At 65.8% G+C, this 42,527-nt stretch carries 37 protein-coding genes; 13 read left to right on the plus strand and 24 right to left on the minus strand.

Features of this window, described 5'->3' with window-relative positions:
• The 5 genes from VFW45_08345 to VFW45_08365 form a co-directional block, all read right to left on the minus strand.
• Positions 1-308 (minus strand): hypothetical protein (locus tag VFW45_08345; GenBank protein HEU5180788.1); only part of this gene is annotated, 308 nt, incomplete at its 3' end.
• Positions 309-347: 39 nt separating this feature from the next.
• The gene (locus tag VFW45_08350; GenBank protein HEU5180789.1) at positions 348-2,291 is read right to left on the minus strand and encodes an Nramp family divalent metal transporter; all 1,944 of its coding nucleotides are present in this window, start codon (positions 2,289-2,291) and stop codon (positions 348-350) included.
• Positions 2,288-2,953: a metal-dependent transcriptional regulator gene (locus VFW45_08355; GenBank protein ID HEU5180790.1), complete on the minus strand. Its 666-nt coding sequence runs from the start codon at positions 2,951-2,953 to the stop codon at positions 2,288-2,290. Before VFW45_08355 ends, VFW45_08350 begins: the two co-directional genes overlap by 4 nt.
• A 90-nt stretch (positions 2,954-3,043) precedes the next feature.
• The gene (locus tag VFW45_08360) at positions 3,044-4,945 is read right to left on the minus strand and encodes an acyl-CoA dehydrogenase family protein (protein HEU5180791.1); all 1,902 of its coding nucleotides are present in this window, start codon (positions 4,943-4,945) and stop codon (positions 3,044-3,046) included.
• The gene (locus VFW45_08365; GenBank protein ID HEU5180792.1) at positions 4,942-6,246 is read right to left on the minus strand and encodes a hypothetical protein; all 1,305 of its coding nucleotides are present in this window, start codon (positions 6,244-6,246) and stop codon (positions 4,942-4,944) included. The genes VFW45_08360 and VFW45_08365 overlap by 4 nt, the downstream gene beginning before the upstream one ends.
• Positions 6,247-6,438: 192 nt before the next feature.
• Here VFW45_08365 and VFW45_08370 point away from each other — a divergent pair, with 192 nt between their 5' ends.
• Positions 6,439-8,478 (plus strand): aconitase family protein, encoded by a 2,040-nt coding sequence (locus VFW45_08370; GenBank protein HEU5180793.1) that lies wholly within the window; start codon positions 6,439-6,441, stop codon positions 8,476-8,478.
• Between the two features lie 62 nt (positions 8,479-8,540).
• Here VFW45_08370 and VFW45_08375 read toward each other — a convergent pair whose 3' ends face one another.
• The gene (locus VFW45_08375; protein HEU5180794.1) at positions 8,541-12,599 is read right to left on the minus strand and encodes a hypothetical protein; all 4,059 of its coding nucleotides are present in this window, start codon (positions 12,597-12,599) and stop codon (positions 8,541-8,543) included.
• A 251-nt stretch (positions 12,600-12,850) separates the two neighbouring features.
• Between VFW45_08375 and VFW45_08380 the strand changes: the two genes are divergently transcribed.
• From VFW45_08380 to VFW45_08390, 3 genes are read left to right on the plus strand one after another with little or no spacing between them, the layout of a single operon-like run.
• On the plus strand, positions 12,851-13,396 hold the full coding sequence (locus VFW45_08380; protein ID HEU5180795.1) for a DUF5946 family protein: 546 nt from the start codon (positions 12,851-12,853) through the stop codon (positions 13,394-13,396).
• A gap of 7 nt (positions 13,397-13,403) precedes the next feature.
• Complete coding sequence (locus tag VFW45_08385) at positions 13,404-13,886, plus strand: hypothetical protein (GenBank protein HEU5180796.1); 483 nt, start codon at positions 13,404-13,406, stop codon at positions 13,884-13,886.
• Between the two features lie 4 nt (positions 13,887-13,890).
• On the plus strand, positions 13,891-14,649 hold the full coding sequence (locus VFW45_08390) for a class I SAM-dependent methyltransferase (GenBank protein ID HEU5180797.1): 759 nt from the start codon (positions 13,891-13,893) through the stop codon (positions 14,647-14,649).
• Between the two features lie 110 nt (positions 14,650-14,759).
• On the opposite strand, the gene VFW45_08395 is transcribed toward VFW45_08390, so the two are convergent.
• The 3 genes from VFW45_08395 to VFW45_08405 are packed head-to-tail and all read right to left on the minus strand — an operon-like array spanning position 14,760 to position 18,075.
• Positions 14,760-15,116 (minus strand): hypothetical protein, encoded by a 357-nt coding sequence (locus tag VFW45_08395; protein ID HEU5180798.1) that lies wholly within the window; start codon positions 15,114-15,116, stop codon positions 14,760-14,762.
• Positions 15,117-15,133: 17 nt separating this feature from the next.
• Positions 15,134-17,350: an ATP-dependent RecD-like DNA helicase gene (locus VFW45_08400; GenBank protein HEU5180799.1), complete on the minus strand. Its 2,217-nt coding sequence runs from the start codon at positions 17,348-17,350 to the stop codon at positions 15,134-15,136.
• Positions 17,347-18,075: a class I SAM-dependent methyltransferase gene (locus VFW45_08405; GenBank protein HEU5180800.1), complete on the minus strand. Its 729-nt coding sequence runs from the start codon at positions 18,073-18,075 to the stop codon at positions 17,347-17,349. The genes VFW45_08400 and VFW45_08405 overlap by 4 nt, the downstream gene beginning before the upstream one ends.
• A 155-nt stretch (positions 18,076-18,230) precedes the next feature.
• On the opposite strand from VFW45_08405, the gene VFW45_08410 reads away from it, so the two are divergent.
• On the plus strand, positions 18,231-20,909 hold the full coding sequence (locus VFW45_08410) for a protein kinase (GenBank protein HEU5180801.1): 2,679 nt from the start codon (positions 18,231-18,233) through the stop codon (positions 20,907-20,909).
• 131 nt (positions 20,910-21,040) lie between these two features.
• Here VFW45_08410 and VFW45_08415 read toward each other — a convergent pair whose 3' ends face one another.
• From VFW45_08415 to VFW45_08480, 14 genes are all read right to left on the minus strand, one after another.
• The gene (locus VFW45_08415; GenBank protein HEU5180802.1) at positions 21,041-21,469 is read right to left on the minus strand and encodes an SUF system Fe-S cluster assembly protein; all 429 of its coding nucleotides are present in this window, start codon (positions 21,467-21,469) and stop codon (positions 21,041-21,043) included.
• Between the two features lie 15 nt (positions 21,470-21,484).
• Entirely contained in the window at positions 21,485-21,934 is a 450-nt protein-coding gene (locus VFW45_08420; protein HEU5180803.1) for an SUF system NifU family Fe-S cluster assembly protein, read from the minus strand.
• Positions 21,934-23,208, minus strand: coding sequence for a cysteine desulfurase (locus VFW45_08425; protein ID HEU5180804.1), 1,275 nt, complete (start codon positions 23,206-23,208; stop codon positions 21,934-21,936). The genes VFW45_08420 and VFW45_08425 overlap by 1 nt, the downstream gene beginning before the upstream one ends.
• On the minus strand, positions 23,205-24,554 hold the full coding sequence (sufD, locus tag VFW45_08430) for a Fe-S cluster assembly protein SufD (protein HEU5180805.1): 1,350 nt from the start codon (positions 24,552-24,554) through the stop codon (positions 23,205-23,207). The genes VFW45_08425 and sufD overlap by 4 nt, the downstream gene beginning before the upstream one ends.
• Positions 24,555-24,575: 21 nt before the next feature.
• Positions 24,576-25,331: a Fe-S cluster assembly ATPase SufC gene (gene sufC / locus VFW45_08435; protein HEU5180806.1), complete on the minus strand. Its 756-nt coding sequence runs from the start codon at positions 25,329-25,331 to the stop codon at positions 24,576-24,578.
• A 28-nt stretch (positions 25,332-25,359) separates the two neighbouring features.
• Positions 25,360-26,805: a Fe-S cluster assembly protein SufB gene (gene sufB, locus VFW45_08440; protein HEU5180807.1), complete on the minus strand. Its 1,446-nt coding sequence runs from the start codon at positions 26,803-26,805 to the stop codon at positions 25,360-25,362.
• Entirely contained in the window at positions 26,802-27,260 is a 459-nt protein-coding gene (locus VFW45_08445) for an SUF system Fe-S cluster assembly regulator (protein ID HEU5180808.1), read from the minus strand. The genes sufB and VFW45_08445 overlap by 4 nt, the downstream gene beginning before the upstream one ends.
• 206 nt (positions 27,261-27,466) lie before the next feature.
• A complete protein-coding gene (locus VFW45_08450; protein HEU5180809.1) occupies positions 27,467-28,585 on the minus strand; it encodes a P-loop NTPase in 1,119 nt (372 codons plus the stop codon).
• 236 nt (positions 28,586-28,821) lie between these two features.
• Complete coding sequence (locus tag VFW45_08455) at positions 28,822-29,451, minus strand: hypothetical protein (GenBank protein HEU5180810.1); 630 nt, start codon at positions 29,449-29,451, stop codon at positions 28,822-28,824.
• A gap of 25 nt (positions 29,452-29,476) precedes the next feature.
• On the minus strand, positions 29,477-30,091 hold the full coding sequence (locus VFW45_08460) for a BON domain-containing protein (GenBank protein ID HEU5180811.1): 615 nt from the start codon (positions 30,089-30,091) through the stop codon (positions 29,477-29,479).
• Positions 30,092-30,334: 243 nt separating this feature from the next.
• On the minus strand, positions 30,335-30,664 hold the full coding sequence (locus VFW45_08465; GenBank protein HEU5180812.1) for a DMT family protein: 330 nt from the start codon (positions 30,662-30,664) through the stop codon (positions 30,335-30,337).
• Between the two features lie 29 nt (positions 30,665-30,693).
• Positions 30,694-31,458: a class I SAM-dependent methyltransferase gene (locus tag VFW45_08470; protein ID HEU5180813.1), complete on the minus strand. Its 765-nt coding sequence runs from the start codon at positions 31,456-31,458 to the stop codon at positions 30,694-30,696.
• A 7-nt stretch (positions 31,459-31,465) separates the two neighbouring features.
• Positions 31,466-31,921, minus strand: coding sequence for a YbhB/YbcL family Raf kinase inhibitor-like protein (locus VFW45_08475; GenBank protein ID HEU5180814.1), 456 nt, complete (start codon positions 31,919-31,921; stop codon positions 31,466-31,468).
• Position 31,922: 1 nt separating this feature from the next.
• Positions 31,923-33,290: a serine/threonine-protein kinase gene (locus VFW45_08480; GenBank protein ID HEU5180815.1), complete on the minus strand. Its 1,368-nt coding sequence runs from the start codon at positions 33,288-33,290 to the stop codon at positions 31,923-31,925.
• Between the two features lie 290 nt (positions 33,291-33,580).
• Here VFW45_08480 and mscL point away from each other — a divergent pair, with 290 nt between their 5' ends.
• The 8 genes from mscL to VFW45_08520 all read left to right on the plus strand — a co-directional run bounded on the left by mscL (position 33,581) and on the right by VFW45_08520 (position 42,313).
• Positions 33,581-33,994: a large conductance mechanosensitive channel protein MscL gene (gene mscL, locus VFW45_08485; protein HEU5180816.1), complete on the plus strand. Its 414-nt coding sequence runs from the start codon at positions 33,581-33,583 to the stop codon at positions 33,992-33,994.
• Positions 33,995-34,046: 52 nt separating this feature from the next.
• Positions 34,047-34,922 (plus strand): DUF481 domain-containing protein, encoded by an 876-nt coding sequence (locus VFW45_08490; GenBank protein HEU5180817.1) that lies wholly within the window; start codon positions 34,047-34,049, stop codon positions 34,920-34,922.
• A gap of 41 nt (positions 34,923-34,963) precedes the next feature.
• Positions 34,964-36,304: an OmpA family protein gene (locus tag VFW45_08495; GenBank protein HEU5180818.1), complete on the plus strand. Its 1,341-nt coding sequence runs from the start codon at positions 34,964-34,966 to the stop codon at positions 36,302-36,304.
• 92 nt (positions 36,305-36,396) lie between these two features.
• Positions 36,397-38,835, plus strand: coding sequence for a DUF87 domain-containing protein (locus VFW45_08500; GenBank protein ID HEU5180819.1), 2,439 nt, complete (start codon positions 36,397-36,399; stop codon positions 38,833-38,835).
• A gap of 37 nt (positions 38,836-38,872) precedes the next feature.
• The gene (locus VFW45_08505) at positions 38,873-39,532 is read left to right on the plus strand and encodes a 2-phosphosulfolactate phosphatase (protein HEU5180820.1); all 660 of its coding nucleotides are present in this window, start codon (positions 38,873-38,875) and stop codon (positions 39,530-39,532) included.
• Between the two features lie 28 nt (positions 39,533-39,560).
• A complete protein-coding gene (locus tag VFW45_08510; GenBank protein ID HEU5180821.1) occupies positions 39,561-40,499 on the plus strand; it encodes a type II CAAX endopeptidase family protein in 939 nt (312 codons plus the stop codon).
• Positions 40,500-40,587: 88 nt separating this feature from the next.
• A complete protein-coding gene (locus VFW45_08515) occupies positions 40,588-41,310 on the plus strand; it encodes a CPBP family intramembrane glutamic endopeptidase (GenBank protein ID HEU5180822.1) in 723 nt (240 codons plus the stop codon).
• A gap of 64 nt (positions 41,311-41,374) precedes the next feature.
• Positions 41,375-42,313, plus strand: a complete 939-nt coding sequence (locus VFW45_08520) for a 2-dehydropantoate 2-reductase (GenBank protein ID HEU5180823.1) — start codon at positions 41,375-41,377, stop codon at positions 42,311-42,313.
• An 8-nt stretch (positions 42,314-42,321) separates the two neighbouring features.
• On the opposite strand, the gene VFW45_08525 is transcribed toward VFW45_08520, so the two are convergent.
• On the minus strand, positions 42,322-42,527 hold a 206-nt coding region (locus tag VFW45_08525; GenBank protein HEU5180824.1), incomplete at its 5' end, for an anti-sigma factor.

Raw genomic sequence — 42,527 nt, forward strand, 5'->3', positions numbered from 1 at the left:
GAAGGATCAAAGGGATCGACGCGCTGCAGCATGGCTTCCTGCCTTGACGCCACCCTCCTCGGGAGCGACTCCTCCACGTACCAGATGGCGCCGTCCCAGAGGACCGCGTTCCAGACCTGGGGCGAGATGTTCCGGGACCCAAGCATCGTCCACTGGATTGCCATCATCAGGAGGAAGGGGATGACCGCCTGGACCAGGAAGAAGACGAAACCGATGATCCCTGCGAGCAGGGTGAAGCGCCCTTTGGCTTCGTCGGAGACATAGCCTTTGGGCGTGCCGGTCGTCGGCTCGGGAGGAATGGGTTCCACGGAGCCTCCACCTCGGGTACAGCCGGGATCATAAAGGATCTAGGGGACGGAGGGTTCGCTGCCCTGAGGCTGGCGGATCGTGACCACCGGAATGGTGACGGCGTGCCGGACGGAGGAGATCGTCTGGCCTTTCATCATGTCGCCCAGCAGGCGATGGCCGTGACCGCCCAGGATCAGAAGATCGAGCTTGTTCTGCTTGGCGATCTCCACAAGAGCGTTGGAGGGAACTCCGTAGCCCAGGATGGAGCGGGCCCGGATGCCGCGCAGCTGCAGATCGGCCACGAGCGAGTCGAGATAGCGCCGCGCCTCCGCGGCATCCTTCCCTTCGGCGTCACTGCCGTAGACTTGCGCGCCGACCCCTTCCAGGACGTGGATGAGCACCAGCTCCGTGCTGGGATCCCGCACCAGGCCGAAGGCGTAGGCGAGGACTCCCTTGTCGTTGACCGAGCGATCCAGCGCCAGTCCGGCGGCCTTTACCTGCGGGACGACGAGGCCGCTGAGCACTTCCGAGGCCTCCAGGGGAACAGGCACGCCCGTCGCGCGGCGGCCGGGCAGGAAGGGACGCACCGTGATGTAGAGGAGCAGCCCCAGGCAGGCAACGACGATCGGCAGGGCGACGAATTTCGTCCAGGTGGAGGCCGGCGGCGGCAGTGCCATCCATTCCACCAGCAGGTCGTAGACCAGCTTGGTGTTGAGCGCGATGATGATGGCGGCTGAGATCCACGCCAGGACGCGCACCCAGCGCGCGCTGACGAACTCTCCCATGCGCTTGCGGTCGCTGGTGACCTGGATCAGAGGAATGATGGCGAAGGGGAGCTGCAGGCTCAGGATCACCTGGCTGACGATGAGCAGCTTGTAGGTACCGCTCTCGCCGGTGATGGCGATGACGATGACCGCCGGGATCAGCGCGATGGAGCGGGTAATCAGCCGCCGAACCCAGGGCTTGAGGCGGATCTGCAGGAACCCTTCCATGACGATCTGTCCCGCCAGCGTGCCGGTCAGCGTCGAGCTCTGCCCCGAGCAGAGCAGGGCGATGGCGAAGGCCGTGGAAGCCACGGCGGTCCCCAGCAGCGGCGCCAGCAGCGTGTGGGCCTGCTGGATCTCGGTCACCTCGATGCCGCGCGTGTAGAAGGTCGCCGCCGACATCACCAGAATCGCGGCGTTGACGAAGAACGCCGCGTTGAGCGCCACCGTCGTGTCGATCAGGTTGTACTTGCAGGCCCGCCGGATCGCCTCCGGGTTGCGGCCGATCTTGCGCGACTGCACCAGCGCCGAGTGCAGGTAGAGGTTGTGCGGCATGACGGTCGCCCCGAGGATGCCGATGGCCACGAACAGCGCCTCGGGGTGCGAGAAGACGTAAGGGTTGGAGCCCGACAGCTTGGGGACGAAGCCCTGCAGCACCGAGCCCCACTGCGGATGCGACAGCAGGATCTCCAGCAGGAAGCAGCCGCCGATCGTCAGGACCAGTGTCAAAATGAAGGCTTCCATCTTGCGGATGCCCAGCCTCTGGATGGCCAGGAGCAGGAAGGTATCGAGCAGGGTGATGAAGCAGCCCCACATCAGGGGAATGCCGAACAACAAGTTCAGGCCGATGATCGTCCCGAGCACTTCCGCCAGATCGCAGGCGGCGATCGCCACCTCGCACAGAATCCAGAGCGCGAACCCCACCGGCCGCTCGAAGGAGGCCCGGCTCGCCTGCGCCAGGTCCATGCCCGAAGCCAGCCCCATGCGCGCCGACAGCGTCTGCAGCAGGACGGCCATGGCGTTCGACATCAGCAGGATCCAGATCAGCTCGTAGCCGAACCGGGCCCCTCCCTCGATGTCGGTGGCCCAGTTGCCGGGATCCATGTAGCCGACGCTGACCAGATACGCCGGTCCCGCGAAGGCGAACAGGCGGCGCCAGAAGCTGGTGTGGTCGACGAAGACGGAGGAGTGGACTTCCTCGAGGGAACGGGTCGGCAGGGCGCGGGCTTCAGTGCTCATCCCGTCTTCCTCATCTCCCTTACCTCGAGGGCGGAGGCCACCACCGGGCCGATCTGCACCCGCCGTCGTCCCAGGACCAGGCTGATGGGCCCGCCGAAAGGCGCCACGCCGGAGATGCGGAAGCGGCGGCCCGGCTCGATCCCCATGCCGCGCAGATGCTCCAGCAGCTCTGCGTCCTGATCGAGGCAGCGCAGGATCTCGCCGCGCGCTCCTTCTTTCATCGTCGCGAGGCGGACCGGAGGCGTGTCATCGGCGGAGGGGCCGTGCAGCGCCGGAATCGGATCGCCGTGCGGATCGCGCGACGGACGGCCCAGCATCTCGAACAGCCGGCGCTCGAGCTCATCGTCGGTGGCATGCTCCAGCCGCTCGGCGTGCCGGTGCACCTCCTCCCAGCCGAATTTCAGGTGCTCGACCAGGAACAGCTCCCAGAGGCGGTGCTTGCGTACCATGCGGCGCGCCGCCGCCTCCCCTTCGGGGGTCAGGCGCACACCGCGATAGGGGGTGTGGCGCAGCAGCTTGCGGTCGGCCAGCTTGCGGATCATGCCGGTCACGGAGGCTTCGGCGACTCCCAGCCGCCGCGCGATGGCCGAGGTGCCGACCGGACGCTTCTCGCGCCCCAGCTGGTAGATCGCCTTGAGGTAGTCGTCGACTACGTCGCTCATGCCGGCCCCATTCCTGTCCGACCGAATCGAGATGTTAGGAATATACAAACTTCGGTTTAGGAATGCAAAACTTTTGTGCGAAAATTTTTTTCAGCGGCGGGCGGCTTCCTCGGGGACCCGCTCCACCCGCCGGGTCGTCCCGGTCTCGGGGGGGTGGATGATTCCCTGCTCCATCCACCGGTGCCGTCCTTCCAGGACGCGGCGCGAGACGCCGTATTTGACGGCATCCTCGTTGTGCCAGATGGCCCGGAAGCCGCCGGCGATACGGCGCCGCAGGTTGCGGCAGCAGAGATCGGCCAGCTCCACCGCTTCGGCCCCACCCGGCACCCCGGCGCGGCGCATCGCCTGGGCGCGCGACACGGCGGCGATCATGGCGAACAGGTCGGCGCCGATCTCGACGCCGCGGAACAGCAGCGCCTGCTTCTTCTCCAGCTTGCCGCCGTAGACCATCATGGCGTGGAACAGGTTGCGCGCCAGGCGCCGGCTGGTGCGCTCCACGAAGCGCACGTGCCCGGCGAGAGGGCCGAACTCGCTGAAGCGAGGCCACCGACCCCATCCCAGCCAGCGCGTCGGATACCAGACGGCATAGAAGGCGATCACCCCCGGCAGCGCGGCCAGCTTCTTTCCCGCCGGGACCTTGGGATCCACCAGCGCGCCGGCGACCGCCAGGTGCCGGTCGACCGCCTCGCGCGCGATGAACAGGCGCATGATCTCGCTCGATCCCTCGAATATCAGATTGATGCGGCAATCGCGCAGGATGCGCTCCACCGGCACGGGAGATTCGCCGCGGTCGCGCAGGGAATCGGCTTTCTCGTAGCCGCGCCCGCCGCGCACCTGCACCGTCTGGTCGGCGATCTTCCAGGCGGTCTCGGTATTCCACATCTTGGCCACGGCCGCTTCCAGCCGGATGTCCTGCTCCCCCTTGTCGGCCATCTGGGATGCCAGCTCGGAGACCGATTCCATCGCGAAAGTGCCGGCGGCCATGTCGGCCAGAATCTGCCCGATCGCCTCGTGCTTGCCGACCGGCTGGCCCCACTGCACCCGCTTGCCGGCCCAGTCGCGGCAGATCTCCAGGCAGACTTTGCCGATTCCCGCGACCGAGGCGGGAAGCGTCAAGCGACCGGTGTTCAACGTCACCAGCGCCAGCTTCAGACCGCGTCCTTCCGCCCACAGGAGGTTCTCTTTCGGAACGCGCACGTTACGCAGGCGGATGACGGCGTTCTCAATGGCGTTGAGGCCCATGAAATGGCAGCGGTGGGTGACCTCGACTCCCGGCCAGGCGGTCTCGACGATGAAAGCGGAAATCTTGCGCGTGTCGGGGTGGCGCGCCATCACCACCAGCAGCTCGGCGACCGTGCCGTTGGTGCACCAGAGCTTCTCGCCGTCCAGGATGTAGCCCGAGCCATCGGGGCTGCGCGTGGCGGTGGTAGCGACGTTCGCCGGATCCGATCCGACGTCTGGCTCGGTCAGGGCGAAGGCGGAGATCGCGCCGGCGGCGCAGCGCGGCAGGTATTTCTTCTTTTGCTCCGGGGTCCCGAAGATCTTGAGCGGCTGCGGGACGCCGATCGACTGGTGCGCAGACAGCAGCGCCGTGACGCTGCCGTCGTGGCTCGTCACCAGCTGCATGACGCGGCAGTACTCCACCTGCGAGAAGCCAAGACCGCCGTATTCCTTCGGGATCTTCATGCCGAAGGCCCCCATCGCCTTCAGCCCATGGACCACCTCGGGAGGGATCTGCCCTTCGCGATCGATCCGATCGGGATCCACGCTTTCCTGCAGGAAGCGCTCCATGCGCTGGAAGAATTCCTGGAACTCGGGGCGGGGCGCCTCGCCGACCCCGGGGAAGGGATGCACCAGATCAAGGCGGAAACTGCCCAGGAACAGCTCCTTCAGGAAGCTGGGCTGGCGCCATTCCGCTTCGCGCGCCTCCTCGGCGACGCGGCGCGCTTCCCTCTCGCTCGCGGTGATGACCTTCTCGGGATTCTGGCTCACGGTCGATCCTTTCCGGCGGGCGGGGGGAACGCGGGCTGCGACGAGCCGGCCGTCATTGTACCACCCGCCGCGGGCCCCCGCAGGGCCGCGGCCAGCGCCGCGGCCGCGACTTCGTGGCCGCGGGCGGTCAGGTGCAACACTCCGGGAAAGAACAGAAGCTCCTCGTTTCCAGAATCGCGCGCGGCGCGCTGAAATTCCGGAGTGAGATCGACGAAGGCGAAGCCCATCTCCTCCGCTTTCGTCGCAAGGTACTCGCGCTGGCGCCGGCTGAACCAGGGCATCAGCTCCGCCAGCTCCGGATCCTGGAAGTCGATCTGTCCCTCGTAGGCGGTATAGGCCGAAGGAGTGTAGGCGACAATCGGCACGAAGCGGTGCTCCCGGGACAGCCTCATGAACTCCTCGAGCGCCGCGGTCAGGATTACGGGATCGAGATCTCCCGATCGCAAAGCACGCGCCGCCCTGACCTCGTCCTGGTCCACGTTGCCTGTATTAAAAGGTATGTCTCCGCCGGGCAAGCGCAAGCGATAGTGAAAATCGGGCGGCGGCTCCTCCCCGGTCGGGATCCCCGCCACGCGGTACAGTATCCTCCTGATTCCATGATGGATCGCCCGCGATCCGACCACCACCAGGTTGTAGGCATAGCTGGTCCTCCCCAGGGGGCGCCCTTTCAGGGCACGCCGCGCCGGGGCGCCGGCGCCGGCTCCCACCGCCTGGCGATATTGCTGGAAGCTCTGGGCGTCCCGCAGATCGTTGCCTTCGTAATAGTTGAGGATCACGACGCGTGGCTGTCGAGCCAATCCGAAGCGCCTGAGGATCTCGAGGTGCTCGTAGAGGCCGATCCCGGGGCTTCCCAGGTTGATTGCCGAAGCGTCGAGCCGCGAGGCGACCAGGGCCGGCCAGCTCCGGTCGGGCTCCACTCCCGTGCACCAGGTGAACGAATCTCCCAGGGCCACCAGCTCGCGCTGCCGCGGCTGCGCCGCGCTGCTCCACCTGCCGTTGCAGAAACCCTCCTCGTCCATGACGACCGTGTGGACGAAATGATCGTCCGGCACGTCGAGCGTCACTTTTGCGCGCGGACGGAAGAGACGCATCTTCCGGGGAGGTCCGCCATCCGTGCGCTCCAGGAAGCGCACCGTCGCCTCCGTGGGAAATCCGAGGCGCGCCGCAATCTGCTCGCGGGCGGCGGGATTGAAGTCGACGAGCAGAAAAGGCGGGATGAGCGACGGGAAGAGGCGCAGGCACAATTCGAGAAGCAGCAGCGTGATAGGGAATACGACCAGGATCCAGGCGATTCGCGACAATGCTCTTCGTGCGGGCAAGTAAACCCTCTCGGGGAATGACCGACCGCAACGCTAAGCCGCCCGCCGGGGGCTGTCAACCCTTGCGGGAGGAGGCTGTCGGAGGGGCCGGACGCGGCCGGAAAGGCTTCACAGCCGGGCGTCTCTGATAAGATTGGAGGCCTATTGCGCGCGACGCGACGGGAGAATGAAGGAATGGGCCCGATCGAACCCCCCAAGCTCAAGCCTGGAATGACCCTCGAAAAAGCAGAAGCAGCGGCGGCACCGGAAAAGACCCGCGCCGACGCCGGCCATGTCATCACCGGCAAGGCCCTTGTCTTCTTCGATCCCAGGAATCCGGGCAAGAAGCTCGACGCGATCGACACCGATCAGATCACGCCCGCGGCCGACTGCGTCTCCGAGAGCCTCGACACGCTCGACGAGCGCTGGAAGGCGGGTTCGTTCCGCTACCTGATGCCCGATTTCGGAGAGCGGGTGCGGCGCGGAGAGAACTTCTTGATCGCCGGGGATCGCTTTGCCATCGGCTCGTCGCGTGAGATGTCGCCGGCGGGGCTCAAGGGGGTGGCGGAAGCGGCCGGGCTGGAGATGGTGATCGTCTGCGGCAACAACATGGGGGACATCTTCCGGCGCAACGCCTTGAACCTGGGGCTGGAGGTCGTCCAATCGCCCGAGGCGGTCGCCGACGCGCGCGATGGCGACGAGTTCCGATTCGACACTCACAGCCGCGAGCTGGCGAATGTGACCCAGGGGAGGCAGTACACGGTCAAGCCGCTCACGGCGCGGGAGGAGGAGATCCGGCGCGGCGGCGGCATCTTCGCCGTCGGCCGGCGCGATTTCCTTGAATCGCTGCGCAATCCGCCCGCGATCGGGTTCCCGCCGGAGCGCGAGGCGCGGCGCATGACCTCGACCGAGCAGATCGTCTGGGCCCACCGCGTCGACAAGACGGCGCGTGTCGCCCCGGGCGAGACGCTGCGGGTCTACGCCGACCTGCTCCCCGCCTCGGACGGCACCGGTCCCTTTTCGATCTACACCTTCAACCGGATTACCGGGGGGAACACGATCTTCCCGCGGCGTGCCGCTTTCGCCAGCGACCACTTCGTCTTCACCGGCAAGGAAGCGGACGAGAGGCAGACCTCGATCTCGCGCCAGTTCGCCAAGGTGCACGGCATCGAGTCTCCTTATTTCGCCACGCCGGGCGACGGGATATTCCATTTCTATTTCCCCGAGCAGGGGCTCATCGTCCCGGGGGGCTTCTATCCCGGCGCCGATTCCCACAGCCGAGCCTATGGCGCCTATGGCGCGGTGGGACTCGGAGTCGGCAGCACGACGCTGGGCTACGGCTGGGCCACGGGGGCGATTTACTTCACGCTCGCGGCGCAGCGGCGCGTGGTCTTCGCGGGAAAGCTGCAGCCCTGGGTGAACGGCAAGGACGTGGTGCTGGAGCTGCTGCGGCGCTGGGGCGCGGCGCAATCGCGCGGCATGTGCGTGGAGTTCGTCGACGCCGATCGTCAGCTGCCGATCCCGTTCCGCAACACCATCGCCAACATGATGGCCGAGGGAGAAGCGCAGAACGGCATCTTCGCCCAGGACGAGATCACCACCCGGTGGTTCGCGGAGCGCGGCATCTCGTTGCCCTATCCGCAGGTCCAGCCGGGCGCGGAGGCGCGGTACGAAGTTGATGAGACGTTGAAGCTTCAGGACGTGGTGCCGATGGTGGCCAAGCCCTACTCTCCGGGCAACGCCTTCCCGGCGGAAGAGATCGCGAAAGAGCGGATCACCTTCGACAAGGCGCTCATCGGGTCGTGCACCAACGGCGGCTATGAAGATCTGCTCGGCGCGGCGCTCGTCCTGCGTGCGGCGCGCGATGCCGGCGCGAGCCGCATCGCGGGAAAGACGGAATTCGTCATCTTCCCGGGCAGCGGACTGGTCAAGAAGCGGATCGAGATGCCGGAGGCGCGGCTGGCAGGAGAGTCGATCGGTGAAGTCTTCCGCAGCGTCGGCGGAGTCATCCGGGAATCTTGGTGCGGTCCCTGCTTCGGACAGGGCCCCGACGCCCTGACCAAAGGGCAGCGCGCCGTCACCAGCTTCAATCGCAACTGGCAGAACCGGATGGGAGTCGGAGGAGAAGGGTACCTGGCGAGCCCGCAGGTGGTGGCGGCCTCGGCGCTCCTCGGCTACATCGCCTCTCCATCGGATCTCGGCCTCGCCTGGAACCCCGAGCGCTTCGCAGTCTAGCCACGGGAGCCGAGACCCCGTTACCCCGACCGGCTCTTCGCGGGACCCTGCGCCGCCCGCCCTTAAGACTGGGCCCGTCTTCCCCGGATCAGCTCAAACATTTTCAGTGCGGCAGGTATGCTGGCGCTCACCGCGCCGATGAACGCGGTCGATAGGTTGAGAAACTGAGGCTGCGTGAGGAAGAACACGAAGGCCACGACGATGGCCGCAGCCACGCTGGTTCCGCGGATCGTGTGCCAGGGCTGCCAGGCCGCCTTGCGCATCCCGCCGATCCCCTCGCCGCGTCCGAGAAGGATCACGTACCTGGCGAAGCTCTCGTTCATGGCTTTCAAGGCCGGGTTGCGCGCGATCAGCCCCTTTTCCCACAGGCTGCGAATCACCGAAGGCCTGGCGTTGATGAACGGGTCGTCGGCGAGGTCGAACAAGGCCAGCTTTTCCTCCACCGAGCAGGTCGCCCAGAGGGAGCGGTAGTAGGCCTGCGCCCGCCCGAGGACCTCGCCAATCACCTGATCCTTGCTCGAGAGTCCGTCGACAGGCAGAGACAGGATATCCATTCCAACGCGGCGCAGCGTGGCGGTTGGGCTGCATTCCAGCCGCAGCGCCACGGCAGCCTCTGCGCGTAGCTTCGCTCGCTCAATCGCCTCCTGCAGCCGCTCCCTCGAAACGCCGTCCGATTCGTCCTCGGTTGCATTGAACCTTCGGCTGAAGGTGCTCCAGACCCGCGCCCAACAATCCAGGCTCGCGGCGTCAATCCGCTCCCGGCTCTTGCGCGGGCTCGGCTCGTTTCCCTTGCCGGGCTTCGCTTCATCCTCGGCGCCGCCAACCGGAAAGCTCATGGGGTCGGCAGCCGAGCAGACCACGATGCGGCACTTCATGAGGAGAAGCTGTTCCAGCAGCCGCATCTTCCAGCGGTTGCGAGCCGGATCGTCCTGCAGCGTCTCGAAGTGGTCGATGGCCACGACCTTCCCGGACTGCGGCGCCAGCTGCGCCAGCGTCTCGTCCCATTTCCCCGCCGCCTCGACCTGGCGAATGTCGATCCGCTGGAACTCGGGCCCCGCGATAAGCCGGCTCTTTCCAGAAAGCGGCGGGCCGAGCACCAGGGTATTCACCTGGACTTCGCCCAGGACCCTGTTCTCAGCAGGTCGGGCCGAAGGGAGCGACAGGTCGATGCAGAACAGCTTGCGCAGCACCGAGCGCACCAGCAGGTAGAGAAGCACGGGCAGGAGAGCGAACCCCAGCAACACTCCAAGCCATCCCGGCGCCGTGGTCGGCAACGACAGGAGAGGCACCTCGGATCCCAGGGGGAGATGATCCCCCGCCCCGCCGGGTCCCTTCACGAGGGACACGTGGCCCGGACCGACAATCCATTGGCGCGTGCAGTCATCCGAGGAGTCATGCAGGAGATTGTGCGTCTGCACCGAAAACTCGTTGTAGAGGGGCCGAATCACCTCGAGAACCTCGTCGAACAGATGTCCCCGGGAGGCCTCCTCGAATCGGTGCTTGCTGGAGGTGCAGCGGGGCGTGTCATTTCGGGGAGGGAGAACCGTGGTATTGAAGAAGAATCCATAATAAAGGTCGGTGTTGTCCTGCAGCCGATGCGCCACGAAGGAAGGAGTCGCCGGGATGTCTCGATAGTACTGGTTGACTCTCTCCCTGCGCTCGGCGATGGCGCGCGCCAATCCGAGCTGTCCGTGCTTGACGAGTACTTCCATCTCCGTGTCATGGGTCGCCCGGAAACAGCCGATCGCGGGCACCACACTGAGGAGAACGACCAGAGAAACGGCGAGCAGGACGTAGGTCGTCAGGGAGCTCGGCCAGGGGAAGGATCCTCTCAGTGAGCCGATGCGAGGCCATCGGATGAGCCTGCGCGGGAAGGCGACCAGCGGAACGCATGCGCCCATGACGACGCCTTGTAGAATCGTCACGGCCAGGATCCCGTCCCGTTGCGGCTCCCGATGGGCCTGGAGCCGCTCCAGGATACCGAGCGCAAGGAGCACCATGGGGAGGGCCGTCAGGGCCGCGAAGTAGGGTGCTCGCCGCCACGCGGAATCCGTCTCGGCCTTCAACCTGACGCAATTCAGCAGGAGCGCAAACGGCGGCAGTGCGAATGCCATGAGGGGAATGTGGTGATGAACCGTCGTGAACAGCCGGCTCGCGCAGATCAGGATGAGCACGAGGTTGGCCGCCAGCAGCTGCCGCTCCGCCGGCGCGCGCCGTGCGTCGTGCCACATCCACTCGGGGCCCGAGAAGCATAGGATGAGAGCCGGCAGCAGGAGGAGGCATGCGTACAGAAGGTAGAGAATGATCGAGGCGGAGAGAAGCTCCAGGTTCGCGGTGCACTCGATCTCCTTGTCGCGGAATGTGACGAGGGTCCAGGGCACGTCCTTCATCGGAGTGACATACAGACGGTGTCCGCGCCCTGTATAGGACACGTCGACCCAATCGGCCGCCCGCGCGCTCACCCTGGCCCGCAGGGCGCGGCTCTGGTCGCACTCGGCGAAGAAGTCCTCGACGAGCACCCGCTTCGAGTCGGAATGGAAGAGGAGGCGTCCCTGCTCGTCGAGGATGGCATAGCCGAACCCGGGCGGAGCCACGACATCGCGCAAGGAGACGAGGTGAGGGATCAAGGTCTCCACGCAACCTCCCCGGCAGGGACCGGGTCTCGATAGGACCGACAATGACCGGCCCGTATTCGCCGACAGGACGGTATCGAGGAAAAAGGGCTTGTCTTCTCCGGCCATCGGCCACCCGCGCTCCTCGTCGATGGTCCGGAAGTAGTCCCGCTCGCTGACGTCGATATTCGCGCGGGTCCGTCGCTCGGTCGTCCATTTGGCGAACTGCTTGCCGGCCCTCTTATCGGCGCCACCTGCCGCCGACGCCCTCGCCCCCGGGTGGACCAGCGTGAGAACTTCGAAGTAAGGGGCGCCGCGCTCGATGTCGAGCCAGGCCGGAGGATGCGCGAGAATCCTCTCCTGCTCTTGCTCCTTGAAGTCCGAGGAGGAACGGTCGAAGCGGTTCAGCATCGCGGTCAGCTGCGTGAGTTCGAGATGAAAGTGTTTATCCATCTCCTCCGCGAACCTCTGGAGCTGCAGGTCCAGCTTGCCCCGCAATTGCACGTAGCTCCACATGTCGAGAACGAAGAAGACTGCCAGGCCGGTCAGCAGGAGGACGGAAGCGCTGATGAAGATGCCGTCCCTGATGCCCAGACGATCGGTCGCCTGCAGGCTCCAGAGCTTGACCAGCGGCCAGCTCGCGGTAATCGTGATGAAGAGAAACAGGATGACGATCAGCAAGGTGTACGAGAGCGACGTGCTCTCGGCCCGGAAACGGTCCTTCCGCACCAATCCGCACAGGCTCCAATTGACCACGGACTCGGACGAAGGAGCTTCCGGGCGCCCCTTGGAGAGGGAAACCCTGACCGGCTGAACGAAGAGGCGGTAAGGGGCGCCGCCCAGGTTCAAGAGGTAGACGTCGGTCGAGGCCAGGACCTTGCTGTACGGCACCTCTTCCCCTGATTCATTCGTGACGACGCCGATTTGCGTGAGCCTGGGTCCCGAGTTCGCCCGCCGGTAGATGACCTTCGTGTCGTTGTCAACGATGAGCAGATCGTCGAAGGGCTGGTCGTTGATCGTGCCCAGCAATTCGTCCAGGGCCGTCGCGACTCGGAAGCTCGCGACACAGCGATCACCAGCCGCCCCCGTGAACTGGAATTCCAATCTGAATTGGCCCCCTTCCTGAATCGGTGCCAGGACCACGCCGGGCTCCTGCTTGTGACGGGGCTCCAGGCTCGGGGCACCGACAAGCTTCAGCGCAGGCGCAAGCTCGAGCTGCTCCTTCAGGTTCTTCGAGAACATTTCCTTGTTGCAGGTGCTTCCCGATTTCGATTTCGACGCGTCCCAGGACTTGCTCACCATGTTTCCCAGCACGTCATTGGCATAGTTCTCGATCATCAGCGTGAGCCGGTCGCTCTGGGCGCCCAGAAGCCGGAAGTTTCGGGTAATCAGATAGGTCCTTTGGCGGGATATATAGATGTAGGCAAACGTCCCGAAGGAGATCGCCAGCAACATCAGGACCATGGCAACGACCCCGAAGGTCCGCAGGTCGGTGCTCCGTCCGCGCATGGTCTCCTCCTCTTGGGTGCCTTTCCGAAGGACCCGGATCCGGCGGTTGCCGCGAGCTTTTAGGCGAATTGGACCTTCATGTCCCGCCTGGACGAACTTTCAGGGCGCAAGTGGAGATGGAGCCTCTATACTAGGTAAACGCGTCGGGAGGGGGATTTGCACGGACTATTTATGGAGGGGTCGGTACCCGCCGCCTTCGAGTGCCTGACGCCTTGCATGCGAACCCCCGGAAGGGCAGGGATTCGGGAGCCATGAAGAAGTGTCCCGGATGCGGCCTGGAGATGCCCGGGAGCCAGGCCGTCTACGATCAGTATTACAACGCTTCACCCGAGTGCTGGTCGGTCTATACCGAAGTCCTGGGGGCCGAGTTCCAGAACGCGCCCCTCTTCGGCCAGGTCCATATGATGACCGTCGACACGTACGCCGTGCAGCATGCCGGCGGTCCCCATCCCGACAAGTCGGTCTTCATTCACCTGGCGGGTCTCTATCTGACGCAGGAGCGGGGAATCGCGCCCACCAAAGTTCCTCCGCAACTCCAGCGACTCGCCACGGAGATGAAGGTGTGGCCGCACTTCACTCCGCCGGAGCTCATCGGGCCCTTGACGGTTTTCGACGTGGCGACGGCCGGGTCGCCGGTGGCGCATGCGCGGATCGTCCGGGATTGGGCCGCGCAGGTCTGGCGGGCGTGGAGCGATCATCATGCCGCCATCGCCGCGCTGGTCTCGCAGTATGTGGAGTTGCCCGCCGCGGCCTCGCAGCGCGCGAGCAGCCCGCCGGCCTCCTCGACCTCGACCTAGACACAAGATGCTGGAAGCCTCGAGGTTCCTTCTGGTTCCCCTGCTCGGCGCGGCCGGATGGGTGCTGGCGACCCGGCTGCCGCGCGCCAGCGCGATCCTGACGCTGGCGGCGGCTTTGGGCCTGCTGGCGATCTGGAGCCTGGGACTCGCGTCGGGCCTGTTCGGGCTGCCGCTGGGCATCCATCGCAGACTGGCGCAGATCCTGGTCATGTCCGCCTGGGTCGCCGCACCCTTCGCGACCGGGACTTTCGTGAGCCGCGGCGTGGTCGACCAGGAGAACCGGGAGCTGCTGGGCGCGCTCACCGTCGTGCTCTCCCTGATTCTGGTGATGGGCGCCTCGTTCACCGGCATGATGGGACCGACGCACGGCGCGCTCGGCTCCGGCAATTCCTCGCGCTTCATGGTGCTGCACCTGATCGCGCTGCCGCTCCTCAGCGGCCTCGGGCTGGCCGCCTGGGCGTATCTGGCCTGGCGGTCGCGGGAGTCCTGAACCGATGTGGTCGTTCAAGGATCACTTCTCCGGAGTCTCCGAAGCCTACTCGGAGTTCCGGCCCCGCTATCCGGAAGCGCTGTTCAACTTCCTGGCCGACATCGCTCCCGAGCGGCGCGTTGCGTGGGATTGCGCCGCCGGCAACGGCCAGGCGAGCCTGGATCTGGCGCTGCACTTCGATCAGGTGATCGCCACCGACGCGAGCGAGCAGCAGCTGGCCGCGGCGCCCGACCATCCTAAAGTTACCTACCTCGTGGCGCCGGCGGAGCAGAGCGGGCTGGCCGATTCGAGCATCGACCTGATCGCCGTCGCGCAGGCGCTGCACTGGTTCGATCGCGACGCCTTCTTCCGCGAGGCGAAGCGCGTCCTGGTCGAGAACGGGGTCTTGGCATGCTGGTGCTACTCCGCCGTGCGGATTCCGGACGACCGGGCCCTCGACGCGGCGCAGGAGCGTTTCTACAACGAGACGATCAAAGGATGCTGGCCCCCCGAGCGGGCACTCGTGGATGCCGAATACACGACCATCCCCTTTCCCTTCGAGGAGATTCCAGCCCCCCAATTGTTCATCGAAGCTCGCTGGAGCCTGCCGCGCCTGCTCGGCTACGTCGGCACCTGGTCCGCCGTCTCCCGCTACCGGAAGCTCACGGGCAGCGATCCCCTTCCCATCCTGGCGGAATCCCTGGCGCCGCATTGGGGGCCACCCGACTCCGAGCACCGTCTGGTCTGGAAGATAGGGATAAGGGTCGGCCGCCGAACGGCTTGATGGTCCGCTGCAGAGCGTTCAGTTCCGGCTTGTCTCTGAAGAAGACCGCCGGTGAGGCGCCGCTCCAGCCAGGCTCCTCACCGGCCGATGAATCTCAAACTCTCAAGGAATCAGCAGCAGGTCACGCCCACGCGACAGGAGCCGAGGGCGCCGCCGCAATCGGCGTCCGTCTGGCAGGGAGCGCCGCAGCTGCAGCGGCAGGTCTTGGGACGGCCCGGAGGCTTGGCAGAGAACATTTCGCCCGCAGACTCCGCTTTGCAGGCTCCGCCGTTGAGTGCCTGGAAGGCGAGAGTTTCTGGAGCCTGGAAATCCGCGGTACGAGAGCTGGCCGGCGCCGTTATCTCCGGAGATCCATGACTGTCATTGGTCACCGGACCGCCGGAGGCGGTATTGAAGGCGAACACGAACAGCACCGCTGTGAACAACGCTACGAGAGAGATACTTCCCGGCTTCAGGGATCGAGACATCGGATTCTCCTCCTGATTCATGGAAGGTTTGGGGAAGGGGACGTTCGAGGGATCTGGGCGAGCGGCGCGAGGCGGCGGGCGAGGCGTGTGTAGCGCCGGTCGATGTGGCTGTTCTCGACGGCGAGCGCCAGTGCTTCCTTGCTTCCCACGATCACCACGAGCTTGCGGCCGCGCGTGACGGCGGTGTAGAGCAGGTTGCGCTGCAGCATCACGTAGTGCTGCGTATGCAGCGGGATCACCACGCAGGGATACTCGCTCCCCTGCGCCTTGTGGATCGAGCAAGCGTAGGCCAGGACCAGCTCGTCGAGATCGGCGCTGTCGTAGGCGATGACGCGATCGTCGAAGCGCACCTGGACCTGGCGGTTCTCCGGGTCCATCCTCTCGATCCGGCCGATGTCGCCGTTGAAGACGTCGATCTGGTAGTTGTTCCGGATCTGCATCACCCGGTCGCCTGCCCGCAGCGTCCGATCGCCGCGCGACACCTGCTCCGTCCTGCGGTTCAGCAGCGCTCCCAGCTCCTGGTTCAGGTTCGTGGCCCCCACCTCGCCGCGATGCATCGGGGTGAGCACCTGGATCTCGTCGATCGGATCGAGCTCGAAGCGCCTGGGAATCTCTTCCGAGACGAGGCGCTTCACCGCGTCGAGGACCTCGGTCGGGTCGTCGCGCTCGATGAAGACGAAATCGCCCTCTTCGGAGGGGGGCTTGAGGAGCGGCATGTCGCCGCGGTTGATGCGGTGGGCATTGAGGATGATGAGGCTCTCCCGCGCCTGCCGGAAGATCTGCGTCAGCCGGCAGACCTGCACCGCGCCCGATTCGATGAGATCCCGCAGGACGTTGCCGGGGCCGACGGAGGGGAGCTGATCGACGTCGCCCACCAGCAGCAGCTGGCAATGCGCGGGCAGCGCCTTGAGCAGGTTGAAGAACAGGGTGATGTCCACCATCGACACCTCGTCCACCACCAGGAGGTCGACCTCCAGCGGGCGCGCCGCGTTCCTCTCGAAGGTCGCGGTGCGCGGGCTGAACTCCAGCAGCCGGTGCAGCGTGCGCGAGTCGCGCCCGGTGAGATCAGTCAGCCGGCGTGCCGCGCGGCCCGTCGGGGCGGCGAGCTGGATGACACGGTCCTTCTTCTCCAGGATCGAGACGATGCCGTTGATCAGGGTGGTCTTTCCCGTCCCCGGGCCGCCGGTGATCACCAGCACCTTGCTGTGCATGGCGCGTCGGATCGCCTCGCGCTGCTCCTCCGCCAGGGTGATCCGCCGGCGCGCCTCGAACCATTCGAGCGCCTTGTCCACGTCGATCTCGATGGGGCGCACCGGCGTGGCGAGCAACGCCTGCATCCGGGCCGCGGCTCCGATTTCCGCCGTATGCAGCGGGGGGAGGAAGATGGCATCCTGGCCCCCGCCCTCCCCCGGCTCGAGAACGATGCAGCGCGTCGGGACCAGCTCCGCGAGCGCCTGCTCCACGATCGCCGCCTCCACCTCGAGGAGCTTGGCGGCGGTCGAAACGAGCAATCCGCGGGGCAGGAAGGAATGGCCGTCCGAGGTGCTCTCTTCCAGGACATGCAGCAGGCCGGCCTGCGCCCGGCGCGTGGAGGTGCGCGGCATCCCCTGCCCCAGCGCGATCCGATCGGCCGTCTTGAAGCCGATACCGTAGATCTCCAGCGCCAGTCGGTAAGGGTCCTCCTTGATGACCGTGACCGCGTCGTCCTGGTAGGCATGGCTGATGCGGCCGGCGAAGACCGGCGACACACCGAGCGATTGCAGGAGGACCATCAACTCGCGCACGTCGCGCTGCTCGACCCAGGCGCGGCGCAGCGCCTCGATGCGCACCGGGCCGAGCCCTTCGACTTCGGACAACCTCTCCGGATGGGTGTCGATGATTTCCAGCGTGTCGGCGCCGAAGGTCTCCACCAGGCGCCGGGCGATGACCGGTCCCAGCCCGCGGACCATCCCGGAGCCGAGGTACTTCTCGATGCCCGCCACGGTCGCGGGCCTTAGCGTCTCGAAGGCCTCGACCCGGAACTGCTCCCCGAAGCGCCGGTCCAGGACCCAGCGCCCCGACATCCGCAGACTCTCGCCCGGCTGCACTCCCAGAAGGTTGCCCACCGCGGTGACGGGATCGCGCTTCCCCGTCACCGTGAGGCGTACCACGCTCCAGGCGCTCTCCTCGTTGGCGTAGACGACCCGCTCGAGGATCCCCTCGAGCCGCGTCGATTCGGGAATTTCCCGGCTCATGAGATGTTCCGGCTCCTTTTCCGCAGGCGCCTCTTCAGATGCAGGGCGCGATCCATGACCCCGGAGCCGAAGACCCGGGGGCGATAGTCTAAACCGCTTCCGGCCCTGCGTCCCCACGTGGTCAGTCCGAGCGTTCCGATTTGGTCGAACCAGGGACCGGCACGAAAGGATTCCTCGGCCACTTTTCGGGGGCCGGGATGGGCCGCGAGATCGGTGGAGTCGTGCAGGAGCACGAAGCCTCCGGGCTCGAGATGCGGCAGCCAGGCCTCCAGGTCCCCGCGGGCCGCCTCCTCGGAATGGTCGCCGTCGATCAGCAGGATGCGGATCGGGCCGCACCAACCAGCCGCATACTCCCTCGATGGGGCGACTTCGACGCTCACCCACTCCTCCGCGCCGAAGTGGGCCAGATTCTCCCGCAGCTCCGCCTCGGTGCGATAGACATGGGGATCCACTGCGAACACACGGCCGGCGCCGCGCCGGCGCAGGCCGAGCGCGAAGCAGAGCGTCGAGCGGCCGCGAAACGAGCCGATCTCCACCACGGCCCCGCTTCCCGGGCTTTCCCGGGCGAGGCGGTAGAAGAAGGCCGCCTCGTGACCGTAGAGGTAGCCGTCCACCTGCGACAGAACCGGGGCAATCTCGCCGCTCCCCGCGAAGACGATGCTTTCCGCGGCCTCGAGACGACGGCGCAGGGCGTCCTTCCAGGTTCCTATCTTTCGGACGGTCATTGAAACTCCCGGGAGGGACCTCGCCGGTAAGGAAATACACGCCCAGGGCCTTGGCGCCGGCCCAGGCCCGACCCTGCTGGAGTAGAATACGTCACCCGCCGTCATCCCCAGCCAGCGGGGGGAATCTTCGCATCTTTCATCCGGACGCCGGAGCCATGATCGGCAAGACGATCAAGCATTACAAGATCCTCGAGAAGATCGGCGCCGGAGGCATGGGCGAGGTCTATGCGGCGGAGGATCTCAAGCTGCACCGACGCGTGGCCCTGAAGATCCTCCCCTCCGGCGTGACCGGCGATCCGGCCCGCCGGGCCCGCTTCGCGCTGGAAGCCACGGCGGTCGCCGCCCTGAACCATCCCAACATCGTGACGGTCCATTCGGTCGAGGAAGCGGACGGCATCCACTTCATCACCATGGAGCTGGTGGAGGGGAAGACCCTCTCGGAGATTCTTCCGAAGAACGGCCTTCCCCTGCGACGCTTCTTCGACCTGGCGATCCCTCTCGCCGATGCGGTCGCGGCGGCGCACCGGACCGGCATCGTCCATCGCGACCTGAAGCCCGACAACATCCTGGTGGGCTCCGACGGCCGGCTCAAGGTCCTCGATTTCGGCCTGGCGAAGCTGGAGGAGGCGCCCCGGAAAGGCGCAGAAGCCAGCGCGCTGCCGACGCGGCACCTGACGGAGCAGGGGCAGATCCTGGGGACGGTGGCTTACATGTCGCCCGAGCAGGTCGAAGGAAAGCCGGTCGATTTCCGGACCGATCTCTTCTCGCTCGGCATCGTGCTGTACGAGATGGCCACGGGACGCCGGCCTTTCCAGGGGGACACGCAGGCTTCGATGATCTCGTCGATCCTGCGCGATTCTCCCTCCTCGGCGACCGACCTGAACCCTCAGCTGCCACGGCACTTGAGCCGGATCATTCGCCATTGTCTTGCGAAGGATCCCGAGGAACGCGCGCAGAGCGCGCAGGATGTTCGCAACCAGCTGGCGGATCTGCGCCGCGAGGTGGACTCAGGCGTCATCGAGGCGACCTCCACACCGTCCGCGGCCGTACCTTCGCGGACCCTCTCCTGGATCGCGGGCGGCCTCGTCGTGGCCGTGGCCGCCGTGGCGGCCGCCGGTTTCTTCGTGCTCTCCCGCTCCCGCGGGTCCGGGCCGGCCGCCCGCTCCGCCGCCGGACTGCAGGGAACGCAGATGAAGGTCACCGATCAGGCGGGCGAAGAGGTGACGCCCAGCCTGTCGCCCGACGGGAAAATGGTGGCCTACGCGGGGAGAGCCTCCGGGAACTGGGACATCTACGTGCAGAGGGTCGGCGGCAGCAACGCCTCGAACCTGACGGCGGACTCGCCCGACGACGACATCGAGCCGGCCTTCTCTCCGGATGGAGAGCGGATCGCGTTTCGCTCGAAGCGGGACGGCGGTGGGATTTTCGTCATGGGCGCGACGGGCGAGTCGGTCCTGCGACTCAGTGATTTCGGCTTTCGGCCCGCCTGGTCTCCCGATGGCGAGAGAATCGCCGTGCAGACGGCCGACTTCACGAATCCCACCGGCCGCCCGGCGCTCAGCGAGCTGTGGGTCATCGAGGTGAAGACGGGAAAGAAGCAGCGGATCTTCGAGGGGGATGCCGTGCAGCCGGCCTGGTCTCCGGACGGAAGCCGCATCGCTTACTGGGCGATTCCGCTCGGCGGCGGGCAGCGCGACCTGTGGACGATTGCCGCCGCGGGAGGAACGCCCGTCCCCGTCCTGCAGGACCCGCCTCTGGACTGGGCGCCGGCCTGGTCGCCGGACGGGAAATTCCTCTTTTTCTCGAGTGAGCGCGGTGGGATTATGAATCTATGGCGAATCTCGATCGACCAGGCCACCGGGAAGAGTCTCGGCCCGCCGGAAGAGGTGACACGAGGCGCCTCCACTTCGATTCATTCGCCGGCCGTTTCCCACGACGGGCGCCGCATCTCCTATGTCGCTTCGGTAGAATTCTCCGCCTTACGGCGCGTGTCGCTGGACCTGGCCAGGGGGAAGGCGACCCTGGATCCCAAGCCGCTCCTCAGGGGATCGAGCGCCATGATCTGGCCTTCCGTCTCCCCCGACGGCAGGTCGCTGGTTTACACCACGCGATCGGCGGGAAGCCGGGTCGGCGTGGTACGCGAAGAGATCGTCGTCATGGACCTGGCCAGCGGCTCGCGGCGCAGCATCGCCGCTTCCGACTCGCGCAACCGGATCGCCCATTGGTCGTCCCAGGAGGATCGTATCGCTTTCGCCTCGGACCGGGGCGGCGATTACGAGATCTACACGGTCCGCTCCGACGGCAGCGATCTGCAGCCTCTGGACGACGCGATCCGCAACACGATTTACCCACTCTGGTCACCCGGGGGAGACCGCCTGCTGATCACCCACATGACGCACGTTCTGACGCAATCCATGGTGCCCTGGCCAAGAGGCAACGCCCCGGTGGAGGAAATTCCGCCGCTCAGCTCCACCGCCGGCGTCGTTCCGCACGATTGGTCGCCTGACGGATCGACGATTGCGGGCACCCTCAACCGCCAGGGAGCCGAGCAAGGCGGAATCGTCCTCTATCACGTCGCGTCGAAGACTTATGAGCAGCTCACACCGCGCGGTGAGAGTCCTTTCTGGCTTCCCGATGGACGGCTTCTCTACTCAGTCGATGGCGTCCGGTCCCTGTTCGTCTTCGACCCGAAGACACGCAAGGAGCGGGAGCTCCCTATCGACCTGCCGGGCGGGTTCGACTCCTTCAACGTAGCCATGTCGCGCGACGGCAAGAGCGTCTATCTGGTCGAGGTGGATTCCGAAGCGGACATCTGGCTCATGGACGTCCAGTAAGCGGCAAGTTTCCATCTGTCCCACTGGAGGCTACCGAGCCGCCCGGATCGCAAGGCGCGCCGCAGTGCCTCGTACCAAAGTGGTGCGTAGCGAGGCGCAACGCAGCGAGGCGGGATGGACGGTGGCCGAACCTACATCATGTTCAGCTGGAGCTTGGCGGCCTCGGACATCATGGCGGGGGTCCAGGGAGGCTCCCAGACGACGTCGACCTTCGCGTCGGTGACGCCCGGGACGTTGCGGATCTTGGCTTCGACTTCGGGGGGCAGGGAACCCGCCACGGGGCACATCGGCGAGGTGAGGGTCATCGTGACGCGCACCGCGCCGGCCGGAGCGACATCTACCTTGTAGATCAATCCCAGCTCGTAGATGTTCACCGGAATCTCGGGGTCGTAGCAGGTCCGCAGCACGTCGACGACCTGCTTCTCGAGATCGTCGCCTCCGCCGGCGGCGGCGACCGGTGTTCCCGCACCGGCGGCGGTTTCGGGGACCGCTGACGGCTCTGGCTGCTCCGGAGACTTCGCCGGCCCCAGCGTCTCGTCCTTCAGATTCTCATCGCTCATGACTGCGCTCCATTGCTATTCCGTCGAGACCCTGTCGCCTTCACCGGCGAGCGCGGCCTTCAGGGCGTGCCAGGCCAGCGTCGCGCACTTCACCCGGATCGGGAACTCGCGGACACCTGAGAAAACCTCCAGCTTCCCGAGGTCCGATCCGTTTGCCGATGCCTTCGGCGCTCCGGTGAGCAGCTCGTGGAACCGGTCGAACAGGGCGAGCGCCTCCCCGACCGTCTTTCCTTTTACTTTCTCGGTCATCATCGAGGCGGAAGCGGTGGCGATGGCGCAGCCCGAGCCTTCGAAAGCGGCATCTTTCACCATGTCGTTCTCGACGCTCAGATAGAGCGTCACCCGGTCGCCGCACAGCGGGTTGAATCCCTCGACCCGGCGCGCCGCCGGCAGGGAATGGAAGTTCCTCGGGCTCTTGCTGTGATCCAGGATCATTTCCTGGTACAGGTCCCGCAGGTCCCCCATCAGGCGAAGACCTCGCGGACTCGCGAGAGACCCTCGACCAGAGTGTCGACCTCGCCCGCCGTGTTGTAGAGCGCGAACGAGGCGCGCGCCGTCGCGGGGATGCCGAAGCGCTCCATCAGCGGCTGGGTGCAATGGTGCCCCGCCCGGACGGCGATCCCCTGCTGGTCGAGCACCGTCCCCAGATCGTGGGGGTGGATTCCCTCCATCACGAAGCTCAGGATGCCGGCTTTGCACTGAGCGGTCCCCACGATGCGCAGGCCGGGAATGCCGGCCACGGCGCGGGTGGCGCGGGCCAGCAGATCGTCCTCGTGCGCCGCCACCGCGGCGACGGAGAGCTCCTCGAGGTAGTCCACCGCCGCGGCCAGGCCGATGACGCCGGCGACATGCGGCGTGCCCGCCTCGAACTTGTTGGGGATCTTGTTGTACAGCGTCTTCTCGAAGGTCACGGAGCTGATCATGTCGCCGCCACCCATGTAGGGAGGCATCGCCTCGAGGTGCTCCGCCTTGCCGTAGAGCACGCCGATGCCCGTCGGCCCGTAGAGCTTGTGGCCGGAAAAGGCGTAGAAATCGCAATCCAGGTCGCGCACGTCCAACGGAATCCGTGCGGCCGCCTGCGCGCCATCCAGCATCACCGGGACGCCGCGCCGGTGGGCCATGCCGATCATTTCCTTCACCGGGTTGATCGTTCCCAGCGCGTTGGACAGGTGCACCGCCGAGACGAGCCGGGTCTTCGGGCCCAGGAGCCGCTCGTATTCCTCCAGGATCAGCTCGCCGCGATCGTTCACCGGCACCACCCGCAGCTTTGCCTTCTTCGCCTCGCACACCATCTGCCAGGGAACGATGTTGGAGTGGTGCTCCATGCCGGTCAGGAGAATCTCGTCGCCTTCGTTGAGCCGCGGTCCGGCGAAAGAGTGCGCCACGAGATTGATCGCCTCGGTGGTCCCGCGCACGAACAGGACCTCGCGCGCCGCGCCGGCGTTGAGAAAGCCGCGGATCTTCTCGCGCGCCGCCTCATAGGAAGCAGTGGCGCGCTGGCTCAGCTCGTGCACGCCGCGATGGATGTTGGCGTTGTCGCCCGTGTAGAAATCGTCGAGGGCCTTCAGGACCTGTTCGGGCTTGTGCGTGGTCGCGGCGTTGTCGAGATAGACGAGCGGGTGGCCGTGGACCGTCTGGTGCAGGATGGGAAAATCGCGTCGGACCGCCTCGACGTCATAAGGCCGGGCGACGGCGCCCGCTGCCGCGGACAGGGGATCGGCCCCGCGCGCCCCGCTCACGGCTTCTCCTTGTGCCCGGCGCGCATCGGCAGCCGGGTCATCAGCAGGCACTCCAGCCCGGTGCGCACCGGCTTCACCGGGATCCTCTCCAGGAGATCGGTGGCAAAGGCGTGGATCAGGAGGCTCCGGGCATCGCCTTCCTCCAGGCCGCGGCTGCGCAGGTAGAACAGCGCGTCCTCGTCCAGCTGGCCGATGGTCGCACCGTGGGTGCACTTCACGTCATCGGCATAGATTTCCAGCTGCGGCTTGGTGTCGACCAGCGCCTCCTCCGACAGCAGCAGGTTCTTGTTGGTCTGCTTGGAGTCGGTCTTCTGCGCGTCCTCGCGCACCCGGATCTTCCCGTTGAAGACACCGTGCGAGCGTCCCGCCAGGACTCCCTTGTAGAGCTCGCGGCTGGAGCAGTGCGGCTTGGCGTGATCGATGAAGGTGTGGTTGTCGACGTGCTGGTCGCCGTGCGCCAGATAGAGACCGTTGAGCACGCACTCGACGCCCTCGGCGTCGAGGACCATGTTGAGGTCGTTGCGTGCCAGCGCGGCCCCCAGCGACACGGCGTGCGACGAGAAGCGGGCGCCGCGCCCCAGGTGCGCCTGCAGCGTCGCCACATGGTACGCCGGCTCGCTCTCGCGCTGCAGCTTGCAGTGATCCAGCACCGTCCCCTCCCCCGCCACCACCTCGGTCACCGCGTTGGTGAAATAGGCTTGCGGGTGCAGGCTGATGTAGCTCTCGACCACCGCCGCCTGGCTCCCCTCCTCCGCCACGATCAGATTGCGCGGATGGGACACCATCGGCTGGCCGTTCGGGATGGCCACGAAGATCAGATGGATCGGCTCCTGCAGGACCTTGCGGCGCGGCAGGTGGACGAAGGCGCCGTCATGGATGAAAGCGGTGTTCAGCGCCACGAAAGGGTTGTCCTGGGGCAGGGCGTGCCGGCCCAGGTGGCCCAGCACTTTCCCGGGCGCCTCGCCGAGGGCCTCGGCCAGGCCGCCGGCGCGGACGCCGTCGGGCAGCGGGCGGCGCCGCGAAAGCGCCGGCGCGAAGTGCCCGTTGACGAACACCAGGTGGGTGCACTCCATCTCCCCGAAGGTGAGCTGCTGGAGCTGTCCCACGGTGAGCCCTTCCACCTTGGAGGCCTCGCCCGTCTCGAAGGGCGTCTTCGCGATGGGAGCGACGCTGGTGTACTTCCAGTCCTCGTCGTCGAGGGTCGGGAATCCCTTCGCCGCGAAAGAGTCCAGACCCGCCTGGCGCAGGGTGCCGAGCCAGCCGGGGTCCTTGCTTCCGTTCCCGGCTTTGGAAAACTGCTCCGCGTAATGCTGTCGCACGTCGAATGAAGGGTTCGGCTTGGGCATGATTCGCTAGGCCGCGACGCCTCAGGCGTGGGCCACTTTCTCCTCGATCCAGGAATAGCCGCGGTCTTCCAGCTCCAGCGCCAGCTCCTTGCCGCCCGACTTCACGATCCGCCCTTCGAACAGGACGTGCACGCGGTCCGGCACGATGTAGTTCAGCAGCCGCTGGTAGTGGGTGACCACGATGATGGCGCGGTCCTTGCCGCGCAGCTTGTTGACGCCGTTGGCGACGATCTTCAGGGCGTCGATGTCGAGCCCCGAATCGGTTTCATCCAGGATCGCCAGCTTCGGCTGGAGCACCGCCATCTGGAAGATCTCGTTACGCTTCTTCTCGCCGCCCGAGAAGCCCTCGTTCACCGAGCGGTTCATCAGGCTCTCGTCCATCTCTACCAGGCGGGCCTTCTCCTTCACCAGCGACAGGAAGTCCATGGCGTCCAGCTCCTCCAGTCCCTGGTGCTTGCGTGCCGAGTTCAGTCCGGCGCGCAGCAGATAGGTGGTGCTGACGCCGGGGATTTCCACCGGGTACTGGAACGCCAGGAAGACCCCCTCCTGGGCGCGTTCCTCCGGCGCCATCTCCAGGAGGTCCTTCCCCAGATAAGTCACCTCGCCGCCCGTGACCTCGTAGGTGTCCCGGCCGGCGAGGACCTGGGCCAGGGTCGATTTCCCCGAGCCGTTCGGCCCCATGATCGCATGCACTTCGCCCGCCTTGACCGTCAGGTTGATCCCCTTGAGGATCTCCCGGTCGGCGGCCTTGGCTCTCAGGTTCTTGATCTCAAGCACGGTGCTCTCCGTTGTGGGGAAATGCTCGTTAGCCGACGCTGCCCTCGAGGCTCACGCCCAGCAGCTTCTGGGCCTCGACGGCGAATTCCATGGGCAGCTCGCGGAACACCTCCTTGCAGAAGCCGTTGACGATCATGTTCACGGCGTCCTCGAGCAGGATGCCGCGCTGCCGGCAGTAGAAGATCTGGTCCTCGCCGATTTTCGAGGTGGACGCCTCGTGCTCCAGGCGCGAGGTGCTGTTCTTGACCTCGATGTACGGGAAGGTGTGCGCCCCGCACTTGTCGCCGATCAGCAGCGAGTCGCACTGCGAGTAGTTGCGGGCGTTGGCCGCCCCCTTGAGGATCTTCACCAGGCCGCGGTAGGTGTTCTGCCCGTACCCGGCCGAGATCCCCTTGGTCACGATGGTGCTGCGGGTGTTCTTTCCGATGTGGATCATCTTCGTCCCGGTGTCCGCCTGCTGGCGGTTGTTGGTGACGGCCACCGAGTAGAACTCCCCGACCGAGTTGTCGCCTTGCAGGATGCAGCTCGGGTACTTCCAGGTGATGGCGGAGCCGGTCTCCACCTGGGTCCAGGAGATCTTCGAGGCGACCCCCTGGCACTTGCCCCGCTTGGTGACGAAGTTGTAAATCCCGCCTTTGCCTTCCTTGTCACCCGGATACCAGTTCTGCACCGTCGAATACTTGATGCTGGCGTTGTCCAGCGCCACCAGCTCCACCACCGCGGCGTGCAGCTGGTTGGTGTCGCGGATGGGTGCGGTGCACCCTTCCAGGTAGCTGACCTGCGCTCCCGCATCGGCCACGATCAAGGTCCGCTCGAACTGCCCGGTGTTGGCCGCATTGATGCGGAAGTAGGTGGACAGCTCCATGGGGCAGCGCACGCCCTTCGGGATGTAGACGAAGGAACCGTCGCTGAAGACGGCAGAGTTGAGGGTGGCGAAGAAGTTGTCGCTGTAAGGGACGACGGAGCCGAGGTACTGGCGCACCAGGTCCGGATGGTCCCGTACCGCCTCGGAGAAGGAGCAGAAGATGATCCCGAGCTCCTTCAGCTTCGCCTTGAACGTCGTCGCCACGGAAACGCTGTCGAACACCGCGTCCACCGCCACGCCCGCGAGCATCTTCTGCTCCGACAGCGGGATTCCCAGCTTGGCGTAAGTCTTGAGCAGCTCCGGGTCCACCTCATCGAGGCTCTTCGGCGCCGCGCTCGTCTTGGGCGCCGAATAATAGATGATTGCCTGATAGTCGATGGGGGGGTAGTGGACGTTGTGCCAGGTGGGCTCCTTCATCGTCAGCCAATGCCGGTAGGCCTTGAGCCGCCATTCCAACATGAACTCCGGCTCGCCTTTTTTCGCGGAGATCGTGCGGATGACGTCTTCGCTCAATCCACGCGGAATCGTCTCCGCTTCGATGTCGGTGACGAAGCCGTACTTGTATTCCTGCTCGGTCAGCTCCTGGATGGTCTTGGTCGAGGTGCTCATAGAACCCTTGCCTCCTTCCGCAAGGCGATCCCATTCGCGGGGACGGGACTCGAGGGGAACGGCCGGGCCATCTCGGAGAGCTTGACGCTCTCCAGCGCCTGGCGGATGGCTTCGTTGATCCGCTGCCAGTTTCCATGGACGGGACAGCAGGTTTCCTGCACGCAGCTCCCCGGAGCGCTCTGAGCGCACTGGGTCAGTGCCACCGGCCCTTCGGTGGCCGCGATGATGTCGGCCATCGATATCTCCTCTGCCGGCCTTGCCAGGCTATAGCCGCCCTTGACCCCGCGGTGCGAGACCAGCAAGTGCTTCTTGGTCAGCGCCTTGAGAATCTTGTTCACGGTCGGCAGCGGGAGCCGCGATGCCGTAGCGATGTCCCGGGCGTTGTGCATGCTCTTTTCGGTGTCTCGGGCGAAGTAGGTGAGGAGGACGATCCCGTAGTCGGTCAATCGAGTCATTCGGATCAAATCTGGTGCTCCCAACGAATCAGGACTGAAAAAGTACTGTTTTGCAAAGAAATAGTACCTTTCTGGTCTTCAATTGTCAACGCTCGACTCTTATTGATTGTAAGGCGATGTCGGCGCGCCGACTGATCACCCATGGGTTGCGTCGCCGAAGTCGCGTCAAAGCCGAATGTAACGCGACTTCGGGTACGCCGATACCCTTAACGCGCGGGCTCCTTGGGAGCGGTGGGATCCAGTGAGCGGAGGTAGTCGTAGGTATAGATTCCGCTGCCGTGAAGGTCGGACCAGCTTAACTGAATGCCGTAACGTCCCACGCGTCGGATGTCCAGCGGCCGCACGCTCATCAGGACCCGGTTCGGATCGGCGCGGCGCTCTCCGGTCCACTCGTCGATACACAGCGCGCAAGGACAGGCCTGGCGGAGAGCGCGGAAAGGCAGACGGCTGACGTGGCCGTCGGCCCAGCGAATCTCCACCTTGCCATCCTCGGTTTTGATCTCCTCGGGACGATGGCGGACCGAGCCGGTCAGCGAGTGGACGCGCTCGATCTCCGTCCTCAACTTCTCGGCAATCTGCAGGAAGGCCCGGGCTCCGGGCGTCTCGGCTCCGGCGCTCTCCAGGGCCACGAGCGGACGCCCCGTGTCGCCCGCCTCGGCGATCGCCGGATCGAGCGGCACCTCGCCCAGGAAAGGAACTCCCAGCTCTTCCGCGGCTTTCCTGCCGCCTCCGTGCCGGAACACCTCCGTCGCCTTGCCGCAATGCGGGCAGACGAAGGAGCTCATGTTCTCGATAATCCCCAGGATCGGCACCTGCACCTGCTCGAACATCCGGAGCCCGCGCAGGGTGATTCCCACCGCAACCTCCTGCGGGGTCGTCACGATTGCCGCGCCGACCAGCGGCGCCGACTGCGTGAGGGTCAGCTGCACGTCTCCCGTCCCGGGGGGAAGGTCGATCAGGAGGTAATCCAGGGCGCCCCAGGCCACCTGCGCGAGAAACTGCTGGACCATCTTGGTGGCCATGGGACCCCGCCAGATCACCGGCGTGTCGCGCCCCGTGAACAGCCCCATGGAGATGAACTGGATGCCGCGGCGCTCCACCGGCTCGAGGATTCCGGGCTGATTAGAAGGCTCCGCCCCCTTCCCCTCTCCGAGCATCGTCGGGATGGAGGGACCGTAGATATCGGCGTCCATCAGCCCGACTCGCGCGCCGCCCCGCGCCAGCGCCAGCGCCAGGTGGGTCGCCACGGTCGACTTTCCGACTCCTCCCTTGCCGCTCGCGATGGCAATCGCGTTCTTGACCTGCCCCATGCCTGGTTCGGGCATCTCGCCTCCGTCTTATGTCTTCAGAAACCGGCGCGCCTGCGCCGTGCTTCCGTCCTTGTGAGAGATTTTCGTGTCAGTTAAGCAGCGGCGTGATGAACTGTCAAACCAGGGCCTGGAACGGAAAGGCCCCCCGCGGCGCCGGACGGGGGTGCGCTGCGGGGGGCTTAAACCCCGGGAGCCGGCATGAGGGTCGTCTCGCCGGCGCTCGAGGAAGGATTAAGGACGAGGCGCGATGCTCAGCGCCCTCTACCGTGGCTTTTTCCCACGGGTGTCGACGGCTCTACCTTTTCGACTTCGAAGGGGCGGCCCTTCCGGTCCGCCACCACGGTGACCACCGACTCGCCGCGCCCCTGGCCGCGAGCCATCTGATAGGGCGTCATGCGGGCCCAGCGCGATCCGAGACGAACCTGGACGAGGCCGCGCACGTCGGAGTCGCTCAGAGCGGTGGTCGAAGGGTGCTTCTTCCAGTATCCCCAGGCCCGCCCGTAAGGCGGTCCGGGGTCCCGATCGATCCCGGCGAACAGGACATCGGTCGGGACGTTGTGCCGCTTCAGGATCGAGGACCAGCTCAGCCCCAGGGCGCGCTGGTTCACGATGGCTTCCAGTGGCCGGCCCGATTCGCGCGACACGAACAAAATGACGGGCAGATCGGACTCGACGTGCTTGATCTTCGGGAGAAGCGGCTCGAGCGCCGCCCGGTCGTATCCGTAGTCGCCGACCGCCAGGTTGAGGAACATCTCATGGTCGTTCTTCACGGCGTCCCGGTTGAACAGATACTCGTAGCTCTCCGCGAAGACCGCTTCCGTGCCGGCCGCGAAAGTCAGGACCAGCATCATCGTGGAAAAGCTCTTCGCATCCGGTCTCATGAGAGCTCCCTTCAAGGCTTCGGCCTCAGCCTCGCACCTGGATCTCGCTGACGACTTCCTTCACACCGGCGGTCTTCGCCGCGGTCTGCTTCGCCAGCTCGGCTTCCTTCTTCGTCGCCACGGTGCCGGTCAAGGTGACCGTGCCCCACCGGGTGGTGACGTTGATGTCGGACGCCTTGACGCCTTTCTCGAAAGCCAGGGCAGTCTTCACCGAAGCCGTGGTGGTGGCATCCTTCACCGCCTGTCCAAAGGTGCGATCCGGGTCCTGATCGTTCTCCGCACGCTCGACCTCTTCACCGATCTGGAGGCGATTCTCGACCGAGCGGGTCCCGGCCACGTTCTTGGCGATCTCCTCGGCCAGCTCCTTCTCGATGTCCGACCTCACGGTCCCGGACAACGTCACGGTGCCGTCGTGGGTATCGACATCGATCTTGTGGGCGGCCAGGTGCTCGTTGAAGATGTAGGCGGTCTTGATGCGGGTGCTGATGCCCGCGTCGCTCAGCTTCTGGCTGAAGTCGGTGCTCTCGTGCTCTCTCTTCTCGTCGGGGCCGTTGGTGGTCGTCGTGGACCCCGTGCTGCAGCTGACCAGAAGAGGTATGGCGAGGAGCATGGCGACAGCCGACTTTGTGAGTGCGTGCATGGTGCGCTCCTTCGTTTCCTGAAATGCCGATGCAATGCGGAGCGCGCCCTCCTGTGGCAAGCGCGATGCCAGCGCCGAATTTCCCGTTTTAGAGAGCCTTTTTCCGGGTTTTTGCTGCTCGCAGATAGGGTGATTTCCGGAGATTTACGTAGGAATTCCGCGCGCTGGCTTGTCATCCGCGCAGGACGAACGTCGCGCGCCGCGTGCGGCAAGCCGCCTCACGACGCCGGCGCGACGTTCCAATTACCAGGGTTTGAAGAGGAACAGGACGGCGAGGAGGATGCAGGCGAAGCCGGCGAGGTCGTTCCACTTGAGAGGCTGGCCGAGATAGGTCACCGAGAAAACGCTGAACACCAGGAGCGTGATGGCCTCCTGGATCGTCTTGAGCTGCGCCGCCGAGAAGCTGCTGTATCCGATCCGGTTCGCGGGGACCTGGAAGCAGTACTCGAAGAAGGCGATGCCCCAGCTCGCCAGGATGACCTGCCACAACGGCAGGGAGCGGAAGCGCAGGTGGCCGTACCAGGCGAAGGTCATGAAAATATTCGACACCAGGAGCAGGGCGATCGTCAGCATCGTGCGTCGACTCCATCCGGGAAGAAAGCTCATGGGAGGTTCAGGCAGAGGCTGCGGGCAGTCAGCTCGCGATGGTCCATTCCCGACGCCTCGTCGAGCCTGCGAATCAGGTCGGGAAGCACGGCGGGGAAGCGCCAGCTGTCTTCCCGGCCGCCGACTCCCTGGAACGTCGCGGCCCAATGGTCCCACCAGGAGAAGCCGCGCCGGGCGATCGGCTCGACGACCAGGACCCGGGCGCCGCGGCGCGAGGCTTCGATCATCTTCTCGAGCAGTGATTCTCTTACGCCGGCATCGAGCTCATTGATGGCGAAGGCCGCCAGCACGGCATCCTCGCGGCCTCCGAGCTGCGCCGCCGCAAAGTCTCCGCGGCGGAGAATTCCGCGCACGCGCAACCGGGAGAAGCACCAGCGCGCTTCGGTGATCGCCCAGGCGCTGCGCTCCCACCCTGTGACCGCAGGACGCGGATCGCATTCCAGGGCCCAGGCCGCTCCCGCAACCCCGGTCCCGCAGCCGAGGTCGATGATGCGCTTCGGAGGCGCACTCTCCCCTGCGAGCGCGCGCACCACTCCGCGCACCGTGAGAAAGTGCAGCGGTCCATAGAACAGTGCAAAGGCGGCGCGCTTGCCGGCTCCCTCCAACGCGGCTCCCTCGCCCAGCCTGCCTCGGCGCTCGACATAAAGAGAAGAGAGGGCCGCCAGGGCCCGGCGCAGCTCGCCGAAAGTGAGGTCGGCAAGCTGGCGGCGCTCCAGATCGATGACCCAGGCTTCGAAGGGATCCGGGGAGGGGGTCGGCACGGCAGCTTCAGGACCGCCGGTAGGTTCCCATCAGCGTCGCCTCGGCGCGGATGTGTCCGGCCATGGCTTGCTCCAGCGCCTCGCGGGCCGATCCTGCCGGCAGGTCCAGCTCGCAATCCAGGGCGTAGAGACGGAAGAAGTAACGATGCGTTCCGGACGGCGGGCAGGGACCGCCGTAGCCGAGACGCCGGGAATCGTTGGAACCCTGGCGCATGCCGTCGGGGAGCTCGGGAAGACGCCGGATCCCTTCGGCCAGCCGGCGCGCGCCGGCCGGGATGTTCCAGGCCAGCCAATGGACCCAGGTACCCGCGGGAGCATCAGGGTCGTCGCAGACGAGCGCGAAGGCAGCCGTGTCCTCCGGAGGATCGGACCAGATCAAGTCGGGGGAAGCGTCGGGGCCGTCGCAGGTGTGGACCGACGGGATCGCACCGCCCGCCTTGAACGCCTTCGACTCCAGCTTCATGTCAGCCCTTCTTTCCGGCGATGACCTTCTTGAGCCGTTCCTCGCGCACGAAGCGCACGCCGGGCGATGCCAGGACCTTGCGAAGCTCGTCCTCGGGAAGGTCCTCCCGCACCACCATCGTCATCGGGTCTCCATGATAGAGCCTCTCGTTGGCCGCGGTCAGCAGCGCGTTCAGCTTCAGGTAGGTCTTGGCCGTCGGATGATCGGCAATGATCGTGAACTGCCCCTTGTGCAGGGTGATCATGCGCACCTCCTTGACGAAGGAGGCCTTCTTGACGAACTTGGTGGCCATCCGCTGCCCGCGGTTGCGGAACCGCCGCCAGAGGAACAATCCCACGATGGCGACCATCAGCAATCCGCCCCAGTTGGCGTCGCCCCCGGAGATCAGGGCGATGAGGATGCCGCCGACGACCGCGCCGCCGATCGCGGCCCAGATCATGCCGCGGGTCGTCATGCCCCCCAGCCAGCTCCTGACCCGGTCGAAAAGCGGCATGCCGCCGGTCACGCCCGATTCCACCTCGCGCTTGACGCGTTTGAGATCCGTCACCGTCTCGCGCAGGTCCTGGTAGCGATCTTCCGGCTTCTTCTGGAGGCAGCGATCGACCACTTTCTGGAGCGTGTAGGGGAGGTTCGCCTTCAGCGTGGTGATGGGCCGCGTCTGTTCGTAGGCGATGGCGTGCAGCGTGTCGAGCATGCTCGCCCCCTTGAAGGGGAGGACGCCGGAGGCCATCTCGTACAGGAGGATGCCGAAGGAGAAGACGTCGGAGCGCCGGTCCGCCGGAAGTCCCCGTGCCTGCTCGGGACTCATGTAATTGACCGTGCCGAGAATCATCCCTGCCTGGGTCCGGGTCACCGTCTCCATCCGGCTGGCTCCCGATTCGGAGGAGGTTCCCTCCGAGTCGAGCAGCTTCGCGAGCCCGAAATCCAGAATCTTCGGGTGTCCGTCGCGCGTCACCATGACGTTGTCCGACTTGATGTCGCGATGGATGATGCCTGCCTCGTGCGCCCGCGCCAGGCCGTCCGCCACCTGGATGCCGACCTCCAGCGCCGATCCCAGGTCGAGCTCCCCGCGCTCCACCAGCTTGCGCACCGTGGAGCCGTCGACGTACTCCATGGTGATGAAGGTGGTATCGTCCGATTCCTCGATGTCGTAGATCTGCGCGATGGCGGGATGGTTGACGGCGGAGGCGGCCCTCGCCTCCTGGATGAAGCGGCGGCGGCGATCGGAGTCCTGCAGCACCTCGGGCTTCAGGACCTTGAGGGCGACGGGGCGGCCGAGCCGCGTGTCGCGTGCCCGATACACGACCCCCATGCCCCCCTTGCCCAGGAGCTCCTCGACCGTGTAATTCTTCAGCGTCTTGCCGATCAACGATCCCGCCCCCGCTTTCCGATCGTCACTACGGGCTGAGCCCCGAAACGGTTCATCATTCTATCGTCATGCCCCATTTCTCCGAAAGCGGAACTCCCTTGTCGCCCTCAGGACACGTCACCATCCCTCCAAGATGCGCTCGGCCGGAGGATTATTGCCGAAAGCATTCATCTTCGAGCATGTCTCGATTCATTGTCCCCGAAGCATCGCTTGCAAAAGCTTGGTGCCTTGGACGATACTCCGACACCAAAATCCAGGACGGGCAGGCAGACCATTCACTGGAGACGGCCGTGAAAGGATTCAAGGAGTTCCTGCTCCAGACCAATGCCCTCGCGCTCGCGATCGGCGTCATCATCGGCGGCGCGGCCGGCAAAGTGGTCACCTCGCTGGTCAATGACATTCTGATGCCCCCCCTCGGGCTCCTCCTGGGCAACGTCGACTTCAGCAACCTGTTCATCAGTCTGGGCGCCACGCATTACGACACTCTGGCCCAGGCGCAGGCCGCCGGCGCCCCGACCTTGCGCTACGGCGTCTTCCTCAACACGGTCATCGACTTCGTCATCGTGGCCTTTTGCATCTACGTCATCAGCAAGGCCCTTCTCAAGCCCGCTCCCGCCGGCCCGGCGATGAAGGAGTGCCCGCAGTGCGGCGAGATGGTGATCGCCAAGGCCAAGAAGTGCAAGTTCTGCACGAGTCCCATCTAGTTCCAGATCACCGGCGGGAGCCCCGGCCCGCGCCCCGAGAGGAGGATATCCGTTGGACCGCTTCCGGACGCTTCGATTCTTCGCCGGTTCCGCCACGGCGCTGCTCCTTTCCTTTGCCTGTCTCTCTGCCGAGGACAAGCCGGCCGAGCCGCCGAAGCTGGGCTGGGGAGACGTGGGGGAGCTCGCGTACGTCGCGACCTCGGGGAACTCCGAGGTCAACACCCTCGGCTTCAAGAACCTGCTGAGCCGCCGCTGGGAGAACGCGCTCCTCGAGATCAACGCGGGCGGCATCCGCTCCCGCTCCACCGTCACCACTCACACCGTCTCCTCGGCCGGCCCTCCGGTGGACATCGCCGAAGACTCCGATTCGAGCCTCACCGCCGAAGCCTACTACGCCAACGGGAAATACAGTCGGGACATCACCAAGACCTTTTTCTGGTACGGCTTCGCCGGCTGGGAGCGCAACCGCTTCTCCGGGATCGAGAACCGGACCACGGTGGCGGGCGGCGTCGGGAACATCTGGAAGGACACCGATCGCGTCAGGTTCCGCACCGATTACGCGCTGAGCTACGTCGATGAGGAGGATGTCGCCGAGCCTCCCGACTTCGACGGGACCTACGTCGCGGCTCGCCTTAGCTCGACCTACCAGCAGAAGTTCGGCGAGGTCACGACCTACGGCAACGACTTCATGATCGAGGACGACCTGAACGACACCACCAACTGGCGGGGCGACATGACCAACTGGGTCGCGGTCGCCATGTCGGCGCGCTTCTCCCTGAAGGCCAGCCTGCGATGGCTGTACGATCACGAGCCGGCGCAGGCGGCGGCCTCCGACCCGCTCGGGCTGCTTCCGCCCGGCGAGGTGGCTTTCTTCGAGCTCGACAAGCTGGACACCATTTTCACCACATCGCTCGTCGTCAAATTCTGAGGGTCCCGGGGCGCATTCAACACTCGAGGAGGATCCTGCCCATGACGAAAAAAGCTTTGCTGCTGATGGCGGCGCTGGCGCTGATCGCCACGCCCGCCGCGGCGGAGCGCGGACAGAAGGGGGACTGGGAGCTGGGAGGGTACGGCGGAATCGGCTTTCCCGATACCTATGAGCCAGACTCCGGCACCGAGCTGAACCCGCAGGACGGCTGGCTGTATGGAGCGCGCTTCGGCTATTTCATCACCAACACCTGGAGCGCCGAAGGATCGATCCAGACGTTCAACACCAAGACCGACTATCCCGCTTCGGCCGGGCTGAGCAACGACGATATCGGCATCGATTCGTACCGGATCAACGCGCTTTACAACTTCCGCCCGGGGCAGGCGTTCCGCTGGTTCCTGACCGGCGGCCTGGGCCGCGAGAAGACGAGCGGCAACGCCCTCTCCAGCAGCGACATGGGGATCAATGCGGGCGGCGGCGCGCGCTGGTATTTCGGCAAATACTTCGGGCTGCGGTTGGACGGCAAGGTCGTCAGAATCAACTACGACGACGTCCCGGCGCAGCACAATCTCGAAGCGACGGTCGGCGTCTTGTGGTCCTTCGGGGGCGAGCCTGCCGGGCCGCCGCCCGATGCCGACGGCGACGGCGTTCCGGACAAGAAGGACAAGTGCCCCAACACGGCGGCCGGCGCCCGCGTCGATGAGAAGGGCTGCCCGATCGACACCGACGGCGACGGCGTTCCCGACGGGATCGACGCTTGTCCAAACTCCCCGAAGGACAGCAAGGTGGATGCGACCGGTTGCCCGCCTGACGCCGACAAGGATGGCGTGACCGACGACAAGGACGCCTGTCCCAACACGCCGCAGGGCACTCCAGTGGACGAGAAGGGCTGCCCGCGCGATTCCGACGGCGACGGCGTCACCGACGACAAGGACCGCTGCCCCAACACGCCGGCCGGGACCGAGGTCGATGCCAACGGCTGTCCGAAGCCGGAGCCGCCTCCGCCGCCTCCTGCCGAGCCTCCTGCGGAGGTCGCCCGCGTCTTCAACGGCGTGCTGGAAGGGGTGAACTTCGCCACCGGCAGCGCCAACCTGACCGCCAATTCCAAGACCATCCTGGACAGCGTCGCCAAGACGCTGCAGGAGTGGCCCGAAGTGAAGGTCGAGATCCAGGGACATACCGACTCGCAGGCCAACGACGACTTCAACATGAAGCTGTCGCAGGCGCGCGCCGAATCGGTGAAGAAGTACCTGGTCTCGAAAGGAGTGGACGCTTCGCGGCTGACGACGCAGGGTTACGGCGAGACGAAACCGATCGCCGACAATGCCACGGCCGAGGGGCGGGCCAAGAACCGCCGCGTGGAGCTGCACCAGATCAAGTAAGCGGGCAAGCGAGGGATCCTGGAGGCGCCCCGGGGGAGACTCCGGGGCGCCTTTTTTTGCTTTGGGTTAAGATTCGTCGCACCGGAGGATAGATGAAAGACTTCGAAGGACTGGGAGTCTTCTACCTGGGCCGCCTCCTGGACTCGGCCGGCGCGCCGACCTCCGAGGCGCTTCTCTACGACTCGCGGGATCTGACCACCCACGCCGTCTGCATCGGCATGACCGGCAGCGGCAAGACCGGATTGTGCCTGTCGCTTCTCGAAGAAGCCGCGCTCGACGGCGTCCCCGCCATCGCCATCGACCCCAAAGGCGACCTGGGCAACCTGCTGCTCGCTTTCCCCGATCTGTCCCCCGCCGATTTCCGCCCCTGGATCGACGAGGGAGAGGCGGCGCGCTCCGGGATTCCACCCGAGGAGCTGGCGAGCAAGACCGCCGAGACCTGGAAGAAGGGGCTCGCCGCGTGGGGCGAGGATGGCGAAAGGATTCGCCGTCTGCGCGAAGCGGCCGATTTCACAATCTATACGCCGGGAAGCACCGCCGGCCTGCCCGTGAGCGTCCTCGACTCCTTCCGCCCCCCTTCCGAATCCGGCGACTCCGACGCGCTCCAGGAGAAGATCACCGCGACCGCCTCGGGGCTCCTGTCGCTCCTGGGATTGGAGGCCGATCCGGTGAAGAGCCGCGAGACGATCCTCCTCTCCACGATCCTGAAGAATTCCTGGAGCCGCGGCGCCAGCCTGGATCTGGCCGGCCTGATCCGGCAGGTCCAGGATCCCCCGTTCGACAGCCTGGGGGTGATGTCGGTCGAGTCGTTCTATCCCGCGAAGGAGCGCCGCGAGCTGTCGCTGGCCCTCAACGGGCTGCTGGCTTCTCCCGGGTTCTCGGCATGGTTGGAGGGCGAGCCGCTGGACGTCGGCCGCCTCCTGCACACCGCCGCCGGAAAGCCGCGCGTCAGCATCTTTTCGATCGCCCATCTCTCGGACGCCGAGCGGATGTTCTTCGTGACGCTGCTGCTGAACGAGGTGATCGCCTGGATGCGCCGGCAGAGCGGGACTTCCAGCTTGCGGGCCATCCTCTATATGGACGAGATCTTCGGCTTCTTCCCGCCGACCGCGAACCCGAGCTCGAAGTTGCCGCTGCTGACGTTGATGAAGCAGGCGCGCGCCTTCGGCCTGGGGGTGGTCCTGGCGACGCAGAACCCAGTGGACCTCGACTACAAGGGGCTGTCCAACGCCGGCACCTGGATCCTGGGGCGCCTGCAGGCGGAGCGCGACAAGGCCCGGGTGCTCGAAGGGCTCGAGGGGGCGTCGGCCGCCGCCGGCGCGGCCTTCGACCGCTCCAGGATGGAGGCTACGCTCGCCGGCCTGAAAAGCCGTATTTTCCTCCTGAACAACGTGCACGACGATCGCCCGGTCCTCTTCGAGAGCCGCTGGTGCATGTCCTACCTGCGCGGCCCGCTCACCCGCGGGCAGATCCAGACGCTGATGGCGCCGCGCAAGACGAAGACAACGGAAGCAGACGAAGTGCCGGGTCCCGGCAAGTCGGCGCCAGCCCAGGAAGCCTCTCCTCCAGGCGGGCCCGCGGCTTTCGCCGAGAGGGCTCTGTTGCCGGCCGGCATCAAAGAAGTCTTCCTCAGACTTCGTGTCCAGGCTTCCCCCGGAACACGGTTGGTGTATCGGCCCGCGCTTCTGGGGTCTGCCCGGCTGCACTTCACACAGGTGAAGCCACGCCTGGATATGTGGCAGGAAGCCTGGCTCCTCGCCGATCTGAAGGGTGGTGCGGAAGACATCTGGAACGAGGCCCGATCCCTCGAAGGCGAGCCCGCTCTCGACGAGTCCCCCGCCGCCGGCGCTTCGTTCGACCCGCTTCCGGAGCCGGCCGGAAAATCCAAGAGCTACCAGGATTGGAAATTGTCACTCGTCGACGCGCTCTACCGGAGGCGGATCCTGACGATCTTCTCGAGCTCCCGGCCGGCGGATGTCTCGCGCTTGGGAGAGACCGAAGGGGATTTCCGCACCCGCCTCGGCATGGCGCTGCGCGAAAAGCGCGATCAGGAAGTGGAGGCGCTGCGTCAGCGGCATGCGGCGAAGCTCGCGGTCCTCCAGGATCGGATCCGCCGCGCCGAGCAGCGCGTCTCCGTCCAGCAATCGCAATACGACGCGCAGAAAGTGCAGACGGCGATCTCCGCCGGCGCGACCATTCTCGGGGCACTGTTCGGCAGGAAGACCTTCAGCGCAGGGGGCCTCGGGAAAGCCACGACGACTGCCCGCGGCGTGGGACGCGCCGCGCGCGAGCGGGAAGACGTCGGCCGGGCCGAGGAGAGCCTGGAGGATCTCCGGCAGCAGCTCGCCGATCTCCAGGCTAAGGTCGAATCGGAAGCCGAGGCTCTGCGGTCGGGATCGGAAGCCGCTTCCCTGCCCCTGGAGAAGGTGGAGCTCCATCCCAGGAAGGGCGACATCCAGCCCCGCGACGTCCTGCTCGTCTGGACCCCCTGGGAAATCGGCCCCACCGGCGAGATGACGCCAAGATTCTGAGCCGGTCTGCCCCGGCATCTCGAACGCTCGAGCCGTCATGTTGATTCGCATCATCCAGGGGATCGATGGGGTGCGCGCCGCCCAGGGTGTTGTGGTGGTGATCGACGTCATGCGCGCCTTCACCACGGCCGCGTACGCGTTCGACGCCGGCCTCGCCGACATCGAGCTGGTATCGACGGCGGAGGAAGCCTTCGCCTCCGATGGCTTCCGCATGGGGGAAATCGGTGGCCGGCTGATCCCGGGCTTCGACCACAACAATTCACCGAGTCGGCTGATCGGACGAAAACTTGCCGGCCGCGGGATCCTGCGAACCGGCTCCGGAACTCAATGCGTGGTCGCCGCGAAGCAGGCCGGCGAAATCTGGCTGGGAAGCCTGGTGGTGGCTTCCGCAACCGCCCGGGCGATCAAGGACCGTGACGCGGTGACCCTCGTGGCCTCGGGCGCGCCCAACGAAGGTGAGGAAGACCTGGCGTGTGCCGAGTGGCTGGCTTCCCTTCTGGATGGAAGGCCCTGTCGCAAGGACGACGTCATCGCCGTCGTGAGAGGGAGTCGCGCCGCGGCGAAGCACCGACCCCGCGAGTCGGACTGGCCCCTGGAGGATCTGGACTGCGCCACGTCGTTCGATGCCTTTGACTTCGCCATGAAAGTCGAGCGGCAAGCCGGCCGGACCATCGCGAAACGCGTGATTCCGCCCTGATGGAGCTGAGGCGCGCGGGGATGAGCTCATGAGATGGATCATCGCGCTCTGGCGGCGGCTGCCCGTGCTCGTGCGAGCGTTCGTCCTGGCTTTCGTAGTCTTGACCATCGGCACGACCGTCACCGCGCTTCCGCTCGTGGGCAATCTCAAGCTGCTCCCGGCGGTTCCCTGGGCCCTGCCCGCCACGATCCTCGTCGTCTGGCTCTTCTGGCGCACCTTCGCGGGAACCGGCTGGCCGGCGAGCATGCAGCCGTTGCGCGACCGCATCACGCGCCGCGGGAAGCTGCCTTCTTCCATGTGGGTCCGGCTTTCCTTGCCGATTCTCCTGTCTCTCCTGACGATGCTCTGTCTCCGATTGCTGCTGCCGAGTCTCTTTCCCATTCAAGCGCCCGAGCTTCCGATCGATGCCGGCGCCTACCCGACCGCCACCTTGCTCGGCCTGGCGCTTTCGCTGGCATTCTCGGCGGGGGTCGTCGAGGAGATCGCCTTTCGCGGTTACCTGCAACAGCCGCTCGAGGAAGCGTATGGAATCGTGCCGGCCCTGCTCCTCACCGGCATGGCCTTCTGGCTTGCCCACGTGCCGAAGGTTGGCCTGGGCCATCTTCCTTTCCATCTTCTGGCCAGCGCGCTCCTCGGTTTTGTCGTCTATCGCACCCGTTCGCTGGCTCCCGCAATCATCGGCCATATGGCGGGTGATGCCCTCTTGTTGCCGGTATACGTCTTTCACAAGCCTGCATCCGCCTGGCATCTCCTCACCCGTCGTCCCGTCTGGGCCGACCCGCTCGCCCCGTCCTTCGGGCAGAAGCTCCAGGCAGTAGCTCAGGCCATCGTGGCCCCGTCCTCCATCGGCGAGCAGGGGACACAACCATTCGCCGTCGTGGCATGGCTGTTCCTGCTGAGCCTCGGGCTCACCCTGATCAGCTTCAAGACGTTGCCTGCGTCGGCGTCGAAGAGGGGTCCATCCTGATGGCGCTGGCAATCATCATCAGCTGGTACGCGGGTATCGGCGCGCCGGCCGCAACAGGCGCGATGCTCCTCACCCACCGATGAAGGCCATGCAAGCCAGCAGGCAGGATTCGAGCATCCACTGGAGGGGTCATCTTTTCCTCTTCGACCGGAAACGCACGCCGACCTACGCTGCCTCGGCGGGCGTTCGCCTGCTTCTGATCTTCGTGCTCCTGGAAGGCATTATTGGCCCCCGCCTTTCGCTTTTCGGCTTCCTCGGCCTTCCGCTTCCCCCCTTTTGGATTCGGATCCCCCTGCTGCTCGCATTCGCCTTGCTGGCGGTCTGCTTCGTCGCAAAGGTGAAGGTTTCCGACCTGGGTCTCATCCGGTGGCGCGAATGGAACGGCACGGAAAAGTCCTACTTCGTCCAGCTGATGATCCTGGCGAACGTCGTCTTCGCGCTGGTGAACGCGGACCGGCTGCGAACGGCTCTCGCCGAGCCCGGGGGGATGCAAAAAGTGTTGACCTTGTTGCTCCCGTATTTGCTCTGGGGGTTCTATCAAGAGCTGATGTACCGGGGAATTCTGCAGACGGAGCTGGTTCGCCGCTGGGGACCGCTGGCCGGGGTCCTCGTCGCGAACACTCTCTTTACCTTCGGACCCCTGCACTTCTACCACTTCACGCGCACATCGGCGGCGCTTCCGATGTTCGCGGGCATTTTTGCGATCGGCCTGTTCTTCGCAGTACTGTTCCAGAGATCGGGCAATCTCTGGATCGTCGCCATCGCCCATGGCATCGGAAATTTCTATATCGAGGGCCTGGGTGGATCCTGAGGGCCAACGCGGAGGCTCTCGTTCGAGGCGGCGGGGTGCTTTCATTGGATCGTAGAGGGACGAGATGAGAATTGCGGTATTTGGGACCGGTGGCGCGGGTGGCCGTTTCGGCGCGCAGCTCGCGCTGGCGGGACACGAGGTCGTCTTCATCGCGCGCGGCGCACATCTCGCGGCGATTCAGGCCGACGGCTTGCGGGTCGAGACGCCTGAAGGCGAGATGCGGGTCCGGCCTGCCGATGCCACCGATACACCTTCCCGGGTCGGCGCCGTCGATCTCGTGATTCTCGGCGTGAAGACCTGGCAGGTCGCCGACGCGGCGCGCTCCATGAAACCTCTCATCGGTCCCGACACCCTCGTAGTACCCCTTCAAAATGGCGTCGAGACTCCCGGCCAGCTGGTCGAGATTCTCGGTCCCGATCCGGTGCTCGGCGGGCTGTGCGCCACCTTCAGCTGGATCGCCGCGCCGGGGGTGATTCGCGGCATCGGGGACACGCACTACATCCGATTCGGCGAGCTGGACGGCCGGACCAGCGGGCGCGTCGAGCGGCTGCGGCAGGCCTTCGTCGAGGCGGGCGTTCAGGCCGACGTGCCCGAGAGCATCCAGGTGGCGCTCTGGAAGAAGTTCCTCACCGTGGTCCCCTTCGGAGGCATCGGAGCCGTCACACGCGCTCCCGCCGGCGTGATTCGCCAGGTCCCGCAGACGCGCGCGATGTACTCCACGGGCACCCGTGAAATCTTCGATGTGGGACGCGCCCGCGCCATCGCGCTGGAGCCGGACCTCCCGGAGAAGACCATGGGCTTCTTCGATGCTCTCGTCCCCTCCGGCACGACCTCCCTCCACCGGGACATTGCCGCCGGGAAACCGTCGGAGCTGGAGGCCTGGGTCGGCGCCGTCGTGCGTCTCGGCCGGGAAGCCAAGGTCCCAACCCCCCTGCACCAGTTCATCTACGACGCGCTCCTTCCGCTGGAGATGCGAGCGCGCCGCCAGATCGACTTCGAGTGACAGCCGGCTCAGATTTTCCCGAGCAGGATGATCTTGCCGGTGGGTTGGGGGGAGCCGCCGGCCGGCTCGGGCGTGACGGCAGCGGCCACGACCGCACCGGCATCCGTCGGCACCGCGACGCTTCCCGCGGCTTCTTCGGATGAAGGATCGAACACGCCGGCGCTGATCTTCGCCTGCGCCGTCACCAGCCACAGCTGATAGGTCTTCCCTTCGC

The sequence above is a fragment of the Candidatus Polarisedimenticolia bacterium genome (genome assembly GCA_035764505.1).
In the GTDB taxonomy this organism is placed as follows: Bacteria; Acidobacteriota; Polarisedimenticolia; order Gp22-AA2; family AA152; genus AA152.

Bases quoted from the DNA above. Each gene is read 5' to 3' on its own strand.
- VFW45_08355 (HEU5180790.1), bottom strand. From the start codon at position 2,953: ATGAGCGACGTAGTCGACGACTACCTCAAGGCGATCTACCAGCTGGGG.
- VFW45_08495 (HEU5180818.1), top strand. From the start codon at position 34,964: ATGACGAAAAAAGCTTTGCTGCTGATGGCGGCGCTGGCGCTGATCGCC.
- VFW45_08375 (HEU5180794.1), bottom strand. From the start codon at position 12,599: ATGCGCGGACGGAGCACCGACCTGCGGACCTTCGGGGTCGTTGCCATG.
- VFW45_08475 (HEU5180814.1), bottom strand. From the start codon at position 31,921: ATGAAGCTGGAGTCGAAGGCGTTCAAGGCGGGCGGTGCGATCCCGTCG.
- VFW45_08420 (HEU5180803.1), bottom strand. From the start codon at position 21,934: ATGGGGGACCTGCGGGACCTGTACCAGGAAATGATCCTGGATCACAGC.
- VFW45_08380 (HEU5180795.1), top strand. From the start codon at position 12,851: ATGAAGAAGTGTCCCGGATGCGGCCTGGAGATGCCCGGGAGCCAGGCC.
- VFW45_08390 (HEU5180797.1), top strand. From the start codon at position 13,891: ATGTGGTCGTTCAAGGATCACTTCTCCGGAGTCTCCGAAGCCTACTCG.
- VFW45_08450 (HEU5180809.1), bottom strand. From the start codon at position 28,585: ATGCCCGAACCAGGCATGGGGCAGGTCAAGAACGCGATTGCCATCGCG.
- VFW45_08505 (HEU5180820.1), top strand. From the start codon at position 38,873: ATGTTGATTCGCATCATCCAGGGGATCGATGGGGTGCGCGCCGCCCAG.
- VFW45_08465 (HEU5180812.1), bottom strand. From the start codon at position 30,664: ATGCTGACGATCGCCCTGCTCCTGGTGTCGAATATTTTCATGACCTTC.
- VFW45_08370 (HEU5180793.1), top strand. From the start codon at position 6,439: ATGGGCCCGATCGAACCCCCCAAGCTCAAGCCTGGAATGACCCTCGAA.
- VFW45_08415 (HEU5180802.1), bottom strand. From the start codon at position 21,469: ATGAGCGATGAGAATCTGAAGGACGAGACGCTGGGGCCGGCGAAGTCT.
- VFW45_08410 (HEU5180801.1), top strand. From the start codon at position 18,231: ATGATCGGCAAGACGATCAAGCATTACAAGATCCTCGAGAAGATCGGC.
- VFW45_08445 (HEU5180808.1), bottom strand. From the start codon at position 27,260: ATGACTCGATTGACCGACTACGGGATCGTCCTCCTCACCTACTTCGCC.
- VFW45_08400 (HEU5180799.1), bottom strand. From the start codon at position 17,350: ATGAGCCGGGAAATTCCCGAATCGACGCGGCTCGAGGGGATCCTCGAG.
- VFW45_08455 (HEU5180810.1), bottom strand. From the start codon at position 29,451: ATGAGACCGGATGCGAAGAGCTTTTCCACGATGATGCTGGTCCTGACT.
- VFW45_08385 (HEU5180796.1), top strand. From the start codon at position 13,404: ATGCTGGAAGCCTCGAGGTTCCTTCTGGTTCCCCTGCTCGGCGCGGCC.
- VFW45_08350 (HEU5180789.1), bottom strand. From the start codon at position 2,291: ATGAGCACTGAAGCCCGCGCCCTGCCGACCCGTTCCCTCGAGGAAGTC.
- VFW45_08520 (HEU5180823.1), top strand. From the start codon at position 41,375: ATGAGAATTGCGGTATTTGGGACCGGTGGCGCGGGTGGCCGTTTCGGC.
- sufD (HEU5180805.1), bottom strand. From the start codon at position 24,554: ATGCCCAAGCCGAACCCTTCATTCGACGTGCGACAGCATTACGCGGAG.
- VFW45_08395 (HEU5180798.1), bottom strand. From the start codon at position 15,116: ATGTCTCGATCCCTGAAGCCGGGAAGTATCTCTCTCGTAGCGTTGTTC.
- sufB (HEU5180807.1), bottom strand. From the start codon at position 26,805: ATGAGCACCTCGACCAAGACCATCCAGGAGCTGACCGAGCAGGAATAC.
- VFW45_08405 (HEU5180800.1), bottom strand. From the start codon at position 18,075: ATGACCGTCCGAAAGATAGGAACCTGGAAGGACGCCCTGCGCCGTCGT.
- VFW45_08460 (HEU5180811.1), bottom strand. From the start codon at position 30,091: ATGCACGCACTCACAAAGTCGGCTGTCGCCATGCTCCTCGCCATACCT.
- VFW45_08515 (HEU5180822.1), top strand. From the start codon at position 40,588: ATGCAAGCCAGCAGGCAGGATTCGAGCATCCACTGGAGGGGTCATCTT.
- VFW45_08510 (HEU5180821.1), top strand. From the start codon at position 39,561: ATGAGATGGATCATCGCGCTCTGGCGGCGGCTGCCCGTGCTCGTGCGA.
- VFW45_08500 (HEU5180819.1), top strand. From the start codon at position 36,397: ATGAAAGACTTCGAAGGACTGGGAGTCTTCTACCTGGGCCGCCTCCTG.